This is a genomic window from Ningiella algicola, from assembly GCF_028401415.2.
Taxonomy (GTDB): domain Bacteria; phylum Pseudomonadota; class Gammaproteobacteria; order Enterobacterales; family Alteromonadaceae; genus Glaciecola.
The window spans coordinates 4,182,501-4,240,171 of record NZ_CP171821.2; the positions used below are offsets into that span (position 1 = coordinate 4,182,501).

General features: G+C 45.1%; 37 protein-coding genes and 2 rRNA genes (2 of these 39 cut by a window edge). 22 read left to right on the top strand and 17 right to left on the bottom strand.

Annotated features, from left to right (window positions below; all coding sequences use genetic code 11):
- The 11 genes from PN836_RS18225 to PN836_RS18275 all read left to right on the top strand — a co-directional run.
- Positions 1 to 2,020 (top strand): 23S ribosomal RNA (locus PN836_RS18225) (it extends 1,074 nt beyond the left edge of the window).
- Between the two features lie 165 nt (positions 2,021 to 2,185).
- Positions 2,186 to 2,315 (top strand): 5S ribosomal RNA (gene rrf, locus PN836_RS18230).
- A gap of 223 nt (positions 2,316 to 2,538) precedes the next feature.
- Complete coding sequence (locus PN836_RS18235) at positions 2,539 to 4,284, top strand: SWIM zinc finger family protein (protein ID WP_395341062.1); 1,746 nt, start codon at positions 2,539 to 2,541, stop codon at positions 4,282 to 4,284.
- A gap of 198 nt (positions 4,285 to 4,482) precedes the next feature.
- Entirely contained in the window at positions 4,483 to 5,157 is a 675-nt protein-coding gene (locus tag PN836_RS18240) for an ABC transporter ATP-binding protein (protein WP_395341063.1), read from the top strand.
- 3 nt (positions 5,158 to 5,160) lie between these two features.
- Positions 5,161 to 6,135 (top strand): HlyD family secretion protein, encoded by a 975-nt coding sequence (locus tag PN836_RS18245; RefSeq protein WP_395341065.1) that lies wholly within the window; start codon positions 5,161 to 5,163, stop codon positions 6,133 to 6,135.
- The gene (locus PN836_RS18250) at positions 6,125 to 7,129 is read left to right on the top strand and encodes an HlyD family secretion protein (protein WP_395341067.1); all 1,005 of its coding nucleotides are present in this window, start codon (positions 6,125 to 6,127) and stop codon (positions 7,127 to 7,129) included. Before PN836_RS18245 ends, PN836_RS18250 begins: the two co-directional genes overlap by 11 nt.
- Positions 7,126 to 8,337 carry an efflux RND transporter periplasmic adaptor subunit gene (locus PN836_RS18255; RefSeq protein WP_395341070.1) on the top strand — a complete coding sequence of 404 codons (1,212 nt, stop codon included), beginning with the start codon at positions 7,126 to 7,128 and terminating at the stop codon, positions 8,335 to 8,337. The genes PN836_RS18250 and PN836_RS18255 overlap by 4 nt, the downstream gene beginning before the upstream one ends.
- Positions 8,337 to 9,593 (top strand): ABC transporter permease, encoded by a 1,257-nt coding sequence (locus PN836_RS18260; RefSeq protein WP_395341072.1) that lies wholly within the window; start codon positions 8,337 to 8,339, stop codon positions 9,591 to 9,593. Before PN836_RS18255 ends, PN836_RS18260 begins: the two co-directional genes overlap by 1 nt.
- A 234-nt stretch (positions 9,594 to 9,827) precedes the next feature.
- Entirely contained in the window at positions 9,828 to 11,711 is a 1,884-nt protein-coding gene (locus tag PN836_RS18265) for an arylsulfatase (protein ID WP_395341073.1), read from the top strand.
- Between the two features lie 12 nt (positions 11,712 to 11,723).
- Positions 11,724 to 12,701, top strand: coding sequence for a nucleoside hydrolase (locus PN836_RS18270; RefSeq protein WP_395341076.1), 978 nt, complete (start codon positions 11,724 to 11,726; stop codon positions 12,699 to 12,701).
- A gap of 413 nt (positions 12,702 to 13,114) precedes the next feature.
- Positions 13,115 to 17,290 carry a PVC-type heme-binding CxxCH protein gene (locus PN836_RS18275; protein ID WP_395341079.1) on the top strand — a complete coding sequence of 1,392 codons (4,176 nt, stop codon included), beginning with the start codon at positions 13,115 to 13,117 and terminating at the stop codon, positions 17,288 to 17,290.
- Between the two features lie 83 nt (positions 17,291 to 17,373).
- Here PN836_RS18275 and PN836_RS18280 read toward each other — a convergent pair whose 3' ends face one another.
- A complete protein-coding gene (locus tag PN836_RS18280; RefSeq protein WP_395341082.1) occupies positions 17,374 to 18,105 on the bottom strand; it encodes a helix-turn-helix domain-containing protein in 732 nt (243 codons plus the stop codon).
- A gap of 137 nt (positions 18,106 to 18,242) precedes the next feature.
- On the opposite strand from PN836_RS18280, the gene PN836_RS18285 reads away from it, so the two are divergent.
- Entirely contained in the window at positions 18,243 to 19,418 is a 1,176-nt protein-coding gene (locus tag PN836_RS18285; protein ID WP_395341083.1) for a Gfo/Idh/MocA family protein, read from the top strand.
- Between the two features lie 107 nt (positions 19,419 to 19,525).
- Here PN836_RS18285 and PN836_RS18290 read toward each other — a convergent pair whose 3' ends face one another.
- The 3 genes from PN836_RS18290 to PN836_RS18300 are packed head-to-tail and all read right to left on the bottom strand — an operon-like array spanning position 19,526 to position 22,903.
- Positions 19,526 to 20,317, bottom strand: coding sequence for a prolyl oligopeptidase family serine peptidase (locus tag PN836_RS18290; RefSeq protein WP_395341086.1), 792 nt, complete (start codon positions 20,315 to 20,317; stop codon positions 19,526 to 19,528).
- A 14-nt stretch (positions 20,318 to 20,331) separates the two neighbouring features.
- Positions 20,332 to 21,783, bottom strand: coding sequence for an SLC13 family permease (locus PN836_RS18295; RefSeq protein ID WP_395341089.1), 1,452 nt, complete (start codon positions 21,781 to 21,783; stop codon positions 20,332 to 20,334).
- Entirely contained in the window at positions 21,776 to 22,903 is a 1,128-nt protein-coding gene (locus tag PN836_RS18300) for an alpha/beta hydrolase (protein WP_395341091.1), read from the bottom strand. The genes PN836_RS18295 and PN836_RS18300 overlap by 8 nt, the downstream gene beginning before the upstream one ends.
- Positions 22,904 to 23,088: 185 nt before the next feature.
- Here PN836_RS18300 and PN836_RS18305 point away from each other — a divergent pair, with 185 nt between their 5' ends.
- Positions 23,089 to 23,961 carry a 3-keto-disaccharide hydrolase gene (locus PN836_RS18305; protein WP_395341094.1) on the top strand — a complete coding sequence of 291 codons (873 nt, stop codon included), beginning with the start codon at positions 23,089 to 23,091 and terminating at the stop codon, positions 23,959 to 23,961.
- A gap of 9 nt (positions 23,962 to 23,970) precedes the next feature.
- On the opposite strand, the gene PN836_RS18310 is transcribed toward PN836_RS18305, so the two are convergent.
- From PN836_RS18310 to PN836_RS18340, 7 genes are all read right to left on the bottom strand, one after another.
- A complete protein-coding gene (locus PN836_RS18310; RefSeq protein ID WP_395341097.1) occupies positions 23,971 to 27,501 on the bottom strand; it encodes a PVC-type heme-binding CxxCH protein in 3,531 nt (1,176 codons plus the stop codon).
- A gap of 94 nt (positions 27,502 to 27,595) precedes the next feature.
- Positions 27,596 to 28,609 (bottom strand): cupin-like domain-containing protein, encoded by a 1,014-nt coding sequence (locus PN836_RS18315; protein WP_395341100.1) that lies wholly within the window; start codon positions 28,607 to 28,609, stop codon positions 27,596 to 27,598.
- Positions 28,609 to 30,090 carry a tryptophan halogenase family protein gene (locus PN836_RS18320; protein ID WP_395341102.1) on the bottom strand — a complete coding sequence of 494 codons (1,482 nt, stop codon included), beginning with the start codon at positions 30,088 to 30,090 and terminating at the stop codon, positions 28,609 to 28,611. The genes PN836_RS18315 and PN836_RS18320 overlap by 1 nt, the downstream gene beginning before the upstream one ends.
- Before the next feature lie 125 nt (positions 30,091 to 30,215).
- On the bottom strand, positions 30,216 to 30,947 hold the full coding sequence (locus PN836_RS18325) for a SapC family protein (protein ID WP_395341105.1): 732 nt from the start codon (positions 30,945 to 30,947) through the stop codon (positions 30,216 to 30,218).
- Between the two features lie 107 nt (positions 30,948 to 31,054).
- Positions 31,055 to 34,099 (bottom strand): TonB-dependent receptor, encoded by a 3,045-nt coding sequence (locus PN836_RS18330; protein WP_415926377.1) that lies wholly within the window; start codon positions 34,097 to 34,099, stop codon positions 31,055 to 31,057.
- 333 nt (positions 34,100 to 34,432) lie between these two features.
- Positions 34,433 to 36,385, bottom strand: coding sequence for an endo-1,4-beta-xylanase (locus PN836_RS18335; protein WP_395341111.1), 1,953 nt, complete (start codon positions 36,383 to 36,385; stop codon positions 34,433 to 34,435).
- Between the two features lie 131 nt (positions 36,386 to 36,516).
- The gene (locus PN836_RS18340) at positions 36,517 to 37,284 is read right to left on the bottom strand and encodes a helix-turn-helix domain-containing protein (protein ID WP_395341114.1); all 768 of its coding nucleotides are present in this window, start codon (positions 37,282 to 37,284) and stop codon (positions 36,517 to 36,519) included.
- 192 nt (positions 37,285 to 37,476) lie between these two features.
- Between PN836_RS18340 and PN836_RS18345 the strand changes: the two genes are divergently transcribed.
- The 5 genes from PN836_RS18345 to PN836_RS18365 are packed head-to-tail and all read left to right on the top strand — an operon-like array spanning position 37,477 to position 44,266.
- On the top strand, positions 37,477 to 38,532 hold the full coding sequence (locus PN836_RS18345) for a sugar phosphate isomerase/epimerase family protein (protein WP_395341117.1): 1,056 nt from the start codon (positions 37,477 to 37,479) through the stop codon (positions 38,530 to 38,532).
- A gap of 27 nt (positions 38,533 to 38,559) precedes the next feature.
- Positions 38,560 to 39,801 (top strand): MFS transporter, encoded by a 1,242-nt coding sequence (locus tag PN836_RS18350; protein WP_395341119.1) that lies wholly within the window; start codon positions 38,560 to 38,562, stop codon positions 39,799 to 39,801.
- Positions 39,802 to 39,814: 13 nt separating this feature from the next.
- Positions 39,815 to 40,429 (top strand): gluconate 2-dehydrogenase subunit 3 family protein, encoded by a 615-nt coding sequence (locus PN836_RS18355; RefSeq protein ID WP_395341122.1) that lies wholly within the window; start codon positions 39,815 to 39,817, stop codon positions 40,427 to 40,429.
- Between the two features lie 17 nt (positions 40,430 to 40,446).
- On the top strand, positions 40,447 to 42,180 hold the full coding sequence (locus tag PN836_RS18360; protein WP_395341124.1) for a GMC oxidoreductase: 1,734 nt from the start codon (positions 40,447 to 40,449) through the stop codon (positions 42,178 to 42,180).
- Between the two features lie 7 nt (positions 42,181 to 42,187).
- Positions 42,188 to 44,266 (top strand): glycoside hydrolase family 9 protein, encoded by a 2,079-nt coding sequence (locus tag PN836_RS18365; RefSeq protein ID WP_395341127.1) that lies wholly within the window; start codon positions 42,188 to 42,190, stop codon positions 44,264 to 44,266.
- Between the two features lie 10 nt (positions 44,267 to 44,276).
- Here PN836_RS18365 and PN836_RS18370 read toward each other — a convergent pair whose 3' ends face one another.
- From PN836_RS18370 to PN836_RS18380, 3 genes are all read right to left on the bottom strand, one after another.
- Positions 44,277 to 47,762: a hypothetical protein gene (locus PN836_RS18370; RefSeq protein ID WP_415926378.1), complete on the bottom strand. Its 3,486-nt coding sequence runs from the start codon at positions 47,760 to 47,762 to the stop codon at positions 44,277 to 44,279.
- Positions 47,763 to 47,827: 65 nt separating this feature from the next.
- Complete coding sequence (locus PN836_RS18375) at positions 47,828 to 48,598, bottom strand: 3-keto-disaccharide hydrolase (RefSeq protein ID WP_395341133.1); 771 nt, start codon at positions 48,596 to 48,598, stop codon at positions 47,828 to 47,830.
- 32 nt (positions 48,599 to 48,630) lie between these two features.
- The gene (locus tag PN836_RS18380; RefSeq protein WP_395341136.1) at positions 48,631 to 49,773 is read right to left on the bottom strand and encodes an SGNH/GDSL hydrolase family protein; all 1,143 of its coding nucleotides are present in this window, start codon (positions 49,771 to 49,773) and stop codon (positions 48,631 to 48,633) included.
- 412 nt (positions 49,774 to 50,185) lie between these two features.
- Between PN836_RS18380 and PN836_RS18385 the strand changes: the two genes are divergently transcribed.
- Entirely contained in the window at positions 50,186 to 51,031 is an 846-nt protein-coding gene (locus PN836_RS18385) for a sugar phosphate isomerase/epimerase family protein (RefSeq protein ID WP_395341138.1), read from the top strand.
- A 19-nt stretch (positions 51,032 to 51,050) separates the two neighbouring features.
- Here the strand turns inward: PN836_RS18385 and PN836_RS18390 are convergent, their stop codons facing one another.
- Complete coding sequence (locus PN836_RS18390) at positions 51,051 to 51,452, bottom strand: transmembrane 220 family protein (protein ID WP_395341141.1); 402 nt, start codon at positions 51,450 to 51,452, stop codon at positions 51,051 to 51,053.
- A gap of 120 nt (positions 51,453 to 51,572) precedes the next feature.
- Here PN836_RS18390 and PN836_RS18395 point away from each other — a divergent pair, with 120 nt between their 5' ends.
- Complete coding sequence (locus PN836_RS18395; protein WP_395341144.1) at positions 51,573 to 52,973, top strand: sugar porter family MFS transporter; 1,401 nt, start codon at positions 51,573 to 51,575, stop codon at positions 52,971 to 52,973.
- A 63-nt stretch (positions 52,974 to 53,036) separates the two neighbouring features.
- On the opposite strand, the gene PN836_RS18400 is transcribed toward PN836_RS18395, so the two are convergent.
- Complete coding sequence (locus tag PN836_RS18400; RefSeq protein ID WP_395341146.1) at positions 53,037 to 54,218, bottom strand: XylR family transcriptional regulator; 1,182 nt, start codon at positions 54,216 to 54,218, stop codon at positions 53,037 to 53,039.
- Between the two features lie 148 nt (positions 54,219 to 54,366).
- Between PN836_RS18400 and xylB the strand changes: the two genes are divergently transcribed.
- The gene (gene xylB, locus PN836_RS18405; RefSeq protein ID WP_395341149.1) at positions 54,367 to 55,827 is read left to right on the top strand and encodes a xylulokinase; all 1,461 of its coding nucleotides are present in this window, start codon (positions 54,367 to 54,369) and stop codon (positions 55,825 to 55,827) included.
- A gap of 147 nt (positions 55,828 to 55,974) precedes the next feature.
- Positions 55,975 to 57,288 carry a xylose isomerase gene (gene xylA, locus PN836_RS18410; protein WP_395341151.1) on the top strand — a complete coding sequence of 438 codons (1,314 nt, stop codon included), beginning with the start codon at positions 55,975 to 55,977 and terminating at the stop codon, positions 57,286 to 57,288.
- 268 nt (positions 57,289 to 57,556) lie between these two features.
- On the opposite strand, the gene PN836_RS18415 is transcribed toward xylA, so the two are convergent.
- Positions 57,557 to 57,671, bottom strand: partial view of a GntP family permease gene (locus PN836_RS18415; RefSeq protein ID WP_395341153.1) — the end only. Its footprint extends 1,262 nt past the window's final position; 115 of the gene's 1,377 nt are visible here — the last part of the coding sequence; its start codon lies beyond the right edge, outside the window; it ends in the stop codon at positions 57,557 to 57,559.

A 57,671-nucleotide genomic window follows, 5' to 3' on the forward strand; every position in this document is an offset into this window, starting at 1 on the left:
TCCCGACTTACCAACCCTTTGCAAACTCCGAATACCGATGAGTGCTATCCGGGAGACACACGGCGGGTGCTAACGTCCGTCGTGGAGAGGGAAACAACCCAGACCGCCAGCTAAGGTCCCCAAATATTGCTAAGTGGGAAACGATGTGGGAAGGCTAAGACAGCTAGGAGGTTGGCTTAGAAGCAGCCACCCTTTAAAGAAAGCGTAATAGCTCACTAGTCGAGTCGGCCTGCGCGGAAGATGTAACGGGGCTAAGCAATATACCGAAGCTGCGGCAAAGTCTTATGACTTTGGGTAGGGGAGCGTTGTGTAAGTGGATGAAGGTGGATTGAGAGGTCTGCTGGACATATCACAAGTGCGAATGCTGACATGAGTAACGATAATGGGGGTGAAAAACCCCCACGCCGGAAGACCAAGGTTTCCTGTCCCATGCTAATCAGGGCAGGGTAAGTCGGCCCCTAAGGCGAGGCCGAAAGGCGTAGTCGATGGGAAACGGGTTAATATTCCCGTACTTGTATAATCAGTGAAGGAGGGACGGAGAAGGTTATGCTAGCTTGGCGTTGGTAGTCCAAGTGAAAGTGCGTAGGGTGTTGGTTTAGGTAAATCCGGACCGACCATTTAAGAGATGAGCCTGAGACACGAGACGAGACTCTACGGAGTTGAAGTAGCAAATACCCGGCTTCCAGGAAAAGCTTCTAAACTTATGATTATACGAACCGTACCCCAAACCGACACAGGTGGTCAGGTAGAGAATACTAAGGCGCTTGAGAGAACTCGGGTGAAGGAACTCGGCAAAATAGTACCGTAACTTCGGGAGAAGGTACGCCCTTGGGTGTGATTGGACTTGCTCCATGAGCGCTTGAGGGTCGCAGTGACCAGGTGGCTGGGACTGTTTATTAAAAACACAGCACTGTGCTAAATCGAAAGATGACGTATACGGTGTGACACCTGCCCGGTGCCGGAAGGTTAATTGATGGGGTTAGCGTAAGCGAAGCTCTTGATCGAAGCCCCGGTAAACGGCGGCCGTAACTATAACGGTCCTAAGGTAGCGAAATTCCTTGTCGGGTAAGTTCCGACCTGCACGAATGGTGTAACCATGGCCACGCTGTCTCCACCCGAGACTCAGTGAAATTGAACTTGCTGTGAAGATGCAGTGTACCCGCACCTAGACGGAAAGACCCCGTGAACCTTTACTACAGCTTGGCACTGAACATTGACCCTACATGTGTAGGATAGGTGGGAGGCTATGAAACATTGTCGCTAGATGATGTGGAGCTGCCCTTGAAATACCACCCTTGTATGTTTGATGTTCTAACGTTGTCCCCTAATCGGGGATGCGGACAGTGTCTGGTGGGTAGTTTGACTGGGGCGGTCTCCTCCCAAAGTGTAACGGAGGAGCACGAAGGTTGGCTAATCCTGGTCGGACATCAGGAGGTTAGTGCAATGGCATAAGCCAGCTTAACTGCGAGACAGACACGTCGAGCAGGTACGAAAGTAGGTCATAGTGATCCGGTGGTTCTGAATGGAAGGGCCATCGCTCAACGGATAAAAGGTACTCCGGGGATAACAGGCTGATACCGCCCAAGAGTTCATATCGACGGCGGTGTTTGGCACCTCGATGTCGGCTCATCACATCCTGGGGCTGAAGTCGGTCCCAAGGGTATGGCTGTTCGCCATTTAAAGTGGTACGCGAGCTGGGTTTAGAACGTCGTGAGACAGTTCGGTCCCTATCTGGTGTGGGCGTTGGATGATTGATGGGAGCTGCTCCTAGTACGAGAGGACCGGAGTGGACGAACCGCTGGTGTTTGGGTTGTGATGCCAATTGCATTGCCCAGTAGCTACGTTCGGAACGGATAACCGCTGAAAGCATCTAAGCGGGAAGCCGGCCCAAAGATGAGTCATCCCTAGCGATTTAATCGCTTTGAAGGGTTGTTGAAGACGACGACGTTGATAGGCAGGGTGTGGAAGCGTTGTAAGGCGTTAAGCTAACCTGTACTAATTGCCCGTAAGGCTTAACCATACAACACCTAAGTAGGCTGAGGCTGAAGCGGGTAGTGTGTGAGGACGATTGTTAATCGTCGATAGAGTAGCCTCTTGCGTTAATGATGATAATTAGCAGTTTTTTCAGATGTTAAAGACACATATTTAGGTGTATCTGCACAAGCGGATATACCGACAGTTTATGTCTGGCGACAATAGCGATACGGTACCACCTGACCTGTAACAGGGCTAGCCATTTCGAACTCAGAAGTGAAACGTATTAGCGGCGATGGTAGTGTGGGGTTTCCTCATGTGAGAGTAGCACATCGCCAGACTCCCAATTAAAGAAAGCCCCAGCGTGATGCTGGGGCTTTTTTGTTTTTGCGTCACATAAAAAATACTATGGGTTCATCGAATTTGTGGGTCACGAGGCGTATCGGTGTATCTTATTGTGTGCTATTTTTATCTATATTTTTACGCTTTCTTTATCTTTATGTTTGTATCGTTCTCTTATGATTTATTGCTTGATGTAAAATTTCACTTCGGTTGTCTTATCTTATGAAAGAATATATTCCAAGTGAGCTTACAGCGCTTGCACAACGCCTTGCAGGTGAATCGGCATATGAACGAGGTATACAGATATATGAAAGTAATCAAATATTTGACTTACGTTTTACCGACAATAGGGTCAGTGCGAAGGTTCAAGGCACTAAATTATACTCAGTAGACTTTAGCTTTGTTGGCGACAATATAGATGGTGGTTGTTCGTGTCCCGCTTCGGAAGGATTCGACTTCTGTAAGCATTGTGTTGCCGTTCTACTATCTTACAGCGACGCTTTTGCAAGGTTCAGAGAAATGAGTAACGGGCCGCCAGCCCGTCGTGTCCAAGCTTATGTCAATAGGCTCTCTCAAACTGAATTACAAAATAAACTGCTTCAGTTAATTAACACTTCCCCTAGTCTTCTGGAGCATTGGGTTTTGAAAGCCGATTTATCGTCTGGTAAGCAGGACCTAAAGGATTTAAAAAAGCACCTTACTAAAGCGCTGCCTTTGCGAGATATTTGGCGCCACGATCGTGTAAAGGATTATTTCGATAAAGCACTAAAGCAAGTTGCGGGTCTTTTTGAAGTCATGAACTTTCTAAATAAAAGCGAGCAATTTCAGTTTTGTACATATGCTCTAGAGCGCTACGATAAAATTTTGGAACGCCTTGATGATTCAGGCGGTTATCGCGTTGGCCTGTTTTCTCTTATGGAGACAGAGTACGCGAAGGCATTTCAGGCGCTTGACTGGGATTGTCAAACAAAGGCTAGTTATCTCCTTGAGCTATACAATACCGATTACACCCATATAACATTTGAGTCGATTCCACAGAAGTTTATTGGATTCTCAGATACTGAGTTGCAGGAGGCTTATGTTGACTTGCTCAAACGCCATGTTGACCAAAAGCTTGCGCATCTAGACTCCCGTAAGACGTCTGAAACACTTACTATTAAGCAAATGACAAATCATTTAGTTGAGCACTTTATTTCAAAGCATAATAAAGGCATAGCTTTATATTATATGGCTCAGTCTGCAAGCAATATTGATGAATATTTTTCAGTGATTACACTTGCATTAGAGCTAGGGGAACTAGCTATTGCTCAGGAATATCTTCAGCTTGCCAACCAGCAGGTTCGAATGGATGAGGATAAACTTAAGCTTGATAGACTGCGTCTGGATTTATTGATGCGACAAAAGAAAACAGACGACGCAATAGAAATTGCATGGCGAATTTACGGTAGTAGCTACAATATTGAGGATTTACAAACGCTTGAGGCACTATATAAGAAGAGTAGTAATAAGAATCAGACAGCCAGAATTTTCGACAAAGCTCAGAAAGCTCTACTGAACGAAATAGAAGGTCTTAAACATAAGCAAAGCGGCAGTAGAATGCTGCGCACGCTAGATAGGCTAATAGAGTTTTATCTGTATGCTGGTCGCGTTGAGAAGGCGTTAGCATTGTCGAAACAGTACGAGTTACCAATAGACACGCTGCACGATGTTGCGCATGCAGCAATCAAGATTAAGCCAAAAGCCGCATTTAATCTTTATCGTCAGATTTGTTTATTGTTACCACAACTTAATAGCAGCAAAGACTATGAACATTGTATTGAATTATTGTCTGAGTTATCGGACAACCTGCCACATGAAGTTGAGTATAGACAGAAGTTTAACCATCTGCTTGCAGAACTTACGGATGTATTTACGTATAAGCAGGCATTTGTCAATTTACTAAATGACACATTCCCGAACTCACCTTAGTCGGTTGAACGCTCCACTTTGTGGATGCGCCGATTACATCGGTCAAGCACAGAATATCTCGCTTTCAATGAGACAACTGCCTTAATTTGAACTCGCGCAATGCCAGTTTGCATGCAATACTACTAAAATGATTAATGATAAAGTTAATTATCAATTCTAAACACCAAAAAGACCATTATAAAACGCAGTCATTATTAAATGCTCAAAATCTCGCAGATTAAAAAACATTTCCAAAATGGAGAGGAGACGGTCACGGCTCTCGATGACGTTAGTCTCACTATCAGGGAAAATGAATTCGTCGCAATAATGGGCAGCTCTGGCTCTGGTAAATCCACTTTGATGAACGTGCTCGGCTGCCTAGATACGCCCACGTCTGGTCAGTATCTTCTCAATAACCAGGATGTTGCGACCTTAAGTGACAGTGCTTTATCAAGAATAAGAAATGAGCATATTGGATTTATATTTCAAACTTTTCATTTGCTACCAAAGCTCAGCGTGGTCGGCAATGTCCAACTACCCTTAAGATATTCCAATGTATCGGTTGATGAAGCAGACCGGCGCGCGAGCGAATTAATAGAAAGGGTGGGGTTGAGCCATCGTAAACACCATAAACCCTTTGAAATGTCTGGCGGTCAAAGGCAAAGGGTAGCAATTGCTCGTGCGCTAATAAACCAACCTTCAGTAATTTTAGCAGATGAACCGACAGGTAATCTTGATAGCAAAACATCAATTGAGATTATGAGTTTGCTGACGGAACTTCATCAGGCAGGTCAGACAATCGTCATGGTGACTCATGAGGATGATATTGCTAGCTTCGCACAAAGAGTCATAAGAATGAAAGATGGTAAGGTCTTAACGAATCATGAGGCATAGGTAATGAAGATAGTTCATCGACATAACTTAACGGTTGTCAGCCTTGTGCTATTGACGGTCATATTTCCTCTTAATGCAAAAGAATTGATGCTAACAGGGCAAATCAGTTCATCGGCCAAACAAATTGTGAGTGCTCCGCAGGCAAGTCGCTGGCAAATACAAATACAGTGGATGGAAGAAGAAGGTAAAGTCGTTCAAGCAGGTGATCCGGTAGTCGTTTTTGACGGTGCAAATGAGCAATCACAGCTTGAACAAAACAAAGAGAGTCTAGAGCGCTTATTGCTGGAGCTTGAGGAGCTAAAGTTAACGCAAGAGTTGCTGGTTAGTGATGCGCAAGGAAGACTTACTCTAGCTAAGTTAGAAGTTGAAAAAGCGCGAATTGAAGCTTCAGTGCCGGAATCTCAAGTAAGCGCTTATGATAAGGGTCAATATGATCTAGCGCTTCAGCGTGCATTGTTAGAGCAGGTGAAAGCAGAAGAAGCGTTCAATAGCGCTAAAAAGGAACGCGTTTCACAACTGCAAAAAAAAGAAATCGATATACTCAAAACTCAAGAAGATATCGATTATTTGACCATGCTCCTAGGTAAAATGAATGTATCCGCGCAATTCACAGGGCCTGTGACTTATGCCATGCATCCATGGAGTGACGAAAAGTTAGCCGCTGGCATGAACGTTCAGGCAAGTTGGAAAATACTTGATGTGCAAGCTATCGAGTCTTTTCAAGTTGAAACATGGATACACGAAGTAGATGCTGTTGCACTTCAAGAAGGTATGCATGCAAATCTCACCTTGGATGCCCATCCTAAAAAAGCCTTCGTTGGTCATATTAAAACGCTATCTACACAAACGGAATCGAGAGACTTATGGAGTAACAGTGCTTATTATCCCGCAGTGATAGAATTTGCCTCAGCCCCTGACGTTAAATTGCTTCCAGGCATGAGTGTCAGAATTATTATGGAGTTGGACAATGATTCTTAAGCTGCCGGTTTTACTCTTACTAAGCTGTATTTCGCTGGTTCTTTTATCTGCGTGTGGTGAAGTCAAAGAAAGTACTCAGGTGAGTGCAGGTAAGCAAACAGTATTATCTGCCCCCGCTGAACTTGTTTCTCTTCAGGATATTGCGATTGGCCCGCCTAATGTAAGAGGCATGTGGCAATTCAAGATTGAGTATATGGCGCGTGAAAACGCCATGGTGAAAACCGGCGACCTATTAATAAAATTCGATGGACAAGAGCTACAAAACGACTTGTTGGGGCGTCGCAGTAACCTTGATGCGGCCATCAAAGAAGCGGAAAAAAAGAAACTTGAAAATGAAGCTAAATTGGAACAACTAGTTCTTGATTTAGCTCAGGCAAAAATGAATGAAGAAATTGCACGGCGAAAGGTGGAGATAACCGATGTATCTCGGTCTGACATAGAGCGGCGTAAGCAACAAGCACAGCTTGAAATTGCAAGCGAAGCACATCGTCAAGCGCAAAGCCGCGTTGCCCAACATAAGCAAAGCATGCTCATCTCTGAGCAGGTGCAAGAAGCAAAGATTGCCAATCAACGGGTTCGTGTGGATCAAGTTGAACAAAGCATTGCAAAGCTTAGTATGACAGCACCAAAAGACGGGATGGTTATTTACGCTTCAGATTGGTCAGGAGAAAAGCCAGCCATCGGCGATACGGTGTTTATGGGGAGAACCCTCTTGGAGCTGCCAGCGTTAGATAAGATTGCGGTAAATGTTGAATTTGATGAATCATCCTCATCTTTGGTAGCGTTGGGCGCTGAAGTTAAAGTAACGCTTGATGCATTTCCTGAGCGACCTTTTGCCGGGCGAATTTCGGAGATTGGTCAAGCCTATCGGACTAAAAGCCAACGCAATCTTAAAGTCGTGTTTGATGCGAGAGTAACACTTGACACCAGCGATGGAGAAATCATGCGCCCCGGCATGAAAGCAAGGGTGGAGTTGTTAGAGGGGCAAACATGAAGGCTCTAAGGTGGCTAGCGCTTACGCTCATTTTTACTATTGTTTTATCTGCCTGCAGCGAAAAAAAGCAAAGTAGTATTCCCGAGTACCAAGTGCGGTCTCAGCAGTTTGATATTCAGGTTAGCGCCTTCGGTGAAATAGAAGCCGCCCAAGCTCAACGCATTATTTCACCTGGCACGCGACCTATGACGCTAGCGTGGCTACGTGAGGAAAATTCTCAGGTAAAGCAAGGTGATGTCATTGCACGATTCGATGCACAAAGAATCATCAAAGATAAGCGAGAAGAAGAGTTTGAAATCCTTAAATTAGAACAAGACATTGCAAGAAGTGGTGCCCAGCAATCCCAACAATTGAGAGAAGTAGAATCTGATCAGGTGTTTGTGCAACATGAATTCGAGTTTGTCGATAAGTTTGCAATCGATGATTTACGAATTTATTCGCAGCTAGAGATTATAGATACACTAGAAAACAGAAATTTTTTGGTCGCGAAAAACAGTTTTTTAGATTGGAAAGAGACCAGTATTGATAAGCAACATGACAGTGAAATTGCCGTTTTGGATGTGCGCAAACAAGGTCATGCCGAAAAATTTGAAAGGCATCGCGAGGCGTTGACAAGTTTGGAAGTTATTTCTCCTTATGCCGGCTTGCTTATTTATGAAAAAGACCGTCGCGGTGAGAAACCGTCAGTAGGTCAGACTGTTTTTCCTGGACGACCCATTGCTCAAATTCCCAACTTAGATAACATGCAGGCAAACATATTTGTGCTCGCCAATGAGGCTATCGATCTAGCGCTTGAGCAAGCCGTTGAAATTCGACTTGACGCATTTCCAAATGATGTATTTGCAGGGCACATTAGCAATGTCGCGGGTTTCCCCAGATCGATACAACGAGGAAGCCCGGTTACCTATTATGAAGTGAGTGTTGCCCTGAATGAGCAAGACAAGAGTAAAATGCAACCAGGGAGAAAGCTCACTGCGATTATTGATGTTAAAACGCCTACCCAGCAGCTGATTGTGCCGATTCAAGCATTGCACCATGAAAGTGGCGAAAGCTTTGTGTTTGTAAACAACGGGGGTAAATACCAAAAACGAGCGGTTCAATCGGGAAGAAAGAACCTTTATATGGTTGAAATTGTTGACGGTCTTGAAGAAGGTGAAACGATTGCGCTCAGTATACCAAGTGGCGACCTCATTGAGGAAGCAAGCTAATGTGGTCTAAATACTTCGTATTGGTGCAAGATGCAATTGGGGAGTTGATGTCACAAAAGCTCCGCACATTTTTGACTTTGCTCGGGATGATTTTTGGTGTGGGTGCCGTTATTGCCATGCTCAACATAGGCGAAGGGGCTGAAAAAGAAGCGCTGAAGCTTATTGATAGCATGGGCGTAAACAATATTATTGTTAATACGGCGCAGTTTCCTGGAGAAGAGCTTTCCGAGATCAGAGAGGAATCATTAGGCTTGAGTATGGGGGACGTTGAAGCGGCACTTGCTACGCTGCCATTCGTTGACGGTTTCAGCGCCAGTAGAGCTATTCGAATCCATGATATTTATAGTGATTACGCCAAAAGTAACGCTCAGGTACTAGGTGTTACGACAAGCTATTTTGAGCACGGAAATCTTCAGCTAGAAGCTGGTCGCTTTTTAAATCAAGATGATGAAGCAGCTATTGCTCAAAATGCAGTATTAGGAGCAGATACTGCAAGTGAGTTGTTTGAAGATGCGGGTTTCTCAGCTGAACAAATGCTTGGAGAATATGTCAAGGTTAATCATGTATGGTTGCGTGTGGTTGGCGTGTTAGCGCCCCCTCAGGGCAGCAAAAACGAATTTCAAGGTGTCAAAATTGGCGGTGATCGCTATCGCATATTCATCCCGCTTTCGAGTAGCTTACAGAAATTCGCTAGTGAGTTTCTAGCAAGCGAATTAGATAGTTTTAAACTCAGTATCGTTAAAGAAACGGACCCGATTATTGCTGCAAAAGCAATAGATAGCTTATTAAAATTGAGGCACGGGGGCTTACAAGACTATGCATTAGTGATTCCAGCTGCATTATTGGAGCAGCAAAAACAAACTCAACAAATCTTCAATATTGTAATGGCATGCGTTGCCGGTATCTCGCTCTTGGTGGGCGGTATCGGCATCATGAATATAATGTTAGCGAATGTTATGGAGCGGACAAAGGAGATTGGTTTACTCAGAGCCGTTGGTGCGACACAAGATGACATAAGAATGCAGTTCATTGCTGAGAGTTTTACCATCTCTGTGATGGGCGGATTGTTGGGTATATTTTTTGGTTTGCTGCTATCGGAAATAATCGGATTTTACTCGGGGTGGGCCGTTAGCTGGTCTATCCCTGCAATATTTTTATCATTAAGCATTTGTATGATAGTTGGCGTTGGTTTCGGGGTATTTCCAGCCATAAAAGCCTCGAAATTGAACCCTATCGATGCGCTTCATAGTGACTAAATCTGCGATTATTAACATTAATACCACAAAAGTTTCAAAAACATTCTACATTCCATAAGCCTTAAACTATAAATCACAAAAGCAAAGCATTGCATGCTCTGTGAAAATCCATAATGTGATTTAGTAATGACAATCGTCATCAGCAACTGATAATGCATTGCGAAATAATGCTTAAGCACAGTTCAGCTTACTTAACGATATATTGTATCTATTTGCCCTAACGAGGAGTTAAACGTGACAACAAGTGTTCGGTTAGCATTCATTTTCTTAGGCGTGTTTTTATATGCATGTACGCCATCAAAAACAGATGTCAGCGAAAAGGATAATGATACTCAAGGTGCACTCGTTGGCAGCGATGCTGTAGCCTCTGAAGAAGGTAAAACCCGCCCAAACGTTTTACTCATTATCACGGATGATCAAGGCTATGGAGATTTAGGGCACACGGGAAACGATGTTATTGAGACGCCGACTTTGGATGAGCTGTTTCATCAGGGCGTGAGCTTTGACCGATTCTACGTCAGTCCGGTATGCGCTCCCACCCGGGCTAGCTTGCTCACCGGAAAGCATTATTTATCTACCGGCGTGTTTCATGTAACTCGCGGCCAAGAAAAAATGCATGCGCAGAACACAACGCTTGCTGAGCTACTAAAAGCGCAAGGCTACCGTACCGCTTTGTTTGGAAAGTGGCACAACGGTTTGCAGTTTCCTCACGATCCAGTTGGCCAAGGTTTTGATGAGTTTTATGGCTTCTCAGCGGGGCATCTTTCAGAATATTACGATAATTACTTGTATCACAGCTCTATTGATAGCCAGACTCAGCGCGTCAAATATACGGGCTATGTAGCCGATGTGATTACGGACGAGGCGCTGAGGTTTGTAAAGCAAGATAGCGAGGCTGCTTCACCATTTTTCGCGATGTTGAGTTTCAATACGCCTCATGGTCCGTTTCAAGTGCCCGATCATTATTTTCAAAAATACAAAGATAAGGGTATGAAAGATGTTGACGCATCGATTTACGGGATGGTTGAAAATATCGATGACAACGTAAAGCGCGTGCTTGATGCGCTGGATGAACGTGGTGAATTAGATAATACCATTGTGCTATATATGTCGGACAACGGCGCTGCATTTCCAGATGGCCAATCACGCTATAATGCTGGCTTGAGAGGACATAAAGGTTTGGTGGATGAAGGTGGCGTGCGATCGCCATTTGTGATCCATTGGCCTGATGCTGGTTTAGCTGCCAAAGAAGTGATGCCAATCACCCAACACATTGATGTGGTGCCCACTCTGCTGTCTCTGCTAGATATCGATTTTGATCCTGAGAGTTTCGACGGACGTGATTTATCCGTGTTGATGGAGCAGGACAATGCGCCGTGGGAGCCTCGTAACGTGTACTCCCACCGTTTTAGAATCAGTGCAGACCCCAGCGTCCCAGCAGTGCAGCTAACTCCAGCTGCTATTCGAACCCAGCAGCACCTTGCTATGGCGGGAGAAAATGGAATCTGGCAACTTTACGATCTCCTTGATGACCCCGGTCAAACGAGGGATTTAGCTAAAGAGAAAGTACAACTGCTATCAGACTTAAAAGCGCAGTATGAAACTTGGTTTAAGGAAATTACGCAAGCTCACGGCGAATACACGACCATTCCAGTTGAAGTGGGTCACCTTGGTCGTGACACGGTTGAATTGCCAGCTCATGAAGGTTTGATTAAACAAGACTTAGCTTATAAGCACGGGATGGGGTGGTCACATGACTGGCTTATTCCCACTTCACAAGAAAAAGGCAGTGCGCATTGGCCACTTAATGTAGTAAGCGAAGGAAACTATGCAGTCCAAGTGGATTACACCACTGCTGGCGAGGCTTATTCAGGTGAAATTCAAGTTCTATCGCCTCGCGGTAAATTAGTAAAAACACAAGTCCCTAGTTTTGTCAGCGAGACACTATCAACCGATCGACAATATTTCACAAATGAGGCGCCTGACTTAACTTGGAAAACGATTGAGATGGGAGAGCTTAGTCTGTCAGAAGGTGAACAAAGCTTGGAAATTGAGTTTTCAAAAGACGAAAGCAACCGAGAAATTTGGATTAAGCAAGTCAGGCTAGTAAAACGCTAAGAGGTTATCACTATGGAAATTTGTAAAAACGGCAATGCTGGAAAATGCAAACAGTCGCGGGTTTTAATCAAAGGTATGAGTTTTTGGGTTGCGCTAACGCTAGCATGTTCGGTCATGTTCGCCAGTCATGCCCTTGCCGCCACTAAGTTGGAATTTAGCACAACGATTATTCTGGACGCTGATACCGCTAATGAAGTGGACGATTTGTATGCCGTGGTAGCTGCGCTGATAGAACCTTCTTGGGATATTAAAGCACTGAACGCAACGCATTGGCAAACGAGTCACTGGAGTAGCCCGACTTCTATGGAAGACAGTCATCGATTAAACCAAGTGTTAACCGGTTATTTGCAAATGCCAGTGCCAACAAAACGAGGAGGTGTTGCGCGCATGTACGATTGGGGTGACCAAGCCCAGCATTCGGCGGCTGCTTACGAAATAATTAAACAAGCTCATGCGATGGAAAATGGTGAACGTTTAACGGTGATCGCCTTAGGCGCGCTTACCAATGTCGCTTCAGCGCTGTTTATTGACAACAGTATTGCTGACAAAATCAGTCTGTTTTGGTTAGGAACATCATATGATTTTGAAAACAACGTTCTTGGTACAACCGACTTTAACTGCATTATGGATACTCAAGCTTTACACTACTTACTCAACTCTACAGTGCCAATGACTGTGATTCCCGTCAATGTTGCGTACGACATGCAGTTCGATTTGGCAGATACCACAAAGAGGATCAAAGGCTTTCACCCCTTAGGAGATTTTTTAGTGGATAGATGGGTCGACCATATGGATGGCCTTCGACAGTCAAGAGCTATATGGGATCTTGCTTTAATATACGGCATGATGGAGCCTGATTGGATTGAAACGACCACTATTACCACGTCTAAAGATTTTGGCGCGAAGGAAATTACTTATATGAGTAAAATCGACGGTGAACAAATGTACCAAGCGTTTTTCCAGCGATTTAAGGCTCATCTCAGTAAATAAGTGGATTTTCTGCTAACTAGACTTTTATGAGCGATGAGAGCGAACGCTGAAATAGTTATAATTTTTAACGAAATTTTTATACGTCAGTGGCTAGGTGAAAGTGGTAGTATTAACATCTTGTTAACTTCGTCGAAAGCGAGAGTTAAGTTAGTTAACCTCAACTCGGGGTAAGCGATAGTGCAAATGCATGTTTTAACTATGTATTTATTAAATTATCACCAAGTAGTGATAAAAACGTGAAGTGCAAGGCGCAAAAGTGACGTAATAGTCATTCTATTGCTCGCTTTTGCAACGCAGTAATTCGCGTTTTTAGCGCAACTTGGCGCTGTCGCTTATCCTGAGTTGAGGTTAGTTACCAATCAAGTGCAAAGCACGTTTTGATGGTAACGAATTTCAATGGAGTCATATCTATCGTGAAAATAATTGTACGCACACTTTGTTTACTATCAGCGTTTATCCTAAATTCGGTTTTTGCGAATGGCATTGATCATTTGGTATTTGAACCACCCGCAGCTTTAGACAATGGAAAGCATATTGTCTTAGTCTCAGGTGATGAAGAGTATCGCTCGGAAGAGTCTATGCCGATGATGGCGAAAATTCTTTCACAAACCCATGGATTTAAAACGACGGTGTTGTTTGCTATTGACCGAGACACCGGCGTAATTAATCCTAACGATATTACCAACATTCCTAATCTTCAATCACTTGCAGACGCTGACCTTATGATCTTAGCGACGCGCTGGAGAATTTTGCCCGGCGATCAGCTGCAGCATTTTTTAGACTATTTTAACGCGGCGAAACCTATTATTGCACTTCGTACTGCAACTCACCCTTTTAACAACGATGATATGTACGGTGGCTACGACTGGCAGAACTTTGGTGTCAAGGTGGTCGGCGAAAATTGGCTTTATCACCACGGTATTCATGCGGTAGAGGGGGGGAGAAGTGTTGAGGTACCAGAACATGCCGACCATCCGGTACTCAACAGCGTTAATAGCTTCTTCATGTGGTCTGACATTTATGGTATTGAAAATCTAGATGAGGATGCTGCAACGGTGCTCTTACGTGGCGCCGTCACAGAATCACTTGATCCTGACTCGAAAATGCTGGAGGGCGAGAAAAACAACCCAATGATGCCCCTTGCATGGCTAAAGCCTTATCCCACGCCGGATGAGAAAAACACGGGGCAAATTTTCACTACTACTGGTGGCGCAGCCTATGATTTACAAGAGGAAAGTGCGCGACGACTAGTCGTAAATGCAGCTTATCATCTGCTTGATATGAATGTGCCATCGAAAGCAGATGTGGATTATATTGACCCCTATGAGCCCTCGTTTTTTGGCTTCCAAGATACCGATTATTTTATAAAGCGTGGTATGAAAGTCAGCGATTTTGAACTTGGAAAATCAGCCACTTCGATTTTGACGAGCGAAGAGCTCAAGAAAATGGGACAAAGCTCAAAAGTCACTCTGGGCAAAGGGGATACGGTATTACTATTGGGAAACGGTCTACCAGAACGGATGCTCAATCACGGTTTTTTTGAAACGGAAATTTACAAGCGACATCAGGACCTAGATTTAACGATACGGACCTTGGCAAAACCGGGTTTTACGCCAGGGTTTAGACCGCATTCATCACGAAACTCCCAGTGGGCCTTTAACGGCGCCGAACGATATCACCCAGACAAACTGCATCACAGTGGTGAGGGTTTTTATCCTTCAGAGGATGAATGGCTCTATGATATTGCGCCCGATGTCATCATTGCGTTTTTCGGCTTTAATGAATCTTTCGATGGGCCCGATGGGCTCGAAAACTACCGCGCCGAACTATTAAATTTCATTAATCACTCCTTGGCGAATAAGTATAACAATGGTGACATTTCAAAGCTGGTTTTGGTGTCGCCGATTGCCTTTCAAGATTTATCTGACAAATATCCGCTGCCTGATGGCGTCCAGACCAATCAAAACTTAGCAGCCTACACAGAGATTATGCGTGAGGTCGCGAATGAGCGCGGTATTCATTTTGTCGACTTGTATTCGCCAACAAAAGCCCTTTTTGACAGTAGCGAAACACAGCTGACCGTAAATGGCGCACATTTAAATAAAGATGGATATAAACTGCTCGCGCCAATACTAAGCGACGCCTTATTCGCTGCCCCCTCAATTGCGCTTGAGAACGTGGACTACGATGAGCTTCTTAACGCTGTTTTAGATAAAAATTGGTATTGGTTTAAACGCTACCAAATGCCCAATGGCGTGCATGTGGATGGTCGCCGCTTCGAACCTTACGGCGTTGATAATTACCCGAAAGAAACGATAAAAGTCGTACAAATGACGGAAAATCGTGATAAGCAAATTTGGCATATGCTTAACGGGCAGTCCTTTGATTTAGCCGAAGCAGATTCAAAAACTATCGAGCTTGACCCTATCAAATCCAATGTGTCAGCGGATGGTGTGCAAGAATATAAATATGGCAAAGATGCTTTAGCGACTATAAGCGTCGCCGAGGGCTTTGAAATTCAACAGTTCGCTTCAGAGGTAGAGTTCCCGAACTTGGCAAACCCTGCACAAATGGCCTTCGATAACCAAGGAAGACTGTGGATATCAACGCTTGAAAGCTACCCTCACTACAAACCAGGTGATGAAAAGCCGAACGATAAAATACTCATCTATGAAGATACCAATAATGATGGGAAGGCAGACAAAGAGACAGTCTTTGCTGATAATCTTAACCTCCCTATTGGATTTGAAATTACAGAACATGGCGTGTATGTCTCACAAGCACCAAATTTAGTGTTATTAAAAGACACTGACGGAGACGACAAGGCAGATTCCTACGAGATTGTGTTATCCGGTTTTGATACTCATGACACCCATCATGCGATTAGTGGCTTTTTAGCAGATCCTTTCGGCGGCATATTGATGCAGGAAGGTGTATTTTTGCATTCAAATATCGAGACGGCCTATGGTCCTGTGCGAGCAGTCAATGCTGGTTTTTATCGATTCGACCCTAGAACGCAGCGTTTGCAGCGTATCGTGCAAAACCATGCACCGAACCCGTGGGGGCTTGCGTTTGACAAATGGGGTCAAAATTTCTTCATGAATACCTCAGACCCAGCTGTTTATTGGATGTTGCCTGTTGAGCTAAAAACACGTTATGGACAGCTTTCGCTCGGCACCGATACCTTGATTGAATCCGAGCATCGCGTGCGACCTACTTCCGGTTTGGAATTTATTTATAACCAGCATTTTCCTGAGCATATGCAAGGTGACTTCATCCTGAATAATGTTATTGGATTTTTGGGCGCAAAGCAGCACACTCTCAATGATGAAGGCACTGGCTACGTGAGCACTTGGAGACAAGACCTCTACACCTCTACTGACCCGAACTTCAGACCCGTCGATTTAGAATTTGCTGAAGATGGTTCTTTATATGTTGTTGATTGGCACAACCAACTGATTGGGCATATGCAGCACAATGCCCGCGATCCGCTTCGCGACCACGCCCACGGACGTATTTATCGAGTCAAGCACAAAGAAAACCCTTTGATAGCAGATGTGCCAGTAGTGGGTGAGTCCCTTGATACGCTATTTTCATATCTCACATCGCCGGATTATCGATTACGATATCGAGTTAGACGAGAAATAAGAGAGCACGACTATGCTGCCATTCAGGATGCGAAAAAAGCTTATCTTGAAAGCCTAGATAAATCTCATCCTGACTACGATGTGCACTTACTTGAAGCACTGTTTTTAAGTCGCTTCGATAATGAGCAGGACAAAAACTTCGCATTATCACTGTTAGAGCATCAAAATTACAAAGTACGTGCTGCTGCAATAAAGGCAATACGCTTACACATGTATGAGTTTGATACTGAAACGCTATTAAGCGTGATAGACAAAGGCGCACAAGACGAGCAAGGGCGTGTGCGTCTTGAAGCCATCGTTGCAATGACATGGTTGGACAATCCTGCGGCGCTGCCCTCGCTTTATGCAGCGGGTGAGAAAGAAGGTGAGCAACTTGGTAAGTGGATGCGAAATGCCTTCTTACAAACGGTGGATAATTTAGACGGAGAGTGGACTGAGCAGCTAGCGGTGGTTGAGAACGAAGCCGCACATTTATCTGGCCCTGCCAAAGAGCGCTATTTTGCGGGTAAGGAGATTTACAACAAAGAAGGCTTTTGTGCCACATGTCATCAGCCCGACGGCAAAGGCCTTCCAATTGCAGGCTTCCCGCCACTTGACGGCACAGAATGGGTAACGGGTAATCCTGAGCGGTTAACGGACATTATCTTGCACGGTTTGATGAAGCGGATTTACGTAAAAGGCGTGAAGTACAATGGACATGTTCCAATGACAGCGTTTGGAAATATGCTCAATGATGAAGAAGTCGCTTCAGTCTTAACCTATATCAGAAATGCCTTTGGCAATCAGGCCGAGCCAGTGCAGGCACCTTTGGTAGAGAAAGTGCGCGCAAGCTCACCCGCAGTCCGTGGGTTTTGGACGGCCGATGAGCTAATGGAAAAATATCCCAACGATGGCTATCCCGATGGATTGCCCGACGAGAAGCGTGAAGAAGATGTCAAATAAGCGCTAATGCAAAGCTCAGTGAAAAACTCGCATAAATTATGCGAGTTTTTTTTCGCTACGAAAAAGCTCAGACCCTAAACATGTCAATTAGATTTTATTTGTGTGCGCATTTTTGAAGGATGCATGCCGAAGAATTGTTTGAACTGTTTAGTAAAGTAAGAGTGATCGCTAAAGCCGGTTTGATAGGCAATATCGGAAATTGGCAGGGTGGTTTCCATAATAAGGCGTCGCGCGTTTTCAAGTCTCACTTCGTTTATCAAGCGTGAGGGCGTTTTTGAAAGGTGTTTTTTAAATCGCCGCTCGAGTGCGCTTACCGACAAATGCGTAAGCTCTGCAAGTTCTTTTAGAGTTATGGCTTTGTGGTAGTTCTTGCGGATGTATTCAACAGGCGCTCTCACCGATTCAAATACCGATAAGGCTTGCGACGATTTTTGAAAGTGACGCGTAATACCATAGTTTCCTACCATCGTTCCATCTGCGGCCAGCAGGGGCCTTTTTGAGGTTGAAAACCAAGCTAATTCGCCATCGCGTGTCATGTTCATTTCTAGGCGCGAAGTAATAGACTCGCCAGCCAGTAGCTTTTTATCGTCATATACATATTGTTTAGCAAGATGCTGCGGAAAGAAATCGAAATCTGTCTTGCCAACTATTTGAGATAGTGAATTACACCCTAGGTGCTCGATGAATTGCGTATTGGCATAAATCCACTGTCCATTTAAATCCTTTATCCAAAACAATACGTCCGGGACAAGTTCGAAGGCTTCTACTAAGGCCGTGATTTCACAGCGTTTTATAAGTGGGTCGCGTATTTCCATTTAGCTAAGCTTGCTTCTTTGTCGATGATACCGGTAACGCTGAAATGATTGCACCACTGTCCGATTTAATCCTATATATCACTATGGCTCGCTACTATACTAATGCAACAAATTTTTAACAACTGTAGGGTGAGTAAATGAGTCAGTTCAACAATAAGGTTAGAATGGGCATGGTCGGAGGCGGTCAAGGCGCATTTATTGGTGCTGTGCATCGCGCTGCAGCTTCAATAGACGGTGAGATTGAATTAGTTTGCGGTGCATTTAGTTCATCCCATGAAAACTGTCTTGCAACTGGCAAGGCGCTGCATTTAAACCCACAGCGCTGCTATGCAAATTTTGATGAAATGTTTGTAAAAGAAGCAGCCTTACCTGAACACGAACGTATGCAGTTTGTATCGATTGTGACGCCGAATCACTTGCACTTTCCTGTAGCAAAAGCGGCTATTGAAGCCGGTTTTCACGTAATGTCAGACAAACCTGCAACCTTTACACTTCAGGAAGCAATTGAGTTAAAAAAGGTGTTGGACGGGCACAATGTTCTATACGGATTAACCCATACTTACACCGGTTATCCTCTTGTTAGAGAAGCGCAGCAACGCATTGCAGCGGGTGATTTAGGCAAGGTTACAAAGATTGTAGCTGAATACTCACAAGGCTGGTTATCAGAGCCGCCTGGGCCAGATAACAAACAAGCCAGCTGGCGTTTAGACCCAAAACGCGCTGGCGTGAGTTGCTGCATGGGGGATATTGGTGTGCATGCGGCGAATTTGGCCGAGTTTATGTCGGGTCTTTCGATCACCAAAATGTGCGCTGACCTTGAGCCTGTGGTGGCTGGAAGAGAAATTGATGATGATGGCAATGTGTTGATGCGCTTCGATAATGGCGCAAAAGGTGTCTTAATTGCCAGTCAAGTGAGTGTGGGCGAGGAAAATAACCTAAACATTCGTATTTATGGCACTAAAGCCGGACTCGAATGGCACCAACAAGAGCCAAATACACTTATAATTAAATACAACGATACACCTGCTGAGTTGGTGCGCACAGGCGTTGGCGGATTTAGTCCATTAGCCTCAGGCTCTATGCGCACGCCAGCGGGTCATCCTGAGGGATATCTAGAAGCTTTTGCAAATCTGTATATGGACTTTGCTCGGCAAATTAGAGCCTTCGGCGATGCAGACGCTACCGAAGCATTGGAGAGCACTGCACCGGGTATTGATGAGGCAATAAGGGGAATGGCCTTCATTGAAAACTGTGTTGCAGCCACGCGAGCAAACGAAAAATGGGTGGATTTTAAGTTGTCAGACGTTTTGTAAGTGTACACAACCTCAATCTGGGATAAGCGACAGCGCCAAGCCCGATAGATCTTGGCGTTTTTTATACTTAAACAGGATTCAGTTTACTTATTCCATACAGGCCTTATTTAAAAGGTGTCCACGTGAGAAAACATCCATGTCAATAGCTCTGGCTCTGCGAAGGCATTGTCCCAGCTGTTGTGTTCAACACCTTCATATACGGTGAGTTTAGCGTTTCCGCCCTTCGTATTTATGGCATCTACAATCACTTGAGATGCAGACAGAGGTACCACCTTGTCTTGATCGCCGTGAAAGGCCCAAACAGGTGTCGGAGCAATTTCTGCCCCAAGCTGCGGATGTGCGCCTCCGCAAATAGCAACCGCCGCTTTGAATGTATTGGGCCTGGTCGCAAGTAAATCGTAGGTGCCCATGCCGCCCATTGAAAGACCCATCACAAGCATATTGTGTTGGTCGATAAATGCTCTGTTCCCTAGTTCGTCAATAAGATCTAACAACAGCGACATCGATTGCGTCTTTGGTGCATCGGCTTTAAAGTAAAAGGTATTGCCGCTCAAAGACCGATCTACGTCTACATTTACCCAATAATCATCTTGTGCTGCTTGAGGGAATACCACCACTGCTGGAATGCGGTTTCTAAAAGATGGATTGAGAAATAGAGCGGCTCCATGAGTCAGTTGCGCTTCATTGTCATTTCCTCGCTCGCCCGCGCCATGTAAAAACAAGATTAAAGGGTATGACTTGCTGCTATCGAAGTTTGCAGGTAACAGCATTCGGTAGGGTAAGCTTGCCTTACTTGAATACTTCTTATCTGTGTATACATGCTTTTCATACTCTGGGTAGTCATCGGCACTAACTTGAAAGCTAAGTAATGCTAATATCGAAATCAGTAGTGTCTTCATTCATGTTTCCTATTTCAAAAAATAGACGTTAACAAAAAAAGCACGAGTACCACGACGAACACCGCAATAAAATTCAGTGGCGTGCCCTCTCTTATCATATCTTTAATTGACAGTTGGTTGGTTGCAAACACAATGGCGTTTGGTGCTGTCGCCATTGGCATCATGAACGCGCAGCTGGCGCACATTGCGGCTGGTAGCATAAATAGCAGTGGATCAAGGTCTAAACTTATCGCCAGCGCGGCTAAAATGGGCATAATCAATGCTGCACACGCGGTATTGCTCATAATTTCTGTGATAAATGCCACGCTCAGGCAAATAAGTCCTATCATTAGCCACAATGGCCAGCTTTTAAAAATACTGAAAGACTCTGCTATTGAGCCAATAAGGCCGGTGTTTCTGAGCGCTATTGAAATCGCAATCCCCCCAGAAATTAACAAAATGACACCCCAAGGAATATGCTTTGCTTCGTCCCAGGTTAGCAGCGCAGAATACTCACCATTTTGCTCTTGATTGTTACCATTTAAAGACTGAGTTTGCACGGGAATGATGAAAAGCGCGATTGCGCCTAATATAGCCACATAGCCATCATGTGCATTCGGTAATGAGAGCCACTCGCTCCAGCCGCCATAAGGGTCAGCGCGGGTCATCCAAGCCAATATTACCAGTACAAATACAAAAAGAACGTACTGTTCTCGTTTGCTTATCCGGCTTAACTCGATTCTGTGGGTGCTATCGTCCTGAGCGCTTGATGAGTATTTTCGAGTTAGATAGAGCATGACGATGGGCAATAGCACAAGTACACATGGCAGACCCCATTTCATCCAATCAATAAAACTGATACGCAGTCCTGTCGCTTGTTCATAAGCTTGGATGAAAACAAGGTTTGGCGGGGTGCCAATTGGCGTAGCAAGTCCACCTACGCTGGCCGCATAACAAATGCCTAACAGCAAAGGCACCTTAAATTTTTCCCGCTTGGCGGTGCTTCGGTTTTGCTCAATTACTGCCAGCGCAGCCGGAATGAGCATCATTGCCGCTGCTGCATTAGATATCCACATGCTTAAAAAGGCAGCGCAGAGCATAAACGCTATGATAAGCTGCTTTTCGCTCTGAGGTTTAATTAAAGAAAACAGCACGCTGGCAATTCTCAGATGCGCTTTTGTATTCACCATTGCAATGGATAGTATAAAGCCACCAATCAGCAGAAGGTTGATTGGGTTGCCAAGTGCCCCGCCTAATTCTGCTCTGCTGATAATGCCGCTTAAAGGAAAAATGGATAAAGGAATACAGGCCGTGATGGGAATAGGAATGGCCTCAGTTGCCCACCATATTGCACATAAAAGCACAATGGCGACTGTGAGGGATACATTAAAAGGCGCTTGAGACAGTTGACTTATAATAAAGGCTACAATGGCAATTGCGGCGCCGACGATAACGGACCTTGTGCGATACAGTTTTATATCAGTCATTTACAGCTGACAAGGGTGCTTGCCCGAGAAAACGGTCAAAAAACTCACTCATGATCTTGGTTGTTTCTCGTGCTTCTGGTACGTACATGCTCATAAACTGGGCGTGAGTAAAACCTTCAAAGATATGCAGTTGTGCAGGAATATCAAGATTCACGAGCTTTCGATGCATGGCTACCATAGGGCTCAGTGAATAATCGCGTGTTGAGGTGATTAACAGCGAGGGAGGAAAGGCGGCAAGTTGCTCGCTAAAATCTCCCGGAAAGGCGGCTTGATTGTCTGTGCTGAGTCCTTCCCAATACTCAACGCCATCAATGCTCAGTGGCTGTCGCCCTTGCATGGCTGCTGCATAGTAGTTGCTGTCTCCATCCAGAGCAGTAGGTGCAGAGCACAAGAATGCTGCTGCCCCCGGGCCTGGCAACGAGTGTGACGCCAAATGCGCAATGGCTTGTCCGCTAACGCGACTACCTGCCGAGCAGCCAAAAAAGCCAATATTGTCTGAAGGGTATTGCTTTAGTAGCGCTTGATATACTAATTTTACGTCAGTTAATGCGGCGGGAAAGCGGTGCTCAGGTGCTTTGCGGTAATCAATCGTGACGACTTTAATGCCAAAATACTCTGCAATTGGCATGCTCTCAAGTTGACCACCGAAGCGACCACCATATTTAAAGCCGCCACCGTGAAGATTGATTAATACGCGTTGTTCGTTTTTAGCGCTGATCCCCGCTTTTGGCGTGATAACATCCGTTTGAACGCCGGCGATGGTTTTAGCTTCGATATTGACCGCAAATCGCTCGAGCGCTTTGGGCATAATTACCGCGTACATCTTTGCTTCACATGCTCTGATGTCTGCTGCACTTTCTTGTGTGTTGGGATTGCACTGCGCTCTTGCCGCGTTCATTAGGCGCTCTTGCTCCTGCAAACCGGCAACGGTTTCTATGCTCAAATAAGCAGAGTACTTAGGCATACTGAAGGATTCGACCCTTAACCAATCTGGATCCTCATTTGACTTATCTTGTTCTAATCCACGCGCGGAGTAGGTAAACAAAACGCTTAGAATCGCGAGCCACATGCATAGCTTAAGGGGCAAACAATGTCTGTTCTTATCATTTAGCCTAAACATCAGGTTTTGCTCTCATCTTTTAAGGACGACCGAAACAATAATAACATGGGTCGAGTGTCGCAAACTGCTCGTCATTTGCTAATTACGATAATTGTTAACAAATTGATAATTTTAGCTTTTACGTGGCCTATTCATTGGCTTAGCTTCATAATTCTACGCTTATAGACAAACAAAGAGAAAGGAACATGGCAGAGCAAATGACACATCGTTTTCGTTTAGGTTTTTTACCTTTATGTATAATGCTATCAACAGGTATTTTGAGTGCGTCTTGCTCGGTGGAGAACGTTCCGGAAAATACTTCAGACAAACCTCACACAGACGGCTCGGCTAATCAACAGTGGACACCATTGTTTAATGGAAAGGACTTGTCAGATTGGATCCCTAAATTTGCAAACGCGGATGAAGGTGAAAATTACAACAATACCTTTGGCGTACAAGACGGTAAGCTGACCGTTTCTTACGATGAGTATGAACAGTTTGACGATCGTTTTGGTCATCTTTATTACCAAGTGCCATATTCCCATTACCGTCTCAAAATAGAATATCGATTCATCGGAGAGCAGGCAAAAGGTGCTCCCGACTGGGCATTTGAGAATAATGGCGTGATGATTCATTCTCAGCATCCATCAACTATGAGCTTTGAGCAAGGATTCCCGGCATCTGTTGAAATGCAGTTTTTGAGCAGAATCGGACGAAATGGCAATGTCCGCAATACCGGCAACATGTGCTCCACAGGCTCTCATATTGTTCGAAACGGTGAGCTCGACACAACGCACTGCATCAATTCAAGCGTTGAAGGCTATCCGAGCGAGCAATGGGTTACGGCTGAAATTGAAGTACTTGGGAACGAGAGCGTGACGCATTATATCAACGGGAAAAAAGTGTTTGAATACAGCCAGCCTCAACTTGACCCAAATGAAGCGGCTGATTTGATAAACGCGCGCGGCACCGCAATGTTAAGCGGTGGATACATCGCTATTCAGGCCGAAAGCACGCCAACAGAATTTCGTAAGATTGATATCAAAGTGTTGCCAGGTAATCAAAATAAAGAATATTGAAGAAGTACATTAGTGTACTTCTTCCACTTTTTCATATTCCAACTTTAATGACGCCAGATACGCCACGAGGTCTCTAATTTGATAAGGGTCCAAGAATCGATGCATTGGCGGCATGCCCGACATAGGCTGCTGTATGCTTTCTATATCGCTTCGATTGAAGCTTTCAATCAAGTTTTCCTCGCGTTCAAGTTTCACAAGGGTATCGCTTTCTCCCTGATAAATGCCGCTAATCGTATCTCCGTTTTTCATGGTAAGTACGATGGTGCCATAACCAGGTGCAATGCTCGCACCCACATCGACAATAGATTCCAATAGATAGGCATTATCATACATATTGCCAATGTCGCTTAAATCAGGCCCTACATCGCCTCCGCTCCAATTGACCATGTGGCATCGCATACATTCACTTGCGCCTCCGCCAGCAAAAATATTCTTTCCTTGCTCAGCATTTCCTCCATACATGCTGCTGGCGTATTGGGTCATGATGTCTGCACTCTCAAGATAGCTCGTGTACTGATCATATTGAGCCTTAACAGCTTCATTGGTTCTTGATCTCGCTAAGCTGAGCAATTCCAGCGTCGCGCCGTCAGTCTGTTTCGTCTGGTTCAACACACGCATTGCTTGTAGCGCTATTTCATCAATTTCGGGGCTTGCACCCTGAGCAAGTACATCAAAAGCGACTTGACGGTCTTTAGTTTCTTCGCTCTGTAAAAAACGCTTTGCTTGGACAAGACCGGCTTCAGCATCAATGGAAAATAGTTTGCTGAGTGCGTCCCCTCGCACTACAAGGTCTTTGTCAGTAGTAAGTTCTAATAAAACATCGCCCATATTGTCTAAGTTACGACTCATGAGATAGGTCAGTGCTTGCATACGAACCGCGTCACTATTGCTTTGATTGTAGACCGCAGCAAGCAGCACATCATTTGAGATATCAATGCTATTTGCTTCAGCCATTCTGATAGACTGCACCAGCGCCTGTCCTTGCACTTTTGCAAGTACCTTAGGTAAATACTGCGTAACCGCGGCTTGAATGTTTTGACGTTGAGTATTGGCTTGTGTTGGCAAACCCGTGGTGGCATCAATGGGGTTAATGTCGTTCCAGGCTTCGATTGCCGAAAGGGCTTCACTCGCTAAACGCGTAGGCAGTCCATCAGACGCGGCGTATTCGAGCAGATTTACTGCATCTTGGATTGAGCCTTGGGCATAGCTTGCATTAATGACTCGATGATGCTGCCACTGAGCCACTTTATCTTCTGGGTAGGCGCCGTCTCCAAGGTCGATTTGTTTTTTCAAGTGTGCTGCAAGCTGAGGACGTGCCTGCACAATGGCTAAGTCGTTGATTGCTGTGATTGCTTCATCGACAAGATGCTGTTTACTATCGTTCAAAAATACCGCAATCTCGGGAAGTTTTAGCCTGCGGGCTGCAAGTAAAACACCCATTCGTACATGCTCAGACTCATGGCTATGATACTGCCACCAAGTGTTTTTATCCGTACCCGACAACGCCATTGTAAGCGCGTGGCGCACCCATAAGTCATTATTTTGATATTTTTCAAGTGCAGTGATCACATCTGGGATGGCAGGCTCATATGCCATTCGACCAATGCCTATACCGGCATACATAACGACGCGAAGATTCTCATCATTTAGCATGGCTACCAGTTTGTCTGCGCTGGGTAAATAACGATGGTCGCCCATGGCACGGGCGCTTTGAATGCGAACGTGCTGGTTTGCATCATCAAGTAAGGCCATGAGGCTTTGAAGTAAAGGCTCTGGCTGATTAGCATAATAGGCCATCTGACTTAATCCCCATACGCCATGCAAACGAGTAAGCTCTGATTCATTTGCATTGTTTGCAAGCGCTAAGAAAGTTTGAACTCCTGCGTCGCCGCGTTTGGCTAGTTCAAACTGTGCTTTTTGGCGAATGCGTTGATGGTCATTTTTGATTAAGTCTACAAGCTCATCTAGCGTGTATTGTGCAAAATCACTGGTGAGGATCCCTTCGTTGAGCTTTACCTTATTCGTTGTGCCATAATCGGGATGTTTAAGGCGATAAACCGCTCCCTGAGATTCAGGTTGCCAGCCGCCATAATTGTATTCAGAAATATACATCGCGCCATCCGGGCCAAAATCTAAATCAACAGCATTAAATCCTTGTAAAAATGGTTCATTACTGACCATGTCAAAGGTCGCCCCGTTATCTTCAATTTTAAAAGTAGTGATATTTGACTGAGCAGGCGAGCCCATATAGTGGATAACAAAGAAAGTGTTTTCTAAATGAGGACCAAAACTGCTTCCTGGGTTATATACCAAGCCCGATGGCCCTCCGTTTAGCTGACCGATCGCGGGTAGCATAAAAGCGGGTTGTTTGTCATTGCGAGGCTTGTATTGGTCCTGAGTCATCCACGCATTGGGGATTTTAGGGTCTCCCGTGTAATGTGAAGAGCGCAGTTTTAGGCGCTCGGTAAAACTCATTATGCTTTGGTGTCCTGCATGCCATCCTGAATCGCCGCCCTCAACTAGGTAATTAACACGCTCTAAGTCGCCACCGTCCCCGTCATTGTCTGCAGTAAATAGATTGCCATATTCGTCGAATGCAAGCTCTTGAGGATTACGCAAGCCAGTGTAGAAATATTCGATGTTTGACCCGTCGGGATCTGAGCGGAACACGCCGCCTAAATTGGGCCCGTAAAAGTGATTGCCTTCTTTGGTCGTCAAATTAAAACCCCGGTCGCCAATACTCCAATACAGCTTACCGTCTGGCCCCCAGATCAAGCCATGAAGGTCGTGACCATAAAAACTAATACGAATGCCGAAGCCATCCTGCAAGGAGGTGCGCTCGTCGGCGACACCGTCATTATCTGTATCCTCTAACATCCAAAGGTGAGGAATATTGGTGTAATAGACCTTGCCGTCGCGCTCAATAACTCCTGCGCCAATGCCATCAAGCACATCGTTATAACCATCTGAAAATACATTACTATGGTCAGCACGCCCGTCACCGTCAGTATCTTTGAGCAATCGTATGATGTCGTCGCCTGTTCTGTAGTAAGACATTGGCCGCTCATCGCTATACTTTTCATACATGGCTAGGCGATCTTCGTTTGATGTAATGTAAATGTCTTCAACCGTTTTGTTTTCATGTCCGCGAATATCATCCACACCATTGGTAAAACGTGCCGTTTCTACCATTAACATGTCGCCGTTGCCGTCAAAGGTAAAGTATGCCGGGTTTTGCGTTTGAGTTTCATCCGCCCATAAGCTAATTTCAAAGCCTTCGGGGAGCTTAAAATTGTTCATTCTAAGTTCAGCTTCACGTTCAATTTGTGCGATGGGTTTTTGCGCAGAGTCACTGCTGCTTGCAGCGCTTTGGGCTTGTTCTGATGCACTTAAATCAGCGCTCGCAGATTGTGCAGATTCATCTTGACTGTCAGTGCAGGCTGACAATGTCACGGTGAAAAAAAGCACCACAATGCCTGCACCTAAAAATGACTTATGAGACGCAAACGCCTGTTGTCGGCTCTTGATGTACTTCTTCATCGTAAATTCCTATTTCAGTCTTGCATAAGCTATTGATGGTATTGGTTTAAGGTATTCTATCTAGCGTGGCGTGCTGGCGGTTTCTTTTTCTTGTTTATCGGTTTAATTTATTTTGCAACATCGCTTTTAGTTGCCGAGCTGCGTTTTCATCTAAGGGGGCCAAAAAGCCTTTGGCTTTATCTGCCAGATGACTGTGCACTGCCTCTGAATCGCCAAAAACGTAGTAGTCAAACATATGTTTCCAAGCTGCTTTTTGGGCCGCAGGCAAATCTCGTATGGCTAACATGGCATGTTCAAGCGAATCCATACCTCGGCCAAGATAGGCAGGCGCCTCGTTCCACCAAAAATTCACGAGTGCGTTAAAATCTGCTAAGCCTTGAACATGGTGCCACCATAACGCGGGGATAAAAATGGCATCGCCAGGCTTTAAATCAAAAACCAGGCCATGCTTGAGGGCTTCTTTAAATCGAGGATGCTTTTCAAAGTCAGGGTTCTCAAAATCCACCATGCTGATCACTTGTCCCCCTGGGGTGGGATACAAAGGGCCGGGATAAAGATTATCCACTTGTTCTGGCGGAAATAGCGTAAAACGCCTGCTGCCAGCTACACAACATGCCACATTATCGAGTACATCATAGTGGCAGCTCGCAGTCGTCTTATTGCCCATCCAAATACTGATGATGGGATGTAGTTGCTTCCCATAAGCTTCTTGAAAGGGGATGTCCAAGGGATTATCTTGATTAAATCCAGGGTAGAAAGTATCGAGTACGCTTGAGGAGTTGTATAGTGTCGGCGCGCCTTCTATGCCAATGCCCTGTAGAATTTCATCTAAAAACGCATCCAGTCTTTGCGGCGAAACTTTAAAATTAAGTGCACTACCGTCTTCGGTATACGCTAGGCGACCCTTAGCCTCGGGAGGAGCCCTGTAAATATTGGTTGGTCGCTCATTATAGAACTGATTTATATAGTCTACGAACGCATTATTTGAAGTTTGTGCCTTACGCACGGCTGGCCATTGGGCGACCAAGCCCTCAATCAGCAAAGGCTTGTCGCTGCATATATGAGCCACGCTTAGCGTTTGTGAGTCTGGTACTGACTGAGTTGCCATTATGAGGGTGTTTTACAGTACTGTTCAATAAACTCAGCATGAGACGGCAAACGCGTCACCGCTTGGCGCACATTTTGTCGGTACTGACCTAAAAACTGAGGCAAGTCTTTTTCATCCATTGTGTCGACGAATTTATGGTAGGTTTTGGGCATGATCCCTTGACCAAACATAACTTGTGTCCAAGAGTCGACTCTAAAAAGCTCTCCTTCGGCTTGGTAAGCGTGCGCACGCTCTTTGAACAAGTTTATTCGATGATTTAAGGATTCTGGTACGTCCATGCTGCGGCAATGATTCCAAAACGGTGTATCTTGCCTGTTAGTGACTTTGTAATGCAGCACAATAAAGTCACGTATTTTCTCCATTTCTTCTTTCGCCTGCATATTGTATTCATCAACAAGGGATGGTTTGACGCCGTCAAAGGGAAATAGGCGCAACAGTCTGATAATACCGGTCATAATTAGATGAATACTGGTTGATTCTAAGGGCTCCAAAAAGCCACTGGATAAACCAAGTGCGACACAGTTTTTGTTCCACGCTTTACGGCGACGCCCCGTTTTAAATTTAATCACGCGGGGTTCATTAATCGGCTCACCATCAATTGCGTCAAGCAAATTTTGTTTGGCCGTCTCATCGCTCATATGCTTGCTACAAAAGACGAATCCATTGCCCGTTCTGTGCTGCAAAGGGATGCGCCAACGCCAACCTGCTTCATGCGCAACTGAACGTGTATAAGGAAGAAGCTCTCCTTTTGATTTAGTTTGCACGGCAATCGCGCTATCGCAGGGTAACCAATGGGTCCAGTCGTCGTATCCGGTATGCAAGGCTTGCTCAATCAACAGACCTCTAAAGCCTGAGCAATCAATAAACAAGTCAGCCTCAATAATCTCGCCTGATTCCAGCTTAACATGCTTAATAAAACCGGTTTCCTGGTCGAGTTCAACGCCATTAATTTTACCTTCTCGCCTTACCACACCTCGCTTTTCTGAGTATTCACGAAGGAATTTTGCATACTTACCAGCGTCAAGGTGATAAGCATAGCTGATGTTGGATTTTTCCGACGTTGCAAATTTCCCTTCTTTAGCCGCCATCAACTCATAGCAGTATTCGCCAAACTCTGCGTCAATTCCGTTTTTTAAGCCTCTAAGCCAGAAGTGCTGAAAATCCGCGAGGTAACTTTCTTGGCCCGTGTGCCCAAAAGAGTGAATGTATTTTTCATCGTTATTACCCCAATTTTCAAAGGAGATGCCAAGCTTAAAGGTAGCTGACGTTGCACGCATAAACTCACGCTCATCAACGCCCAGCAAACGATGAAAGGTTTTCATAGGAGGTATGGTTGCTTCGCCTACACCCACTGTGCCCACCTCGTCAGATTCGATAAGCGTTATATCAAGTAAACTACCAAGTTGCTTTGCAGTTGCCGCAGCCGCTATCCAGCCTGCTGTTCCGCCCCCTACAATTAATAAGCGTTGCTTCTTGTTCATACTTCTACCTTGCTAATCTGCTTATGCCCTAATATACGATTTTGGCTATTTATGAGCAATTCGATAGACTTCGCATCTGAGCTTTAATGGCATGATTTACTTCCACTATTGCCTCTCGAATGTGCTTAACTATTCACTCTTGCATTCTTTAAATTAACCAAGCGTTGAATATTCGTTAGTGAAGCCATAACTAAATATGCACCCATTAAATATCCCTTCTCTTGGAGTGCTTTGAGTGCATCTGGAGACAGTTGCTGTAGCTTTTCCTCACTGATTGTGTAGTTGCCTGCGACTTTGTATTTTTCGCCATTGTTTAAACTAAATTCGATGGTAAATTCTTCTAGGAGCTCATATTGTTCAAACGCTGCGAACATAGCGTCGGCTGCGCCCACACCGTCTAAAATGCCCATCAATATATCGTTAATATGAGACACATAAGACGTGATACCGCCTGTTTCACTGAACACCGGCATACCCTCGCTGTCATTGACTCTTGGATTATCCATATCGATATGAATCACGGGAGCGCGATCGCTGCCGCCGGTGGCACTTTGATCTTGAAATCCAATGAGAAATGGGCCTTTAGCAATCATGGCTGGGATATAGTTTGCCCGCCAACCGTGATCGTTTTCTAAAAAAAGATTTTCATCTTCCACCAAACCCAACATAGCAATGGCTTGGAATTTACTTTGATCTTCCGTTTTTTGAAAAAGAATGGGGTATTCTTTCTGGATGTGAATGAACTCAGAAGGGAAGGTTTGGATGACGCTGATTTTGTCACCATATTTTTCATGGTTTTCAACAATAACTTTGGTGTGTTTATGGTCAATGTTGTTTAAGAGTTGATGATTAGGCATCTGTATAAATCACTCATTATTATTATGGTCTAACGTAAGGTGTATTATATCTGACTTTGGATAAAAAAGGCCGCAAAATGCGGCCTTTGTTCTTGGTTTATGCCCGATTAGAACACGTAGCGCGCACCAATTTGGTAACGAGCGCCGAGGTCTGATAGGTTCCACAACTGTGCAACCGTACGACCGTGTGAACGAGCGTCTTCGCCAGTAATGTTAATACCTTCTAAGAATACCTGCAGATTTTCATTGACGTCATAACTTACGTTCAAATCGATTTGCGAGAATGCCTCAATATATGTAGGCGAGTTACCGCTACCGCGACTGGTTCCTGCTAGGAAGTCGTCACGCCAGTTGTAAGCAACACGCGCTGACCAACCGTCTTTCTCATAGAAAGCAATGAGGTTGGCTGAGTCACTCAAACCGGTCAATGCAAACTGCTGTTCCGATCTATCAGCAGCGTTGTCAAAGCCTACGTCACCTCGTACGATGGTGTAGTTTGCTTGAACACCGAAGCCAGTTTCACCAAAGAAGTGCTGACCACCAACTTCGAAACCGTGTATCGCAGCGTCTTCCGTGTTAGTTGGACGCGTGATAAGGAATTCGAATAATGGATCGTCTGCGTTTCCAAATACGTCGTAATCTGCCGCAATTTGCTCCCAAAATGCTGAGTCGTCGACATAGTCGCCCGCACCGTTAGGAAAATCTTGAGGATTATCAAGAATCGCAGTCATGGCAAATAGTCTTGTTTCGTTGACCTGCAAACCAAGGGCTTCAATTTCTGCTGCAGCCTGTAGAGCACGTGGTCCATTAGTTGGATCACGCAAGCCAAACTGAGGCTGGAGTACCTGCTCTGTACCGATGAAGTTACGAACACGCTTCTCAAAGAAACCTGCTGAAACGAAGCTACCTTCTCCGTAATAGTACTCTAAGCTTAAGTCAAAGTTATTTGACAACAATGGCACTAGTCCAGGGTTGGCTGCATTACCTTGTGCTTGACCACCCAGAAGCGTCGGGTTACCTGTTCTAAGGCTACTTACCGATGCTCGTAAGTCAGCATAACCTGCGCGGGCAATGGTCTGGCTAAACGAGAATCTTGCCTTGACGTCATCTCTCAACATAATGTCGAAATCTAGGCTGGGCAATACATGGTCATAATCTGTTTCTCCGCTAACCGGCGAAAGCGTTGGCTCTGGACCACCTGGAAGCTGTTCTAAGCGGGAAAAGTCATTGTTATCATCCCAACGAATGGCAACCGGAACCAACTGATTTGAGATAGATAGTACATCAGTCGACTCGTATCGAACGCCAGCAAGGAAATTAGCTTCCATTCCGGCAAGTTCGCCATTAAGCGCAACTTGGAAATACACCGCTTGTGTATCTTCTTCAACTAACTCATCAGTAAAATTACGGTCATATGCATACTCAATGTCATACAAATTGGCAAAATATTGTCCAAGTTCAATGGCACTGCCGCGGAAGCCCTCTGGTGTGATACCGCTGGTATCGAAGTCATCGAACTCATTGACAATACTAAAGTCTTCAATCAGGTCGGTTGGAACGTCCATTGGGAATTCAACACCCCAGTTACCGAGCACAGGCTGACGATACGATTCGAAGAACTTAGATTCCATTTTTCTAGTCTCGATACCGAAGTCAAATTTCCCATCGTCAAACTCATAGCTAAAATCAAGTTTGGCTTGGTCAACTTTTGCTGTTTGACGGACATAGAAGAAGCGCAAGTATTGCGATCCCAAATCACCCTTATCGTAGATACCATTGTTATTACCTTTACGAGAGTCGTCGTTAAAGGCTAATAGTTTAGGTAGTTCGTGACTAAAGTCATACTCTTGACGAAGTCCGGTAGGAGCCGCAATGTTAACGTTGATTGAGCTAGCGCCTGTGGTAGGTTCATCTGGCTTACTGTCCATAGTAGAACCATGATAATCGAATGAGACCTTCAGGTTGTCGGTGGCAAAGTACTCAATGTTTAAACCCGTGGAACTTAGGGTATTGGTTTGCTCAGAGTAGTTCTGCGCGAAGGCATTATCTTTTGTACCACCTACGTTCTCTGCAAACTGTGTGACAGTTGCAACAGGCGTAGAGGTGTCAAACGCAATTGACTCAAAGTTTCGATTTGACCAATAACCGCCCGCACCTGCAAACTCTTCTATATTGTTTTGCGCATACGTGTAGTCAGCAGTGAATCTGAGATCTTCGGTTGGCGCATACTGCAGTGTCAATTGAGCATTGGTTCTGGTCCGAGAAGTATCGGTGTAATCATAGCTAATGTTGTTCGGTAATGCGTATTGCTGTCCAATCGCAGGCGCATTGGTCACTTGGCTTCTGCGATATTCTGGGCTATCCGGACCATTTGGATTGGGGTTGATAGTGGTGTCGTAGAATGATTCGTCCCATCGAGCAATACGCCAGTCATTGACGCTAGCGCCAGTTGTTCCGCTATCTCGAACTTGGTAACTTGCTGATAAAGAAACACCAAATTTTTCGTCGTCATCTGCCCAACTAAACAATCCTGACAGCTCAGGTGTCACATCATCACCGATGCGGTTGGTAGTGTCGTGGACGGCTCGCGCTGATACCGTAGCGGTATTGCTTGAAGCATCAAGTGGGCGAGTGGTCTTCAAATTAATGGTTGCGCCAATGCCGCCTGTTGCAATATTAGCTTTAGAAGTTTTGTATACTTCTACACCGCTTACCCCTTCGGACGCAATGTTGGCGAAGTCGAATGCTCGGCTATTACCGCCCTGATTCTGACCAAAGGCGCTTGCCGCTGGCATCATTCGGCCATTGAGAGTGATCATGTTGAAGCTACCGCCGAAACCACGCACGGTGACTTCTGAACCCTCACCGTTGGTTCGCGAGATAGAAACACCCGTAATCCGTTGCAAAGACTCTGCAAGGTTAGTGTCAGGGAACTTACCAATGTCTTCTGCTGAAATAGCATCAACAACACCGATAGAATTTCGTTTAATAGATGCGGATTCACTTAAGCTCGAGCGTATACCTCGAACCTCAATGACTTCGGCTTCGTCTTCAGATGCATCTTGCGCTAGCGCAGGAGCAGCGACTGTCCCAAGAAGGGACGAGATGCTCAACGCTAACAAACTGCGATTAAATGTATTTTTGTTCTTCATTATTGTGCCCTTTAATAAAATCCAAACTACGTGTGTGCCAACTTCGTTTTATTATAATGTCGTAAACATTGCAACTGTTTAGCAACATACTATTAACAAGCATTGTATAGTCTACTTGTTTAAAATTCTAGACTATTATGTTTTTTGATAAACTATTTATCATTTCTACCACTGAAAATACGCAAAAAGCTAATTCATTAATCCAAACACTCCTGAATTAATTGCACTTTTTTTCTTCAGTGAATTTTAAGTACTGGCCTCCCTACAAACTGTTTAAGAAATTTAGTAATTAACTACTACGCGTTTTTATTCTTTAACTTTGTATATTAAGTGTTAATTAAGCGTCAAAGTAAAGCTTTGTCCATCATTTGAATTAAGCTCTATTTCAAAGCGCTGAACCTGACCACCGACGCTTACTGATACCTCGTAAGTACCTAGAAAGCCGCGTTCAGAAAACTGCCCTTGACCGTTAGTCCGTCCGCTAAAGTCATTCCAAAACGTTTCATTAACGGTTTCGAACCATGCTTGCTGATTAGGTTTCGCTTGCCAGTCTTGGGTGTACATTGCTGCATTTGGTCGCCAATGAGCGCCTTCCCAAAAGCCCCATTTTTGCACCCCCACGGTTGCAGGATGACTGAAAAATATGGTTAGGAAGTCACGGGTATAGTCTGCCTGCATGTCTTCATCAAAGGTATCGATATCAAATTCAGTAGAACGAATTGCCAGCTCAGGAAATGCACTGTGATAACGTTCAATGATGTCATAGACGCGTGCAATGGGTGTAGGCGTGGTGCTGAAGTGGCTTTGAATACCTATTCCCGTGATAGGCGCACCATTGGCCACCAAAAAATCAATCGTATTAAAGTAGTGGTCTTGATGCGCCTGATTTGTTCCGCCACCAGAGACAATTGAATAATCGTTTATATATAAAGGAATATTCGGATTTTCTTCTGCGGCCTGAACAAACCAATCAATCATAACATTGTCGCCAAAGGCATCCATTAAATAGAAGTTATCAAATGGCTCATTCAGCACATCCCACTCGTCAACAAGTTCTTGAGTTTTCTGACTCATATCCAAGATGTGTTTTTGTACTTCATTTAATACTTGTGGGTCCGCGGCACTTGGATTACCTTCTGGCAAAAATTGCTGCACAAAATCGGGTAAGTTGCGCTTAGACGGCCATACCATGACGTGTCCACGCGCGTACAAATCTTGCTCGTCAAGCCATTCGAGCGCAGAAATTGCATTCTCTTGGCTAAATACATCCCCCCATTCTCCAGACCATGCACCCCACTTTAAAGCGTTCTCAAGGCCGCTTTGATTGAAGTTTTCCAGCAGCTTTTCACGATACATTTGACTGTCTGGATCATCGAATACTAAATGCCGGGCAGCTGCCACCGAGCCAAAATGGTAGGCATGCTTTGTAAAGTTCACGTCGATAGCCGCGTCACTTACTGCTTCTCCTTGAGCGTTTTGAATGAGCAGCGTGAAATCGACTTTGCGGTGCTCTTCAATTCTCTGAGCGGCTTCGGCGCGCCATGCTGCGTCAGCCTCGCGACCTAAGTATGTGGGACGCGTTTCGGGCAAGTCTTCTAAGCTTAGATTGTTTGAGTAATTTAACAGCGTTATATTAGCAAGCTGCACAGTTTGAGATTTTGAACCATTCCCAAAACCGAATTTGAGTTGTATTTGATTGGGGTCGAAGGCGTCAGTGATTACCATTGGTAAATAATATTCTACCCAATCCCCCGAGCTAGAGAGCTGGCGAAACAAATATTTGGTAAACTCAGGCGCAGGCGACTCAACAAAGGCGGTGACAAAACCGGTGCCAGTTTCGTCGCTTGATTCAAGCATTTTGAAGTACAAGTGTAAAAGCACGACATCGCCTGATGACACGCTCTGGCTAATATCAAAATTAATCTGTCCGTTCCAGAAGCGACCATCAGGCTGGTTCACGTTGATTTCAATTGCTTGAGAAAAACTTGGATGGTCAACGCTGACCGTTTTCGCATCACCCACCGGTCCGTTGTTATCGCCTTGAAAGATATTGAAATTAGATTCAGGGTTGTCTGTAATTAATGATATCCCACCGTTTGGAATATTCGGATTTTCAGGCGGTGTAGGCGCCGGTGGAGGTGTTGGCGTTGGCGTTGGCGCTGGAGTAGGGGGCACTGACGGAGGGTTCGGTGTGCTTGAAGTGCCTCCACCACCGCCACATGCGCTTAACACAAGCGCCGTTAAGCATATAGCCAACAACGTGGCACGAGACGAAAACGCTAACATTATGTATCCAGAAATTTACAATAAATTTACATAAAGCATACCTCTGCCCAATCAGCGTTCGTTATGCTGAATTCGGATAAAAATACAACAATTTCAGCGTTAGCGTTTTTCATGCGCATACTATTGCAGCGCTATTCAAGCTCTTTTTGGCTGTTAGATTCTAATATTTGTTTTCGAAGCTGAGAGGGTAATGTGCCAAACAAAGCTTTGAATTGCTTACTAAAATAGCTATGTTCTGAAAACCCACATTGATAGGCAATCTCCATAATGGGCTGCTGTGTTTCAATCAACAGGCGCCTAGCATTTTCTAGACGAATTTCATTTAAGAATTGTTTTGGCGTTTTCGATAAGTATTTTTTAAATCGGCGCTCCAGTGCGCTTACCGACAAAAATGCCAGTTTTGCCAATTCTTCAATACTGATGTCTTGATGATAGTTTTGACGAATGTATTCAACAGGCGCTTTAATCGCACTGATTGTAGACAATTCATGTGAAGAGCGTTCAAGATGATGGGTAAAACCGTATGATCCGATGATATTCCCTTGTCGGTTGGTAAGAGGACGTTTAGTCGTTGAAAACCACGCAAACTCTCCATTAGGCCTTAAATTTAGTTCAATTCTATTAGTCACCAATTCGCCAGCCATCACCTTTCTGTCATCCATAATGAATTGTTTGGCAATGTGAGGTGGCGACAAACTGTCGTCTGCTTTGCCAATGATTTTTGAGATAGATTTAAATCCGTAAGTATCAAGCATGGCCTGATTCGCATAGATAATTTGACTATTTTCGTTTTTAATCCAAAAAAGCGTGTCAGGTAATAAATCGAACATATGTACGATTTGTTGTATTCCAATTTCATCCAAAAAATCAATATCAATGGGTTGTTGCAGTGAATTCATGGTGTCGCCCGCAGTTCGCTTTGTAAGACGCGTTTAGTATAAAGCCGATTATGTTGCATGCACAACCGAATTTCTATTAACCCTTGTTAAAAAAGAAGGATAGAGTTTATAACAAATAATTTACATCCTGATTATTGTGCTATTTTATGGATATAAATTCTTAGCTAACAACCCTTGTTTTAAGGAAACCAGATGAAACAAATAAAAGGTCCAGGTATATTTCTCGCGCAATTCGCCTCGGATGAAGCGCCTTTTAATGATTTAAATAGTATTTGTGAGTGGGCATCAAGCATTGGCTTTAAAGGCATACAGATGCCCTCATGGGACAAGCGTTTGTTCAATCTTGAGTTGGCGGCTGAGAGTCAGGATTATTGCCAAGAAGTAACGGGCACGCTTGCAAATCACGGTTTAGAGCTTACTGAGCTTTCAACGCATTTGCAGGGCCAACTCGTTGCCTCACATCCCGCTTACGATACTATGTTTGACGGCTTTGCCGACGAGTCGGTTAGAAATAATCCTGAAGCACGAACCGAATGGGCAATCAACCAGATGCACCTTGCTGCAAAAGCGAGTGGTAACTTCGGTCTTAAATCGCATGCTAGTTTTTCTGGTGCCTTGCTATGGCAAACCTTTTATCCTTGGCCACAACGCCCAGCGGGCTTAGTAGAGGCGGGCTTTAACGAGTTGGCAAAAAGATGGACGCCAATTTTGAACAGCTTTGACGAGAACGGCTGTGATGTATGTTACGAGCTGCACCCTGGCGAAGACTTACACGATGGCATCACCTTTGAGATGTTTTTGAAAGAGGTGAACAATCACCCTCGTGCCAACATTCTTTACGATCCTAGTCACTTTATTCTACAGCAGTTAGATTACCTTGCTTTTATCGATATTTATCACGAGCGAATTAAAGCCTTTCACGTCAAAGACGCTGAATTTAGACCCTCGGGTAAAATGGGTGTTTATGGTGGCTATCAGCCTTGGATAAATCGCCCCGGCCGCTTCCGTTCGCTAGGCGATGGTCAAATTGATTTTAAAGACATCTTTTCAAAAATGACTGCTAACGATTTTGATGGCTGGGCAGTCATGGAGTGGGAGTGCTGTATGAAGCATCCCGAGGACGGTGCTCGCGAGGGCGCAAAATTTATCAGCGATCATTTAATTCGTCCAACAGACAAAGCCTTTGATGATTTTGCAGGCTCTGGTGCTGACGATGAGCTAAATCGCTCAATTCTTGGTCTGAAGTAAGCTTGGTTTTACATAAGGAATTCAACAATGACAATAAGTGATCATTTAACAGAAGCGCAAAAGTCGCGCCTGTTTATATTAAGCTGTATCGCGCTAACCGTGACTGCAATGACCTTTGGTATTAGAGCGGGTATTTTAAACCAGTTGGGGGTGGATTTTGAATTAAGCAACGAACAACTTGGTTACATTACCGCTATGGCGTTTTGGGGTTTTCCATTAGCCACTATTTTTGGCGGATTGCTTTACAACGCTATTGGCGCACGCACCTTGATTATGCTTGCGTGTGTATGTCACGTTGCCGGTTTGGTGCTAACCATCCTGGCAGACAGTTTTTGGGGGTTAATGCTTTCCTCTTTGTTAGTTGGCTTTGCTAACGGCTCAGTCGAAGCTGGATGTAACCCGGTTATTTCAGAGTGTTATGACAAAAATAAAACCACCATGCTCAACAAATTCCACGTCTGGTTCCCAGGTGGCATTGTTATCGGGGCCTTGATTTCATTTGCAATGTCAAATGCTGGTATTGGTTGGCAGTTGCAGATTGCGGTCATGCTGGTGCCTACTGCTATCTATGGATTCATGTTGCTTGGTGCAGTGTTTCCAAAGCACGATGCCGCAGTGGTGTCTACGTCAAATAACTTCAAATCAATGTTTACGCCAGTCTTCTTATTCTTATTTGTTTGCATGACAGTCACTGCGCAAACGGAGCTCGGTACAACGCAATGGGCTGATAAAATCTTGGCAGGTAGTGGTGTGCACCCAATGGTAACCCTTGCCATGATCTTTGGCATCATGGCAATAGGGCGTTATTTTGCGGGTCCGCTTGTGCACAAGTTTAATCCTACAGGTGTGTTGCTGTATTCAGCTATTGTATCAACTATTGGTCTTTTCATGTTGTCACAATTCAGTGGTCCGCTCGCTATCGTGGCGGCCATCGTTTTTGCGCTTGGCGTAACTTATTTCTGGCCAACAATGATAGGTTGTGTTGCTGAATATTTACCACAAACGGGCGCGCTTGGTATGTCTATTGTTGGTGGCGCAGGCATGGCTTCAGTTGCGGTTTGGAGCCCAATTGTTGGAAGCTGGGTGGATAATGCCCAAGCGCAAGCAGCGGCTTCAGGCGCAAGTCCCGATGAAATTGCCGCAGTGGCAGGCCCTGCAGTGCTTGAGAACTTAAGCTTATTCCCTATGGTCTTAATTGTCGCCTTCGCCGGTTTCTACTTCTTTATGAGAAAGCGTGCAGCGGCAGCTGCCAGTGCGAATGCAGCCTAATTGGGAAACTTACATGAAAAAAGAAGATAGAGAAATGAGGTTTAATCGCAGGCAGTTTTTGCAGACACTTTCTCAGGCCGTGGGTTACACCGCGGCCGCTTCTGTGTTGGCTGGCTCCGGTATGTCAGTTGCGCTCGCTTACACGCCAAAACCTGACAGTGCAAGCCGGCCAGGCCTCTTGTTCACGCAGGCACAGATGCAAACCCTAAGAGATATATGCGATACGGTGCTGCCAGCAACAGATACTAAGAGCGCAGCGGAAGTGGATTGTCACGGATTCGTGGATCATCAGCTGGTGCAGTGTCACGACGAATGGTCGCAGCAAGCTTGTATTTCAGCTGTGGAGCTGGTCGAGCGAAATTCGCAAAAAGCGTTTTCAAAGGGTTTTACAGCGCTAAGTTCTGGTGAAAGAACACAAGTCCTTCGAGATATAGAAGCACTCAAGAGCGCTTCAAGTGATGAAAAAAGTCAGTTTAAACACCTTAAAGTGCTAATCGTTTTTGGTTACTTCACTACAGAGGAAGGCGTAACTAAAGCACTGAGCTTTCAGCCTTTTCCAGGCGGTTACAAAGGCTCCATCCCCGTAACGGAAGACACCAAGGTTTGGGGTTCTCTGAATTACTACTAACTGAGTAGATAGATTTTATGAAAGAAGAGTTATATATCAACGAAAGCCGCGAAGAGTTTGATGTCGTGGTGGTTGGGTCAGGTGTTACCGGTGGCTGGGCGGCAAAAGAGTTTACTGAGCGCGGCTATAAAGTGCTTATGATAGAGCGTGGCCGAGTGGTTGAACACCGAAAAGACTACCCGACCGAGTCTAAGCCAGTTTGGACCTTCGAAAATCGAACCAAGGTTAATAACCTGCTGACTGAACAGCAGTATAAAATTCAGTCAACGTGTTATGCCTGGAATGATGCAACAAAACACTTTTTTGGTAATGATCGTGATTTGCCTTACAGCACCGAAGAAGGTACGGACTTTTGGTGGATTAGAGGTAATCAGCTTGGTGGTAAATCATTAACGTGGCACCGTCAGTCTTATCGTATGAGCCCTTACGATTTTGAAGCGAATATTAAAGACGGACATGGAAACGACTGGCCGATTCGATATAAAGATCTTGAGCCATGGTATGCTTATGTCGAAAAATGGATTGGTCTTTCCGGCAATAAAGATAATTTACCGCAATTACCAGACAGTGAGTATTTGCCGCCCTTTGAGATGAATTCACCTGAAATTGCTGCGAAGCAAAGAATGGCCGAAGCATTTCCTGACCGCCCCATGATTATTGGGCGTGCTGCGCATCTTTCCAAACCCTCAAAAATTCACATTGAGCAGGGTCGAATGCAATGTCAAGCAAGGGATGAGTGCCAAAAAGGCTGTTCTTTAGGTGCGTACTTCTCAACGCAAAGCTCTACTTTGCCTGCGGCGGTAAAAACCGGCAACTTGCATATTGCGCCTAACAGCGTGGTTCATAGCCTTATTTACGACGAGTCTCGCAACCGAGTGCGCGGTGTAAAAGTGATTGATGATGCAACGCTAAATACTCGCGAGTATTTTGGTAAAGTTGTATTTTTGTGTGCATCAACACTTGGGTCTACACAAGTATTGCTAAATAGTAAGAGCAAATCTCGTCCTAATGGTATTGCAAATACGTCAGGCGTGACGGGCCATTATTTAATGGATCATAACTACAACGCGCGCGCCAACGGCACCTTGCCAGGGTGGGAAGACGAGTATTACTCAGGGCGACGTCCCACTGGTATGTACATTCCCAATTTCCAATACACGCCTGAAAAGTATAAAAAGCACTATGTTCGAGGTTACGCTTTGGGCGGTGATGCTATGCGTGGTAACCATATGGGCGCTGCTCATGGTGACGGAATTGGTGCTGATTTTAAACAATCGCTCGGTAAACCGGGTCCGTGGCAGTTCGGAGTATATGCTCAGGGCGAAACCTTGCCTGACTTTGACAATCAAGTATCTCTGCATCCGACCAAAACAGACAAGTGGGGAATACCGCAGCTACATTTCAACACGCGTTGGTCAGACAACGAAAAAGCGATGATGGATGATTGTGCGATGGAATCCGAGGCCATGCTCAAAGCTATGGGATGTGAAGATGTTTCGTCACAGGTTTCATATGAGCATAAACCTATGGGCTCAGCGATCCACGAACTTGGTACCGCAAGAATGGGTAAAGACCCTAAAGAATCAGTATTGAATGGCTATTGTCAAAGCCATGATATTCCTAATTTGTTTGTTACTGATGGTTCAGGCTATTGCTCGTCGGCAACGGTTAATCCCTCACTTACTTTCATGGCAATGACGGTGAGAGCAGTCGATTATTGTGCTAAAGAGATGAAGCAAAGAAGGATCTAATACAAACATGTTGAACAATGTCACTAGCAAATGCTATCAGTCCGCTATCGACATTCACGCTAGCATTAAAACCAGAAAGCATCGCTTTCTGGTTTTTTTTATGGCGCGAAGTTATAGCGTTCCCGCGCTCTGGATGACGATTTTCATGATAGTTCATGGTAATGCCTACACACAGATAAAGCTATCTGAGCCTATTTTCTCCGCTAAATCTACTATTGCGAATTATGCTGAGGCTGGGCCCGCCATCGTGGTCGATCAGTTTGGATATTTGCCACAAGCGAGAAAGATTGCAGTTTTAAGAAACCCTAAACAAGGCTTTGATGCATCTCTTAACCATGAATTTAGTCCGACAATAGAACTGCGTAAGTATCCCTCAAATGAAGTAGTCATGACCATAACTCTTCAAATTTGGAACAAGGGAAAAGTGGATAGCAGCTCCGGTGACATGGCGTACCATGCAGACTTTTCGACGTTGCGCGAGGTGGGTAAGTACTATCTCGTTGACCCAAAGTACAAGCATCAATCCTATGTATTTAGGGTAGGCGCAGACGTTTACAAGACAGTCCTTAAAGATGCTTTCAGGGTGTTTTACTACCAACGCGCAGGATTTGCAAAGCGGCCTCCATTTGCAGATAAGAAATGGCAAGATGCGGCGAGTCACCCACAAGATAAGAAGGCGCGCCTATATAGCCAAATGCAAAGTGACACTACGGAGCGTGACCTCAGTGGCGGATGGTATGATGCGGGCGATTACAATAAATATACAAACTGGACAGCGGATTACGTCATTGGGCTACTGAGTGCTTTTGAGGAAAACAAAGCTGCTTGGACAGATGATTTTAATATTCCCGAATCTGGAAACGGGATCCCCGATATTATTGATGAAACCTTATATGGGATTGCATGGTTAAGGCGTATGCAAAATGAAGATGGCTCATTACTGTCCATTGTTGGCTTAGACGAAGCCAGCCCACCCTCAGACGCGAGGGGTATGAGTCTTTATGGCAATGCAAATACCTCAGCGACACTAACGACTGCGGCTGCTTTTGCATATGCTAGCGTCGTATTTAGTGAACTTGCAGACTCTCTAGATGGCGAACAGGCCGTAAGTCTTAAAAACAGCTCAAGTGATTTATCAAAAAGGGCACTATCGGCATGGGGCTGGGCTCAGGCTAACCCCGATGTGATTTTTAAAAACAATGATGAAGCTTCTGGTACCAAAGGCTTAGGCGCAGGGCAACAAGAAGTCAGCGATGACCGTCGAATGCGCAAAACCATGAGCGCGGCCATTTATCTATATGCCTTAACGCAAGACAAGGCACTGCACTCAGTTGTGGACGATATCTATCCTGAATTTGCAGAGCTGGGTAAGCACCGGGCCGTTAATGCCTTCAGGGCAGAAGAAGTGCGTGATCTATTGTATTTTTCTGAGATACCTAGCGTAAGAAAAACACTGCGACAGCGAATTCGATCGGACTTTGTTCATGGTATGAAAAACGGCCCGCACAATATCGCCGCGCAAGTAGATATAAGAGACCCGTATCTTGCGCATCTGCAGACTTACACTTGGGGAAGCAATGCGATTAAGGCTAATCAAGGCAGCTTGTTTTATGAATTCGCCTTGCGGGGACTGAGGCATGATACTGAGCTTGATGAGGCGCAAGCTGCTTTAAATTACCTGAACTACATACACGGCGTTAATCCTTTGGGCAAGGTGTATTTATCAAACATGTATCACGCAGGCGCCGAGAATTCAGTGAACGAGTTTTATCATGCTTGGTTTGTCGACGGCTCTAGTCGGTGGGAACATGCTTTGGAATCTCAAGCTGGGCCTGCCCCGGGGTTTTTGGTGGGTGGCCCCAATCCGCGCTATTTCTGGGATGACTGTTGTCCTTCAATGTGCGGAAGCGACGAGAACAATGAGCTTTGTGGTGCACAGGTCTTGAGTCCTCCTGCTAATTCGCCGCCGCAAAAATCGTATATGGACTTCAACACAAGTTGGCCAATCAATTCTTGGGAAGTGACCGAGAACAGTAATAAGTATCAAACCAACTACTTACGATTATTATCTAAGTTTGTTAACTAGAACGTATTGCTCAATCATTCTCTCGAAAGGCGTGAGCAGAATAGAAGGCATGCAAATCAGCTTGCTTGCCATGTTCAGCAATGCTCCCATGTTCAAGGTTAATGTGGAATACGCGTCCCGTTTGCTGCTCGTGCACTTTCGGAATGCTTGCTTGTTCTAAGCTAATATTCACTACGGTGTTATCATTGCCAAGAACAATGCTTTTAATTGCATCATTTTTAGCGCCCATTTCTTCCGAGCCATATGCAGGAGCGTCTCTGTAAGTCCATGAATTTATGGATACTGATTGTTTCAGTGTTGCAATATCAGCAGCTAATTCTGGTGGCAGCGCTTTGGTTAAATATACCTTAAAGCCATCTTCGGTGATGCGCACGTTTTTAATGTGTAAATCAACCGTTGTCCCATCATATGAAATCCGCTGAAGTGCTGCAGGATTCCCACCTTTTGCCTGCCATCCACGCCCCGTTTGGCCAAGCAGCAGGCTATTGTCTGGCAAAAATACCGGGCGCATTACACCAGACTCCATACCGCTTGCGAAGGGGATCATGACTCCCTGCCATTGACCGTTTACCTTTTCAAATACGGTGCGCGTCAAGTTCGACTGAGTTTGGTCGCCAATGATCATCTGGCCTGCGAAGGGGCCGAAAGCACCCCCAGTGGTATCCCAAACGGGATTACCTAAGGAATTAGCCACTTTGCCATGCGCCACTACAACAGCCGCCTTTTCTTTGCGAGGGATTACCGCTTCCCAACTGACTTCGTGCGAATCAGGTGTCATATTGGGTTCATCAATTAGGCCCGCGGGATGACCGTAGAACTTTCCATCTTCTAACATGAAAATTTTAGAGCTACCGACAAAATCGCCTTGATTATCGGCATACCAGACTTGTCCGCTTGGATCCGCACCTAAGCCAGCAGGGCTGCGAAGGCCATTTGCAAAGTACTCATATTTGCCCTCTGGTGAGATACGTACTGCCCAACCTACATAGCCGCCATGGCTGCCCATGACATTTCCACCGGCGTTGTAGATAGCACTTTTTCCATCAGCTAGATTTAGCGTAAGCACATAATTACCCTGGACATCCCGCGTTGGGCCGTGCACATAGGTATGATAATTAGCTGCGTTGGTGAATGAATCAAATAAGGTTTCGAATTGATCGGCTATGCCATCGCCATTTATATCCTTTATGCGCGTAAGTTCAGCCTTATTTCCAACGACCGCCACAGAGCCATCGTCTGACTCGCTAAGCATACCTAGGCTGTCAAAAATGCCTTCTGCAAAAAGTTGCCACTTATCGTCTTTTAATCGCCAAACACCAGCCGTTCGCGTTGAAACAAGTACTTGACCGTCTTTAGTCGTATCTATGCCCATTGCTTCGAATAATTGTTGACGCCCAGCGTTGTCTTTAGGTGCATACCAGTTTTCGATAGCGTAGCCATTGGGCAAGTTGGCAGTTGCTTGCTCAGATTCAAATGTTTGATTTTCGTAATCAAAGCGCTTGTCTGGTGCAAGCCATGGCGTTTCTGCAACCGTGATACTTGCCGTCAGAATAGCCTGTCGATTGAGGCCTTTGCTCAATACAATATGATTAGCATCTAAGCTTGCACCTTCAAGCTTGATATTCTTTAACAGATCTTGGTTAATCGCGAAGCGCTGTTCATCATTAATTTGTCCTTCGAGAATAATCGTGACATCACCGTTTTGCGTAAATTCATGGGTAATGGCAATATCGTTTCCGCTGATGTTATAAAAGAAGGTCACAGGCGCAAGAGGCTTAGTTGAGTCTCTGAAGTAGCCTTTAAACCTTGCGTCTTGTTCATTAGCGCGTTGCTCAAAACTTTTCTCGGAATAAGCGCTTTGTTTTACGGTCTCAATATCGTCAAATACTGGAGACTTAAACGAGAAATCGATTAATTTACCTGCGGCATTAAGCGGGCGAATGAGGCCTGAGAAACTGCCCAAATTAGTCTCAATGGCTTGATAACCTATGTCAAATGCCTTACCACCACGGCCACTTAATTCGCCAGAAGTTTCTAAAAATCCGCCTTTCCATATCTTTGCTATTGATAAACTGCGGGGGTCAAAGCTGTAATGTAAGCCGTTTGGGTGTCCGACATTAATCGCCCTGCCGCTGACCTCAGGCAATGGACCGCGCTGAATGCGAATTCTGTCTTGCACTAAAAACTGCATCGGATCTGTCATTGGATCATATTCTTGAGGGCCTTCTGCCGACTCTAGCTGAACCACAGTTCCTTGATTCCACAAATCATTGCGCGCCAACAAAAAAGAGTAGATGGCGCTAATGTCTTTATCGGGGATCACCTGCGTGGTGTATCGAGGCATGATGGGGAGATAGGCCTCCCCTGCCTTTGCGCCGGATTCGACCAGCGCAAGCTCTGCCTCTGCGTTTCGGATGCTCCGCTTTAAATAATTGAGATCTGCTCGCACTTCGTATTCATGTTTTTCTTGATTCTGCACGCCACGCTTTCGTGGGTCGCGAGTAAACAATCCATACAGATTAGGCCCTGTTTTTACAGAGGGGTCATCTGCTTTAACGGAATGGCATTCGGCGCATCCGTAGTTTTTAAAGGCGCTTTTCCCTACTTCAACGAAGTTGATAAGTTCTTCAGCATTCGTGGCTTCGCCACTGTTTTCCGGTAGCACGATATTGGAAAAGTCAGCTCTTGATACCAGTACATTGCGAACGGCGCTTTGTCCTGAAATTGCATCGAACACCAATGGGCCATTGAGCTCTTCCCAATGAAAGGTAGCGTTACGAGCTGGGGACTCTGCAATCACATTTTCTTGTACAAGCTCACCGTTTATTTTCACTGAGATTATGAAGGCGTTTTCGACTTTGTTGTGCCCTTCATCGTGTCGAGGTGCTCTAAATTGTGCTTCAAAGTGATGCCATTGATAGGGGGCTAGTTCCAGCGCTTGTAGCGGTAAGCTGCCCCCCCATTGGCGCCTGGAGTTGTCTTTGTTCCATTCATCCCAAAATTGGCCTACTGCGCCAGGAGAATCAAAACTCGCCTTATTGCCTGAGCCTTTTGAAAGACGCACCGGATATCGCCCCATCAGCAGCGCATCGCTCATGCCGTCGCTCGAGAGCATAAATTCAAAGCTGACAATTTTGTCGCTGAAATAGGGAGCCGACATAATATGCGAGCTTGTGTCTTCAAAGTCTGTATTGACATCTTTCGGCGTCAGGATGATGTGGCCGCTTCCAAGCTCGCCGATTGAAAACTCAGTTCCTTCAACAGTCAGGGCATCGGATACCTGCCAATGCGGTGCATCTTTGAAAAAATCCTGATTAAATACTAATTTTTCTGATGATTCCTGAGAGTCATTCACACTCATAGTAGCCTGCACGCTAAATAAGCAACTTGCGCACAATGTTAGTAGCATCATACGAGCAGAAGGTTTTATTTGTAGATTTGAGTAAAGAATGGCTGGACGCATTTTTTTTGCGCTTTTTGTTGCACGATTAAGCATGTAATTCTTCCTTTTGCCTGGACGCAGATGTGGACGCTTCTCAAAATATGTGGCGTCAACAGACCTTAAATTTCGCGTATCCAAATGTTTCTAAAACTGTTTGCACTGCCGTGATCTTGCAATTTGATGGGTAAACATTCATGTGCATAGTACTTTGGTTCACCAATCCATTCGGTTTGTCCTTTAAGCTCAACATTGTTGTGAACTAGGACGCCGTTGTGCAACAGTGTGAGCCTTGCCGGGCTTGTTAATTCGGAACCAGTAAAACGCGGCGCGGTGTAAATGATATCGTATGTCTGCCACTCCTCTGCGGGGCGGGACGCATCGACTAAGGGAATAAACTGCTTGTAAATTGACGCCGCCTGACCATTGGGATAGGTTGAGTTTTGATATGTATCGAGCACCTGAATTTCATAGCGGCTTTGCAAAAAAATCCCGCTGTTTCCTTTGTTCTGTCCCGTTTTGTCGTCTTCTCGCGTGGTGCGCCACTCTATATGCATTTGTACGTCACAAAAAGACTGCTTGCTGACGATGTCGCCGCTTCCAGCTCTAACCGTCATTGCATATGGTGAATGATCCCAAGGTGCATCTGAGCCGTCTATCGCTTCCCAGCTATCAATGCCGTTTCCATCAAACAAAATAATGGCGTCTGACGGTGGCTGATTAGGCATGGCCTCAACTTTTGGTGGCACCGGTTTCCAAACTTCGGTCTTTTTCGACTCTTCATATCGTTGAGCTTCTGTTAACTGCGCAGAAGCATTGATGCTGATGCAAAACGCTATTGCCATAAGCAAGGGAATTTTAAGTTGGCTCAATTTAATCGCGATCGTTTTCATCTTTCACTCTTTTGTTCTTTTACTAAGAAGTTCTACCAATTCAACCTTTGTCTAAGCGACTGTTCTAGGTCTTGCGCCATCTTTTCGTGCTGCTTTGCAGTTGGATGAGGGTCACAGCTGTCGCCTGGATAATGATTTGCTTTTTCGTAAACTAGCGAATCTACATTGGCCTGTTCAACAACTTCGCTAAGATAGCCTTGAACAACAGTTTTGTTTTGTCGCTCGGGTACGCCGTTATTGAGCATCGCGCCCTCTGTTATCATAATCATAGCCTTGGGATGGACTTGGGCAATGCGCTGCACAAATTGCACATAAGCGGAAACAAACTTGCGTCTGTCTGGGATCCCAGGATTAAAGTCATTCGTGCCAAGGCTAACAATGACAGCTTCGGGTTGATATTGCGCATGATCCCAAGGTGCATCGATATTTTCAAACGGCAAGGACTTTTCAAAAAATGCCGGCGCTTGGATGTCGTCGGGGTTTTCATTCCAGCTTCGTATAATACCTCGTCCACCAAAACAGACTAGATGAACATTTGCGTCAAGCTTTTCGCCAAGCTTGTAGCCATAGCTGCTGCGCGCATCATGACCGTTAATTTTTGTATCGCACTGAGCGCCGCGCGAGACAGCAGCGCCGCAGCTAACGGAGTCACCCACCACCAAAATGTTTCTTGAAGGTAGTTTTGGTGGTGATGCTAGTGCGCCTTGCTCAAGAGTCAATGAGTGAAGCTCATTGATGCTTTGCCAGCTTTCCGAGCGATTGACTAATTGCACTTGGTGCCGTGCTACCGTTTCAGAATAGGTGATGGGATAAGTGTTAAGCTCTTTGGAGATATCAAGGGTATGACTGAATTCGCCGTCGATTACGACGTCAATACGACCACGCCCCGAATTGCTGCGCGCGGTAAGCGTGACTCTTTTGGCGAGCGCATTGAATAACAAAGTGACGCCCGGATAACTCATTTTTATGACTTCACTAGGCGAATCGCTTTTTGCATCGCCTTCATAAGCGTTAATTAGGCTGCGGCCCATCACGTGAATGTTGGGATTATTGGCTATGGCTACGGCATTTGATTCACTTGCATTGCTAGAAGTTGCATTTAGAGCGACATAGGCAAATGCCAATACTTTTAATATGGGGTGTGAGCAACAATTGTGTTTCAAGGCATGCAGCATATTTGGCTCTTTTTCCGCTTTTGCTCAGCGTTTTCGTTAAAATATTGTTACAATTAGACCTAAAAGCGAGACTAATGAGTTAAGAGGTATTCGGTTAAAGATGCTACTAATTCGGCGAAAGAGTAAAGCGATACGCGTGGTCTATACTGCTTTTTAGCACCTGCCACGCATTATGGATTATTGTAAGTTGTTGATATAATTGATTTAAGTATTTTATTAAAGATAACTTTTAAGGTATGTAACGCCGAATACGTCTTAGTCTAAACCGAAATACTGTTAACGGGTTTTGCTTGCTTATGACTACAATCATGATGTTAACAAAATGTATACACCTAGCGAATGATATATGTTTTCGACCATCAGAAAACAGGTACGCAGTAGCTAGGCACTTATCTTGAGCTTTGGAGAGCACATGTTTATTTCTAAATATCTAAAAAACACCCTCGCAGCGTGCATTCTTGCTGGCGTAACTACAAGTGCGTTTGCCCACGAAATGGGTATTCAGGTCTACAGCTTACGAAATCAATTTGAAGCAAACGGGGTTTCCGACACATTTTCGACTATTCAGGGTTGGGACTTAGAGCTGTTAGAAGCGGCTGGAAATTTATACGGCCTCTCAATTTACGATTATAAGAATGAGCTTATCAAGCACGACTTGCAAGTAGTGAGCGTTGACACCAACTACGAAGAAGTTCGTGATAATCCAATGGCGGTGGCTTATAAAGCAGCCTTTTACGGCGCTAAGTTCGCCACTTTCTATTGGATACCTCATGAGGGCGAATTTGGTTATGAGCATACTAAAGAAGCGGTTGAGGTAATGAATAGAGCGGGGAAGATCTTGGCGCAAAATGGCGTGACCCTCCAGTATCATCCTCATGGTTATGAGTTGATCCCGCACGAAGATGGCACTTTGCTTGACTATATGGTGCAAAACGTGACCGAAGCTGATTTCCAAATGGACGTTTTTTGGATTAAAAACGGCGGTGGGGATCCAGTCGAATACCTACAAAAATATCCTGGGCGATTTAGAACACTGCACTTAAAAGACCGTTTACCAGGGACTGAAAATAACACTCGCGGCCAGCAAGATGTTGAAACCAACGTAGTATTGGGTGAGGGTGACGTGGGTATTGCTGCAGTAGTTGAAGAGGCGAAAAAGCAGGGTATTAAATATTATTTCATCGAAGATGAATCGTCTCGGGTGGAGCGCCAAGTGCCAAAGAGCATCGAATATCTTAAGAGTTTAGGTGTTCACTAGTTACAAAAGCGGCTGTTTATCACAGCCGTTTTTTATTGCTGCGTTTACTAACGAGCAAATGCAAAATGGCCCAAACGATTAAGATTACAAGCCCACCAGACTCGTTGGTTTGTTGAACCATTTGCGTACCGGCTTCATTCCAATACTGACTGGGATTAAGCCAATCAAGATGTAAATTACCCTGGTCGTCTTGCATTCTAAACAGCAAGCTTCCGCAGGTAAAACCTAGCCATACATACAGAATGGCGTTTGGAAGTGCGGTGAGTAAAGACGAAAGGTTAATCAGTGCTGCAAAGCCATATAAGACAATCCATATCCAAGCATCATGGTTGCCGTATTGGCTTGCATCGTTGAACTGTAAATAGGCAAAAACGGCAAAAAGAATGGTGCCCAAGCCATAAAACAATTTGGGAAGTGACATCAAAGTTGCTCTACATCGTAGTTTTGTTTTAGCTTAAACATAGCTATTTTAACTTGCAACCAATAGCAGTCCTGCATGATCCAATGCGTGAATCAGGCAGATAGTGAGAAAGGAAGATAAATGAGTACACAACACACCGAAAATACAGGATTCATCATTTTGGTCAGCGTTGTCGCGACCATTGGCGGATTCTTATTTGGGTTCGATAGCGGAGTGATTAACGGCACTGTTGATGGCTTGCAGCAAGCGTTTAATGCCGACAGCATTGGCACCGGTTTTAATGTTGCAAGCATGCTGCTTGGTTGTGCAGTCGGCGCCTTTATTGCTGGTCGTCTCGCAGATTTATATGGAAGACGAACACTGCTGATTGTGGCAGCTGCATTTTTCCTAATTAGTGCTTGGGGTTCAGGTATCGCTGAAAGCTCGGGCGAGTTTATCTTCTATCGTGTTTTAGGTGGTTTAGCGGTGGGGGCTGCGTCTGTTATGGCACCTGCATATATTAGTGAGATAGCACCAGCGCGTTATCGGGGTATGCTAACCACCATTCAGCAAGTTGCTATCATATTCGGCTTGTTTTCGTCATTTTTGAGTAACTACTTTTTAGCAGATATTGCAGGTTCGTCCACCACTGAATTCTGGATGGGATTTGAAGCATGGCGTTGGATGTTCTGGATGGAGATGTTTCCCGCAGTGTTGTTCTTGCTGCTGCTTTTCCTTATTCCAGAAAGCCCACGTTATTTGGTGCTAAGCAATAAGTTAAGTGCCGCTAAAACCGTACTCACTAAACTATACGGTGAGCAAATTGCTCAAACAAAAATCGCTGAAATTGAAGCAACGGTGGCTACTACAGAAGCGCCAAAGTTTGCAGATTTAGTGGATAAAACAAGCAACAAAATACGCCCCTTAGTGTGGGTAGGCATTGGTTTAGCGACCTTTCAGCAGCTTGTGGGAATAAATGTTGTTTTCTACTACGGTGCGGTGCTTTGGCAGGCAGTAGGCTTTTCTGAAAGCGATGCATTGCTAACGAATGTGATAACCGGTGCGGTGAGTATTGTTGCCTGCATTATCACCATATCATTGATTGAAAAAATTGGCCGTAAACCGCTGCTTATGATTGGCTCAATTGGTATGTCGATTGCTCTTGGCATCATGGTGCTGGTATTTGCAACAGCAAAGGTTCAAGCAAACGGCAATCTGGACTTAGGAGATATGGGTCTAGTTGCACTAGTGTCGGCTAATGCCTTTGTTTTCTTCTTTAACATGTCTTGGGGACCGGTGATGTGGGTAATGCTTGGTGAAATGTATCCAAATCAAATCCGCGGGTCAGGGCTCGCGATTGCTGGTGCTGCGCAATGGACAAGCAACTTCTTAGTGACAATGATGTTCCCAGTGATGTTAACCGGTATTGGCCTAGCAGGTGCTTACTCTTTCTACTTTGCCGGCGCTGTCGTATCGATTCTGTTCGTGCTGAAGTTTGTTCATGAAACCAAAGGTATCGAACTCGAGGATATGAAGGGATAGTATTTTTTATCCATTAAAAAGGCCGCAATTCGCGGCCTTTTTTAAACTTTGATCGGCGCTTACCTATGCACTCGCTTTCATTTTATTACGGTTACGATACTCACTGGGGGTGATCCCAAAATGTTGATTGAACACTGCATACAGATACTGCAATGAACGATACCCGCACACCAATGCAATCTCTTTTACGGGTTTGTTCGAATTAGATAAGAGCTCACACGCACGATTGAGTTTTTCCTGGTGAATAGCGGCATGGACGCTGTGCCCACGCTCTTCCATAAAGCGGTTTTCAAGGTTTGAGCGAGAAATACCGATATGATCCAGCACTTGCCCTACTTTAATTCCTCTGCATGCATGCTGACGGATATAGTGCATTGCTTGCATTACATAAGGGTCTTGAATTGATTTGAAATCGGACGATTGACGTTCTACCACACCCACAGGTGGAATGGTGACGCGTCGGTCTTTTAAGTTAGGATTGTCCATGCGCTTGTGAAGCAGCTTTGCCGCTTGAAAGCCCATATCAAAACAGCCTTGCGTGACAGAGCTTAAACTAATGCGCGACAAATTTCTTGCGATGTCATCATCATCAATACCTACAACGCAAATATGATCAGGGACCAGGCGGTTAATGTTTGCACAGGCCTGTAATAAATGTCTCGCTCTGGCGTCTGTCACCGCAACAATACCGATAGGCGTTGGCAAAGAATCAAGCCAATCAGCTAAACGATTCATATTGTACTGCCAAGTTTCTGCGCTCGTTGGCTGGCCGCGGTACAAAGCACACTCGCGAGAATCGGTTTTACATAAATCAAGCATCGCCTGTTCGCGTTCATGCGCCCATAAGTGGCCTTCGTCTACCGGTAAACCATAAAACGCGAAGCGTTCCATACCCTTTTGTTTCAAATGCTCGTAAGCACTTTTCACAATCGCGGTGTTGTCGGTTGCTACGTAGGGCACTTCTGGATAAAGCGATTCGTCCGCGTAGGAGCTGCCAACGCCGACGATAGGGATTTTTATATCTTTGAGAGCTGCGCGTATTTGCGGGTCATCAAAGTCTGCGATGATGCCGTTTCCGCCCCATTCATGTATGTGATCGAGACGACACTGAAAGTCCTCTTCAAGATAAACGTCCCAATCTACCTGTGTAGACTGCAAATAATGTCCAATGCCTTCGATGACCTGGCGGTCAAAAACTTTATTGGCGTTAAACAACAAACTAATACTGTGAGCAGCGGAAAACATGAATACGACTCCAAATCTCCATTTCGTTAAATGGTTTCAACCGGTTAGCCAGAAAATTACGAAATTTAATTGCAAAATTTCGTAATTGTTGGATTTCACTTCATCATACACCATACGTTACAAATTATTAACATAAAATTTAACGAATATGTATATCGGGATTGATTTAGGCACTTCAGGCGTCAAAATAGTGCTCACCCAGCGAAACGGACAAGTGCTTGCAACAACAAGTGCTCCCTTGTCTGTGTCAAGGCCTGCACCTCTGTGGAGTGAGCAAGCGCCTCAAGATTGGGTTGATGCTTTGCATATGAGCATGGGTGAGCTTGCATCTGACCACGATTTACGCCGAGTTGAGGCTATAGGTTTAAGCGGTCAAATGCATGGTGCGGTGCTGCTAGATTCTGACGAACAAGTGATTCGCCCTGCCATTTTGTGGAACGACGGGCGTAGCGAGCGAGAATGCAAGTTGCTGGAGCAGGCCGTACCGAATAGCCGTGATATCACAGGCAATTTGATGATGCCTGGGTTTACTGCGCCAAAGCTTTTGTGGGTCAAAAACAACGAACCAGAAAATTTTGCTAAAGTCGCTAAAGTGCTTTTGCCCAAAGACTATTTGCGATATGTCTTATCGGGGGACTATGCGAGCGATATGTCTGACTCGGCGGGCACTATGTGGTTGGACGTAGGCAAGCGTAAGTGGAGTAAAGAAATACTCGCAGCATGTGCGTTGAACGAAGAGCATATGCCAGCACTTTTCGAAGGTTCGGATATTACTGGGCATCTGTCGAGTGAGCTTGCGCAAAAATGGGGCATGAATGCGGTTCCGATTGTGGCTGGCGGTGGTGATAATGCGGCCGGTGCTGTGGGCGTTGGCTTAACCCAGCCGGGTCAGGCTATGTTATCTTTAGGCACCTCAGGCGTGTATTTTGTCGTTTCAGACACTTACACTAGCAACCCTGAGTCTGCTGTCCACAGCTTCTGCCATGCCTTGCCAAACACGTGGCATTTAATGTCAGTGCTACTAAGCGCTGCATCGTGCGTGAGCTGGTTTGCCGATAGTGTGCTAAAGCAGCCATTGCCTGAGCTATTCGCCGAGATTGGTAAGGATATTAGTGTTAACGAGGATTCTCCTTACTTTCTGCCTTATTTAAGCGGGGAGAGAACGCCGCATAATAATCCGCACGCAAAGGGAAACTTTTTCGGCTTAACGCACGAGAGCGATAAGCAGGCGATGTTCAATGCCGTATTAGAGGGCGTTTCTCTCGCCTTTGCCGATGGGGTTGAAGCGCTGCATGCATCTGGTACACGAGCCGAGGAAATTATGCTGATTGGTGGTGGCGCTAAAAATGAAGCTTGGCGTCAACTGTTGGCGGACGTCATTAATATTCCCATTACCTTTTGCGAGGCGGGAGAAGTGGGGCCTGGTTTGGGTGCGGCGCGTTTAGCGCAATTAGCCGTTGATAAGCAATCATCTTTGGCAGAGATTTGTCAACAGCCTCAGACAATTGCGGTGTATCAGCCAAACGCAGAGCGCCATGCAATGTTTAGCAAGCGGCGGGTGCGCTTCAAGCAAATATATCAGCAGCTTGCGCCCTTGTTTACCCGCTAAGGACAGAGCTTATCACACATGCTCACCGATAGTGAAATGGCCTTGATGTAACCAACGATACGGTATTATCAACGAATAATACTAAGCAGTTTAATTAGAAGTAACGCTCAATACCGGCGCGACATCCACTAACGATTGGAAAAAGTTATGTATTTTAAAGATATTGATAAAATCACTTTCGACCCCTCACAAGTCGAAAACCCGCTTACGTTTAAGCATTATAAAGCTGATGAGCTTGTTGCCGGTAAAACAATGGCAGAGCATTTGCGTTTTGCAGCATGTTACTGGCATAACTTCTGTTGGGACGGTGCGGATGTATTTGGACAGGGCACCTTTGGCAGGGAATGGCTAAAAATTGCTGACCCAATGCAGCAAGCTAAAGCGAAAGCTGACGCTGCTTTTGAGTTTTTCAGCAAGCTTACTGTTCCATACTACTGCTTCCACGATATTGACGTTGCGCCAGAAGGCAATTCAATCAAAGAGTATGTGGCCAATTTTGGTGAAATGGTCGATGTGTTAGAGCAAAAACAGGAAGAGACGGGCCTTAAGCTACTTTGGGGTACCGCAAATTTATTCAGCAATCCACGTTATGCTGGCGGTGCTGCAACAAGTCCTGATCCTGAAATCTTTAACTATGGCGCAACGCAAGTGTTTCATGCAATGAACGCCACAAAGCGCCTTGGCGGTGAAAACTATGTTTTGTGGGGAGGTCGTGAAGGTTATGAAACCTTGCTTAACACTGACCTGCGTCAGGAGCGTGAACAACTGGGTCGCTTTATGCAAATGGTGGTTGAGCACAAGCACAAAATTGGCTTTACCGGTGCACTGCTTATCGAGCCGAAGCCTCAAGAGCCGACAAAACATCAGTATGATTACGATACTGCCACGGTATATGGTTTCCTGAAGCAGTACGGCATTGAGAAAGAGTTTAAAGTGAACATTGAAGCAAACCATGCAACGCTTGCTGGTCACTCCTTCCATCATGAAATTGCGACGGCGATTAGCTTGGGTATTTTTGGGAGTATTGATGCAAACCGCGGTGATGAGCAAAACGGCTGGGATACGGATCAGTTCCCGACTAATGTAGAAGAGCTGACCTTGGTAATGTATGAAATTATCAAAGCCGGTGGTTTCTCAACCGGCGGACTTAATTTTGACTGTAAGCTACGTCGTCAAAGCGTTGATTTGCAAGACTTGTTTATTGGCCATATTGGCGGTATGGATCACATGGCCATTGCGCTTAAAAAGGCTGCGAAAATTCTTGAAAATGACTTCCTAGCCAAGAAAGTTTCCGAGCGGTATAAGAATTGGAATGGCCAATTAGGCAGTCAAATCTTAAAAGGTGAAAGCTCACTTGAAGATTTAGCGAAGTTGGCAGTTGATAATAACATTTCTCCTAGTCATAAAAGCGGTCAGCAAGAAATGCTTGAGAACCGTCTTAACCAAGTTTTGTTCTCTTAAGTTTTAATACCACCCTAGGTGTTTGACCCCGCTTTGGCGGGGTTTTTTGTATGAGGCGTTTGGGCTTTGATGTGGGGGCTAACCTTCAGAAAGTCGCTCTTCGCCATCCTTGGGCGCTTGAGCAAAGACATCCATGTCTTTGCACACTTTCTTAAGGTTAGCCCCCACATCAAAGCCCAAACGCCTCATACAAAGTCTAGAGCTCGTGGTAAAAATAGATTTAGTATGTAAAACAGAAGCTTGCTTCATTCCTTAAACAGGATTCAGGTTAAAATACCAAACTCAACACGCCTGCAAACAAAAACGCAAACAACCCAATTAGCGTCACCATGGGTGTCCATGTGCGAAGCGTTGTTTTTTCGTCCATGCCGAAGAGGCGGCTA

What these genes read in the sequence shown, in the direction of transcription:
- PN836_RS18235 (WP_395341062.1), top strand. Translation starts at nt 2,539, where the DNA reads ATGAAAGAATATATTCCAAGTGAGCTTACAGCGCTTGCACAACGCCTT.
- PN836_RS18240 (WP_395341063.1), top strand. Translation starts at nt 4,483, where the DNA reads ATGCTCAAAATCTCGCAGATTAAAAAACATTTCCAAAATGGAGAGGAG.
- PN836_RS18245 (WP_395341065.1), top strand. Translation starts at nt 5,161, where the DNA reads ATGAAGATAGTTCATCGACATAACTTAACGGTTGTCAGCCTTGTGCTA.
- PN836_RS18250 (WP_395341067.1), top strand. Translation starts at nt 6,125, where the DNA reads ATGATTCTTAAGCTGCCGGTTTTACTCTTACTAAGCTGTATTTCGCTG.
- PN836_RS18255 (WP_395341070.1), top strand. Translation starts at nt 7,126, where the DNA reads ATGAAGGCTCTAAGGTGGCTAGCGCTTACGCTCATTTTTACTATTGTT.
- PN836_RS18260 (WP_395341072.1), top strand. Translation starts at nt 8,337, where the DNA reads ATGTGGTCTAAATACTTCGTATTGGTGCAAGATGCAATTGGGGAGTTG.
- PN836_RS18270 (WP_395341076.1), top strand. Translation starts at nt 11,724, where the DNA reads ATGGAAATTTGTAAAAACGGCAATGCTGGAAAATGCAAACAGTCGCGG.
- PN836_RS18280 (WP_395341082.1), bottom strand. Translation starts at nt 18,105, where the DNA reads ATGGAAATACGCGACCCACTTATAAAACGCTGTGAAATCACGGCCTTA.
- PN836_RS18285 (WP_395341083.1), top strand. Translation starts at nt 18,243, where the DNA reads ATGAGTCAGTTCAACAATAAGGTTAGAATGGGCATGGTCGGAGGCGGT.
- PN836_RS18290 (WP_395341086.1), bottom strand. Translation starts at nt 20,317, where the DNA reads ATGAAGACACTACTGATTTCGATATTAGCATTACTTAGCTTTCAAGTT.
- PN836_RS18295 (WP_395341089.1), bottom strand. Translation starts at nt 21,783, where the DNA reads ATGACTGATATAAAACTGTATCGCACAAGGTCCGTTATCGTCGGCGCC.
- PN836_RS18300 (WP_395341091.1), bottom strand. Translation starts at nt 22,903, where the DNA reads ATGTTTAGGCTAAATGATAAGAACAGACATTGTTTGCCCCTTAAGCTA.
- PN836_RS18305 (WP_395341094.1), top strand. Translation starts at nt 23,089, where the DNA reads ATGGCAGAGCAAATGACACATCGTTTTCGTTTAGGTTTTTTACCTTTA.
- PN836_RS18310 (WP_395341097.1), bottom strand. Translation starts at nt 27,501, where the DNA reads ATGAAGAAGTACATCAAGAGCCGACAACAGGCGTTTGCGTCTCATAAG.
- PN836_RS18315 (WP_395341100.1), bottom strand. Translation starts at nt 28,609, where the DNA reads ATGGCAACTCAGTCAGTACCAGACTCACAAACGCTAAGCGTGGCTCAT.
- PN836_RS18320 (WP_395341102.1), bottom strand. Translation starts at nt 30,090, where the DNA reads ATGAACAAGAAGCAACGCTTATTAATTGTAGGGGGCGGAACAGCAGGC.
- PN836_RS18325 (WP_395341105.1), bottom strand. Translation starts at nt 30,947, where the DNA reads ATGCCTAATCATCAACTCTTAAACAACATTGACCATAAACACACCAAA.
- PN836_RS18330 (WP_415926377.1), bottom strand. Translation starts at nt 34,099, where the DNA reads ATGAAGAACAAAAATACATTTAATCGCAGTTTGTTAGCGTTGAGCATC.
- PN836_RS18335 (WP_395341111.1), bottom strand. Translation starts at nt 36,385, where the DNA reads ATGTTAGCGTTTTCGTCTCGTGCCACGTTGTTGGCTATATGCTTAACG.
- PN836_RS18340 (WP_395341114.1), bottom strand. Translation starts at nt 37,284, where the DNA reads ATGAATTCACTGCAACAACCCATTGATATTGATTTTTTGGATGAAATT.
- PN836_RS18345 (WP_395341117.1), top strand. Translation starts at nt 37,477, where the DNA reads ATGAAACAAATAAAAGGTCCAGGTATATTTCTCGCGCAATTCGCCTCG.
- PN836_RS18350 (WP_395341119.1), top strand. Translation starts at nt 38,560, where the DNA reads ATGACAATAAGTGATCATTTAACAGAAGCGCAAAAGTCGCGCCTGTTT.
- PN836_RS18355 (WP_395341122.1), top strand. Translation starts at nt 39,815, where the DNA reads ATGAAAAAAGAAGATAGAGAAATGAGGTTTAATCGCAGGCAGTTTTTG.
- PN836_RS18360 (WP_395341124.1), top strand. Translation starts at nt 40,447, where the DNA reads ATGAAAGAAGAGTTATATATCAACGAAAGCCGCGAAGAGTTTGATGTC.
- PN836_RS18365 (WP_395341127.1), top strand. Translation starts at nt 42,188, where the DNA reads ATGTTGAACAATGTCACTAGCAAATGCTATCAGTCCGCTATCGACATT.
- PN836_RS18370 (WP_415926378.1), bottom strand. Translation starts at nt 47,762, where the DNA reads ATGCTTAATCGTGCAACAAAAAGCGCAAAAAAAATGCGTCCAGCCATT.
- PN836_RS18375 (WP_395341133.1), bottom strand. Translation starts at nt 48,598, where the DNA reads ATGAAAACGATCGCGATTAAATTGAGCCAACTTAAAATTCCCTTGCTT.
- PN836_RS18380 (WP_395341136.1), bottom strand. Translation starts at nt 49,773, where the DNA reads ATGCTGCATGCCTTGAAACACAATTGTTGCTCACACCCCATATTAAAA.
- PN836_RS18385 (WP_395341138.1), top strand. Translation starts at nt 50,186, where the DNA reads ATGTTTATTTCTAAATATCTAAAAAACACCCTCGCAGCGTGCATTCTT.
- PN836_RS18390 (WP_395341141.1), bottom strand. Translation starts at nt 51,452, where the DNA reads ATGTCACTTCCCAAATTGTTTTATGGCTTGGGCACCATTCTTTTTGCC.
- PN836_RS18395 (WP_395341144.1), top strand. Translation starts at nt 51,573, where the DNA reads ATGAGTACACAACACACCGAAAATACAGGATTCATCATTTTGGTCAGC.
- PN836_RS18400 (WP_395341146.1), bottom strand. Translation starts at nt 54,218, where the DNA reads ATGTTTTCCGCTGCTCACAGTATTAGTTTGTTGTTTAACGCCAATAAA.
- xylB (WP_395341149.1), top strand. Translation starts at nt 54,367, where the DNA reads ATGTATATCGGGATTGATTTAGGCACTTCAGGCGTCAAAATAGTGCTC.
- xylA (WP_395341151.1), top strand. Translation starts at nt 55,975, where the DNA reads ATGTATTTTAAAGATATTGATAAAATCACTTTCGACCCCTCACAAGTC.